The sequence below is a fragment of the Pseudomonas sp. CP-1 genome, assembly GCF_021213715.1.
Classification (GTDB): domain Bacteria; phylum Pseudomonadota; class Gammaproteobacteria; order Pseudomonadales; family Pseudomonadaceae; genus Pseudomonas; species Pseudomonas aeruginosa.
Genome location: NZ_JAJQKY010000001.1, coordinates 224,442 through 280,212 on the forward strand (window position 1 = coordinate 224,442; position 55,771 = coordinate 280,212).

Consider the following 55,771-nt stretch of genomic DNA (forward strand, 5'->3'; position numbering starts at 1 on the left):
GCGCGCGTCGAGACCGGCGACGTTGGCCCGGCCGCTGGAGACCAGGTAAACGGCGTGCTCGTCGCGCAGCCGAGCGACCTGCTGCGGGCTCAGTCCGGTATAGGAAAACATCCCGCGTTGCGCGCCGACATGGGCGAAGCGCTCGGCCAGGCCGTGCGGCGCCAGGGCTTCGACCAGGCCGATGCGCAGGCTGGCGATGCGCGAGCGCATGCCTTCGACCTCTTCCTGCCAGAGTCCCTTCAACTCGCTGTCGCCGAGGATCGCCGCGACCACCTCGGCGCCATGCGCCGGCGGGGTCGACCAGAGGTTGCGGGCGAGGAAGGCCAGTTGGCTACGCACATCGGTGAGCTTCTCGGCGTTCTGCGCGCAGACGATCAGCGCGCCGACGCGGTCGCGGTACAGGCCGAAGTTCTTCGAGCAGGAACTGGTGACCAGCACCTCCGGCAGTTCGCCGGCGAACAGGCGTACCGCCCAGGCGTCTTCCTCGAGACCGTCGCCGAAGCCCTGGTAGGCGAAGTCGATCAGCGGCAGCAGCTCGCGGCGACGTACCACGTCGAGCACCCTGCGCCAGTCGTCGTGGCTCAGGTCGAAACCGGTCGGGTTGTGGCAGCAGGCATGCAACAGCACCACGTCTCCCTGGGGAATGCGCTCCAGGCCAGCAAGCATCGCCTCGACATCCAGGCGGTTGTCGGCGCTGACGTAGGGGTAGTGGGAAACCTTCAGGCCGGCGGCGGCGAACAGCGTCTCGTGGATCGGCCAGGTCGGGTCGCTCAGCCAGATGCCGCGGCCGGGCAGGCAATGGGCGATGAAGTCGCCGGCCAGGCGCAAGGCGCCGGTGCCGCCGGGCGTCTGGGTGGCGTCGGCGCGTTGCTCCAGCAACAGCGGCGAGGCGGCGCCGAGCGCCAGTTCCGCCAGGCGCGCGGCGAACAGCGCATCGCCGTGGCCGCCGACGTAGCTCTTGGTGGTTTCCTGCTCGACCAGGCGCTGCTCGGCGAGTTTCACCGAGCGCAGGATCGGGGTCAGGCCCTGGGCATCCTTGTAGACACCGACGCCGAGGTCCAGCTTGTCCGCGCGCGGATCGTTGCGGTAGGCGTCGAGCAGGCCCAGGATCGGGTCGCCCGGTACGCGGGCGACCTTGGCGAAATGACTCATTTGCGCCCCTCGGCGGTTTTCGCTACCTCGTCGGTGCGCGCCGCCATGATGAAGTCGTTGCGGTGCAGGCCCTTGATCGAGTGGCTCCACCAGGTCACGGTGACTTTGCCCCACTCGGTCAGCAGGCCCGGATGGTGGCCTTCGGCCTCGGATATCTCGCCGACGGCATTGGTAAAGGCCAGGGCGTGCTTGAAGTTCTTGAACAGGTAGACCTTCTCCAGTTGCATGATGCCGTCGCGGACTTCGATGTTCCAATCCGGAATCTGCCGCAGCAGCACGGGCAGTTCTTCGTCGCTGACGTGCGGGGCGTCGGCGCGGCAGGCTTCGCAATGGGCTTGGGTGAGTGCAGTCATGGTGGGAGTCCTTGGTTGTCGCATGTGGGAGCGGCGGACGGGCCGGACCCGTCCACCATAGTACAAGGCCGCCGCGGGGTCAGCCGCGGTGGCGGCGATTCTCGTCAGGCCGCCTGCTTGGGCGGGAACAGCGGCGCGTGCAGGCCCAGGCGCATGGCCTCGTGGACCAGTGCCATGATGTCTTCCTGGGCCAGTTGGAACAGGCGCTTGAGGTCGGGCAGGACGAAATAGAGCGGTTGCAGGATGTCGATGCGGTAGGGCGTGCGCATCGCCTCCAGCGGATTGAAGGCCTGGTGCAGCGGCTCGTCGGAGAGGCAGTAGACGGTCTCCTTCGGCGAGGAGAGGATGCCGCCGCCGTAGATGCGCTTGCCCTGGTCGGTCTCGACCAGGCCGAACTCGATGGTCATCCAGTACAGGCGGGCGAGGAACACGCGTTCCTCCTTGCTCGCCTTGAGGCCGAGCTTGCCGTAGGTATGGGTGAACTCGGCGAACCAGGGGTTGGTCAGCAGTGGGCAGTGGCCGAAGATCTCGTGGAAGATGTCCGGCTCCTGCAGGTAGTCCAGTTCTTCCGGGGTGCGGATAAAGGTGGCGACGGGGAATTGCTGGCTGGCCAGCAGTTCGAAGAAGGTCTGGAACGGAATCAGCGCCGGAACCCGCGCCACGCGCCAGCCGGTGGTGGCCTGGAGAACCCTGTTGATCTCGTCGAGCTGGGGGATCCGGTCGTGGGGCAGGCCGAGCTGTTCGATGCCGTCGAGGTATTCCTGACAGGCGCGGCCTTCGATCACCTTCAGTTGCCGGGTGATCAGGGTATTCCAGACCTGGTGCTCGGTTTCCGGATAGTGGATGAAACCGTTGTCGTCGGGCTGGCGGGCCACGTACTGCGTCGTTTTCATACGGACTCCATGAGCGGCTTGTGGCCGCGGGGTCTTTGTTGTTGTCGTTGCCTTATCGATACCGCGTCGGGACGGTCCGTGCAGCCCCGGATAGGGACCGGGCAACGGGGAGGAATCGGCGTTTTCGTAAAGTTTTCCTTACGAACTGTCCTGGGTCGCCTGTTCATTGGGCCAGGCATTCTTGCTGGTGAGTCTAACTGTCACATATTCTTGACGGAAATTTCCGGCCGGGAGTTAAAAAAACCGGCCGCGAGCCCATCAGAACGACAACACCGGGCCACGCCATGCGTATCAAAGTGCACTGCCAGAACCGGGTAGGCATCCTCCGCGACATCCTCAACCTGCTGGTCGACTACGGCATCAACGTCAATCGCGGCGAAGTCGGCGGCGACCAGGGCAACGCCATCTACCTGCTCTGTCCGAACATGATCAACCTCCAGTTGCAGTCGCTGCGGCCCAAGCTGGAGGCGGTGCCGGGGGTCTTCGGGGTCAAGCGCGTCGGCCTGATGCCCAGCGAGCGCCGGCACCTGGAACTCAACGCGCTGCTCGCCGCCCTGGACTTCCCGGTGCTCTCGGTGGACATGGGCGGGCAGATCGTCGCCGCCAACCGTGCCGCCGCGCAGTTGCTCGGCGTGCGCGTCGACGAGGTGCCGGGGATTCCGCTGTCGCGCTATGTCGAGGACCTCGACCTGCCCGAACTGGTGCGCGCCAACAAGGCGCGGATCAACGGGCTGCGGGTGAAGGTGAAGGGCGACGTGTTCCTCGCCGACATCGCGCCGCTGCAATCCGAGCACGACGAGAGCGAGGCGCTGGCTGGAGCGGTGCTGACCCTGCATCGCGCGGATCGCGTCGGCGAGCGCATCTACCATGTGCGCAAGCAGGAGCTGCGTGGCTTCGACAGTATCTTCCAGAGTTCGCGGGTAATGGCCGCGGTGGTCCGCGAGGCGCGGCGCATGGCGCCGCTGGACGCGCCGCTGCTGATCGAGGGCGAGACCGGCACCGGCAAGGAGCTGCTGGCGCGCGCCTGCCACCTGGCCAGCCCGCGCGGGCAGTCGCCGTTCATGGCGTTGAACTGCGCCGGCCTGCCGGAATCCATGGCCGAGACCGAGCTGTTCGGCTATGGTCCGGGAGCCTTCGAGGGCGCCCGTCCGGAAGGCAAGCTCGGCCTGCTGGAGCTTACCGCCGGCGGTACGCTGTTCCTCGACGGCGTCGGCGAGATGAGCCCGCGCCTGCAGGCCAAGCTGTTGCGCTTCCTGCAGGACGGCTGTTTCCGCCGGGTCGGCAGCGACGAGGAGGTGTACCTGGACGTGCGGGTGATCTGCGCCACCCAGGTAGACCTGTCCGAACTCTGCGCCAAGGGCGAATTCCGCCAGGACCTCTATCACCGTCTCAATGTGCTCTCGCTGCACATCCCGCCGCTGCGCGAGTGCCTGGATGGCCTGGCGCCGCTCGCCGAGCATTTCCTCGACCAGGCCAGCCGGCAGATCGGCTGCGGCCTGCCGAAGCTTTCCGCGCAGGCGCTGGAACGTCTCGAACGCTACCACTGGCCGGGCAACGTGCGGCAATTGGAAAACGTGCTGTTCCAGGCGGTTTCGCTGTGCGAAGGGGGAACGGTCAAGGCCGAGCACATCCGCCTGCCGGACTACGGCGCGCCGCAGCCGCTGGGGGATTTTTCCCTGGAAGGAGACCTCGACGCCATCGTCGGGCGCTTCGAGAAGGCGGTGCTGGAGCGCCTGTTCCGCGAGCATCCGAGCAGCCGCCAGTTGGGCAAGCGCCTCGGCGTTTCGCATACCACGGCGGCGAACAAGCTGCGCCAGCATGGCGTGGGGCAAGGCGAGGGCTGAGCGGCATGCTTGCCGGTTTGTTGCAGGCTGGGAAAGAAACGGCGGAGGCGTCGGCCCCTGTGGAAGGGCGGCAGCGCGGTGAGGCGCGGGGAAGACGGCCAGGATGTTCGCCGAGGGGCGGGATCTTCGCCGCCGAGTACACAATGATCGCGCCGGATGGGCGAGCTGCCCCTCGTGGCGCGATCCTTCGGAGGTCGACCCGGAGGTCGAGGAGAGTTTAGCCGCCAGTGCAGCCGTTGCCCCAGACCTGATATTCGACGGTATGTTTCTGCCCGTTCGAATCTTCGTAGGTCATGCGTGCGGGAACGATGCCGCACGCATTGGAAGTGTCGGTTGAAGATATAACGCGAGCCACATCCAGTTGCATGCCATAGGCATATTCTTCAACAGCGATTTCCTGCTGGCTGGCAGGTTGATCCTGGGCGCCAGCCGCCATCACCAGCGGCGAGCAGGCGAACAGGGCCATCAGGGCGAAAGCCTTCATTACTATTTACCTGAGTAGTTTCTGAGTGGGTACGATCTGCCGTCGGAAGACAGGCGGACAGGTCACCGGTGCAACTCGATAAACAAGGCTGGGTAAGTAAGTCTGCAATCAAGTTGCGGAGTCGAAGTTCAACGGGAGTTAACTTCGGCTGTTGGGTTTATTTTAAGTTGGGATAGGCTGCGACATATAGACTCAGTCAAGACAAGAACCTTGTACGGATCGGTAACAATATCCCTGTGGCCTTCTGCGCCGCGGCTTTTCGACCGGCTCACGGGTTTCTTTCCTGGCCCAGGGGCGATTGCGGGTCGAGCAGGGCGCTGCGAATGAAGTGCAGGTAGCTGAGCACCCGTCGCAGCGGCGAGGTATCGAACTGCGGTGCGCGCGGCTCCGGCGCCGCCCGTACCGCCATGATCGCCTGGTTCACCGCGTGCAGGGCGCGCTGACGGTTGCTCGGCCCGGGTTGCAGGAACAGCCGGATCAGCGCCCGGCCCATCAGGCGGATCGCCCGGCGCCAGGCGGTGCGTTCGGCGTAGCAGGGCTCCTGGGGCAGGCGTTGCTGTTCGAGGCGCAGCTCGATGATCGCCTGGCCGACCTCCAGCACCAGGAACATCCAGCCGAGCAACCGGCGTTGCACGTCCGGGCGGCCGGCGGAGAAGGTGTAGGCCTGGTTCAGCAGGTCGCGGGTGCCGCTTTCGAAACCGGAGACCAGGCCCTTGCTCTTGCCGCTGATGGCGAACACCACCCGCTCGCGCAGGTCGTGCTCCAGGCGCTTCCACATCCACGGCCGGTTCGGCGGCAGGATCACCCTGGCGGCGACCGTGGCGAGGACCATCGACAAGAGTAGTGCCAGGTATTCGTTGAAGAAGGCCAGGGCGTCGTAGCGCGCCATGTTGGCCGGCAGCGAGGCGAAGCAGAACCACACCAGCAGGCCGACGCCGTAGCCGTTCCACTGCGGCCGCCAGAGCAGCAGGGCGCCGACCGCGAAGACCGGCAGCAGGCAGCAGAGCAGCATCGGGAAACCGTCCACGTGGGGTAGCAGGTAGAGCAGCACGAACAGCCCGGTGCAGGCCCCGGCGAGGGTCCCGAGGGTGAGTTGCAGCGACAACCGGCCGGGATTCGGCGAGGTCGAGGAGAGCGCCGAGATCAGTACCGCGGTGAGGGCGAAGGTGCCGCCGTAGGGCCAGGAGGTCTGGATCCAGAACGTGCCGAGCAGGCCGATCATCAGCGCGCTGCGCGCTCCGGCGACCAGCGCAGCGACCGGGTTGGCGCGGGCGACGAAGCTTTCCTTCCATTGCTCGCGGGCATGGTGGTGTTCGGCCAGGGAAGCGTGGGTCAGGGCGTAGTTGTGCAGGTCGTCGGTGAAACGGAAGGCCAGTTCGGCGGCGGTGTTGAAATCCAGCAGGTCGTTCTCGCCGGGGCGCTGCTCCACCAGGCGCTGGCGGGCCTGGCGGATGGTCTGCATCAGTTCCGGCTTGTAGGCCTCGATGCGTTCGGCCAGGCGCGCGGCGTCGGCGTCGGTGGGCGTCCGTTCGCGAATCGGCGCGAGCAGCCCGGCAAGCTCCGCCAGGCAGGGCGCCAGGACCTCCAGGACATTCTGCGCCCCGCGCCCGCGCAGGCGTTCGAGCAGGCGGTGGAGGCCGTGGAAGCGACTGGTCATGACCATGAATTCGTTGTTCAGGCGAGTCAGCCGGCCGCTGCGCAGGCGCATGTGCGGATCTTCGAAAGTAGTGGCGCTGCGCAGGTTTTCCAGGCCCACGGACTGGGCGACGAAGCGCGCGCTGAGCTCGCCGAAGCGCTCGCCGTCGAGGCTGCCCTGCAGGCCTTCGGCGGCGAATCCGGCGAAGTCGCGGAAGCGCCCGTAGAGTGTGTTGCGCAGGGCGGCGCCGCTGGTCTGCGGCAGGAAGATGGCGCTGACGGTACCGGTGCAGAGGATGCCCAGGGATATTTCCAGGACCCGCCACAGCGCCGCCATGAAGGCGCCTTCCGGGTGTGCGGTGGCGGGAATCCCGATCATGGTCGCGGTGTAGCCGGCGAGTACGCAGGCGTAGCCGCGGAAATCGCGGTAGCGCGCGGCGCCGGCGGTGCACAGGCCGACCCAGAGCGCCAGGCAGGCGAGGAACAGCACGCGCTCCTGGGCGAACAGGGCGATCAGGGTGACCATCACGCTGAGGCCGATCAGGGTTCCGACGATGCGGTAGAAGCTCTTGGCCAGGACCTGCCCGCTCTGCGTCTGCATGACGATGAAGACCGTCACCAGCACCGTACTCGGCTGCGGCAGCTCCAGGCGATAGGCCAGCCACAGGGCGAGGCTGGCGGTGAGCAGGGCCTTGAATACGAAGACCCAGGCGACGCCGTCGCTACGCGCCCATTCGAGCAGGGCGCGGCGCAATTCGTCGGAGCTGGGAAAGAACGCGAGGGGAGCCGGTGGAACCAGGGGGAGACCTTTCCGGGTGGCGCGGGGCACTGCTGCGAATCCTGAACGACGGCGAGGGGAGGCCGAAACGGCTGGGAATTCTAGGAGCGCCGGCGCTTGCGGATAAGAGCTCGGATAGGTGAAAAATTTTTGTCACAAAAGGCAATAATAGGTGGGTTGACTCGTGACAGAATCTGCGCCGCCTTGGGGTGTCCTCCGGGTTGCGTGGAAAAGAGACGCGCCATAAGCGTCAGAGCCTAGAGGGCCGTGATGGATATCCTGTTCAATATGCGCGCGTTCGTCAGCGTCGCGGAGACCGGCAGTTTCACTGCCGCCGCCCAGCGCCTGGACCTGACGACCGCCTATGTCTCCCGTGCGGTGGCCAAGCTGGAGGCCCACCTGCAGACCCGCCTGCTGCATCGCACCACCCGGCGCATCGCGCTGACCGAAGCCGGGCAGCGCTACCTGATGCGCGCCCAGCAGATACTCGCCTACATCGAGGAGGCCGAGGCCGAGGCGGGCGACGCCCATGCGCGGCCGTCGGGCACGCTGAAGGTCCACGCGATGACCGGCATCGGCCAGCACTACCTGATCAAGGCCATCTCGCAATACTGCGAGACCTACCCGGAGGTTGGCTTCGACCTGACCCTGGCCAACCGGATCACCGACATTCTCGACGAGGGCTACGACATTTCCGTGGTGATAGCCCCCGAACTGCCGGACTCCGGTTTCGTCTCCAAGTGCATCGGCCAGACCTACAGCATCCTCTGCGCCTCGCCGGGCTACATTGCCGCGCATGGCTTCCCCAAGCTGCCGGCGGAGCTGTCCGCGCACCGTTGCCTGCGCCTGGTGAACTCGGTGATGTCGCTGGACCGCTGGCTGTTCGACGGTCCCGACGGCCAGGAACTGGCCTGCATCAACCAGACGCATTTCCAGGTCAACACCGCCGACGCCATGACCGAGGCGGTGGTCTCCGGCATGGGTATCGGCGCGCTGCCGGTGTACGCGGCGGTCAACGGCCTGAAGGACGGCAGCCTGGTGCGGGTGTTGCCGCGCTATAGCCTGTTCCATCTCAACGTCTACGCCCTCTACCCCTCGCGGCAGTACCTGGATGCAAAGATCCGCACCTGGGTCGAGTTCCTCCGCGAGCACATGCCGGCGATGCTCGCCGCGGACGAGCGCAGCCTGGCGGAGAGCGGTGGGTTGGCGAACTGAGCGGGAGTGGTGGGCGGCCCCCTACAGGCTGTCTCCCACCCTCTGCAACTCCTCGATCAACGCCCGCAGGCAACTCGGCAGTGCTTCCAGGTCGCGTACCAGCAGGCTGCGCTCGCGGATCGCCCAGGGCTCGTCGAGTTCGATGGTCGCCAGTTTCATCGTCCGGCTGTGGCGGCGCGCGGCGGACTGCGGGATCACGCCGATGCCGACGCCGCCCTCGATCATCCGGCAGATCGCCTCGAAGCTGGAGACCTGGATGCGCAGCGATAGCTGCTCGCCCATCTGCTCCACCCGTTCGTACAGGAAGGCGTGCAGGGTGGTGCCCTCGGGCAGGCCGATATGCTGGAACTGCAGGGTGTCGCGCAGGCTTACCCTGGCCTGTCCGGCCAGCGGATGGCCCTGGGGCACCGCCATCACCAGGCGGTCGGTGCTGAAATGCAGGACCTGCAGGCCACTGGCCGCCACCGGCCCGGCGATGATGCCGAGGTCGGTGGAGCCGTCCAGTACGCCGCGGACAATGTCGCGGCTGAGGCGTTCCTGCAGGTCGACGGTGACCCCGGGACGAGCGGCGAGGAAGCCGGCGAGGATTTCCGGGAGGAATTCGGTGACCGCGGTGGTATTGGCGAAGATGCGGATATGCCCGGCGGCGTCGCTGCCGTACTCGGTGAACTCGCTCTTCAGGTATTCCACCTGGCGCATGATCAGCCGCGCGTGCTGTAGCAGGCGCTGGCCCGCCGGGGTCAGTTCGACGCCGCGGCTGTCGCGGTACAGCAGGCGGCTGCCGAGCTGGCCTTCGAGCGCCTTGACCCGTGCGCTGGCGGCGGCCGGGGAAAGGAAGGCGCGGCGCGCGCCCTGGGTCAGGCTGGGCGACTCGGCGATATGGATGAACAGGCGCAGGTCGGCGAGATCGAAATGCATGGGCACTCCATGGCGTTCGGCAAATCCGAACGCGCCATTGCGTAATTGCAAATTCTCAAAACGCTAGCATCCTATCATTCTCCTCCCATCACCCCCTAGGTCATGGGAAGCCACGCATGAGTGAGTCCGCTTTCGCCCCCTGGATCGGTCGCCAGGAAGAAACCCACGATCAATTGAGCCGCAACCTGGTCAAGCGCATCGCCGCCACCTTCGGCGAGCCGACCCCGGCCCACGGCGAAGCGCTGCCGCCGCTCTGGCACTGGGCGTTCTTCCAGGACCCGGTGGAGGCCGCCGGCCTCGGCGTCGACGGCCACCCGGCGCGCGGCGGTTTCCTGCCGCCGGCGGACGATCGCAACCGCATGTGGGCCGGCGGGCGCCTGGAGTTCCACCAGCCGCTGCAGGTCGGCGGCGAGGCCAGCCGCACCTCGACCATCCTCCGGGTCGAGGAGAAGCACGGTCGCAGCGGCGCGCTGCTGTTCGTCACCCTGCGCCACGACTACCGCCAGGACGGCCAGCTGGCGCTGAGCGAAGAGCACGACATCGTCTACCGCGAACCGACCCCGCCCAAGCTCGGCGGTACCGAGGCATTGCCCGAGGGCGACTGGCGCGAGGCGCTGGAGCCCGATCCGGTGTTGCTGTTCCGCTACTCGGCGGTGACTTTCAACGGCCACCGCATTCACTACGACTGGCCCTATGTCACCGACGCCGAAGGCTATCCGGGCCTGGTGGTGCACGGTCCGCTGATCGCCACCCTGGCCCTGCGCGCGTTCTGCCGGGCCAATCCGCAGGCGCGTCTGCGCCGCTTCGCCTATCGCGGCCTGCGCCCGCTGATCTGTCCCGAGCCGTTCGAGGTCGGTGGCCGCCTGCTCGCTGCCGGCAAGGCCGAGGTATGGGTCGGCAATGGCGCCGGCCTGGCCCAGCGCGGCGACGTGGAATTCGACTGAAAGGGCGCCAGCGCCCATCCAACGACAAGAATCGAGGAGTCACCGATGAATCCGAACAGCGAAGAGCTGAACGCGATCCGCGAGGGCGTACGTGCCCTCTGCGCCGAATTCGACGCCGCCTACTGGCGCCGCATCGATGAGCAGCGCGGTTTTCCCGAGGCCTTCGTCAAGGCCCTGACCGACGCCGGCTGGCTCTCGGCAATGATCCCGGAGGAGTACGGCGGTTCCGGCCTGGGCCTGGCCGAGGCCTCGGTGATCCTGGAGGAAGTCAACCGCTGCGGCGGCAACTCCGGCACCGTGCACGGGCAGATGTACAACATGTTCACGCTGCTGCATAACGGCAGCGAGGCGCAGAAGCGCTTCTACCTGCCGAAGCTGGCCAGCGGCGAGCTGCGCCTGCAGTCGATGGGGGTGACCGAGCCGACCACCGGCACCGATACCACCAAGATCAAGACCACCGCCGTGCGCAAGGGCGACCGCTATGTGATCAACGGGCAGAAGGTGTGGATCTCGCGGATCCAGCACTCCGACCTGATGATCCTGCTGGCGCGCACCACGCCGCTGGCCGAGGTGAAGCGCAAGTCCGAAGGCATGTCGATCTTCCTCGTCGACCTGCGCGAGGCCATCGGCAAGGGCCTGACCGTGCAGCCGATCGCCAACATGGTCAACCACGAGACCAACGAGCTGTTCTTCGACAACCTGGAGATCCCCGCCGATAGCCTGATCGGTGAGGAAGGCAAGGGCTTCCGCTACATCCTCGACGGCCTCAATGCCGAGCGCACCCTGATCGCCGCCGAATGCATCGGCGACGGCCGCTGGTTCATCGACAAGGCCAGCCACTATGCCCGCGACCGCGTGGTCTTCGGCCGGCCGATAGGGCAGAACCAGGGCGTGCAGTTCCCCATCGCCGAGGCGCACATCGAAGTGGAGGCCGCCGACCTGATGCGCTGGCGCGCCTGCCAGGAGTACGACGCCGGGCTCAACGCCGGGGCCAGCGCGAACATGGCCAAGTACCTGGCGGCGAAAGCTTCCTGGGAGGCGGCCAACGCCTGCCTGCAGACCCACGGCGGCTTCGGCTTCGCCTGCGAGTACGACGTCGAGCGCAAGTTCCGCGAGACCCGCCTGTACCAGGTGGCGCCGATCTCCACCAACCTGATCCTGTCCTACGTGGCCGAGCACCTGCTCGAACTGCCGCGCTCGTTCTGAAGCGGGAGCCGCCCATGCAGATCGACCGTATCGACCACCTGGTGCTCACCGTCCGCGACATCGACGCCAGCATCGATTTCTACACCCGCGTACTGGGTATGCGCGCCGTTACCTTCGGCGCGGGTCGCAAGGCCCTCGCCTTCGGTGCGCAGAAGATCAACCTGCACCAGGCCGGGGGCGAATTCGAACCCAAGGCCGAGCGACCTACGCCGGGGTCCGCCGACCTCTGTTTCATCGTCGCCACGCCACTCGAGGCGGTGGCCGAGCAACTGCGCCAGCAGGCCGTGGAAATCCTCGAGGGCCCGGTGCAGCGCACCGGCGCCGGCGGGCCGATCCTCTCGCTGTACCTGCGCGACCCCGACCTGAACCTGATCGAACTGAGCAACCCGCTGTAGGCCGCGTGCCTCGGGACAACTACAAGAGAGCGTTGGTCATGACCGACTACACCCAGCAACTCGCCGGCTTTCTCGCCGGCCTGCGCTACCAGGACCTGCCGCCGGCGGTGCTGGCGCGGATGGAAGAATTGTTCCTCGACTGGCTCGGCTCGGCGCTGGCCGGCAAGGGCCAGCATCCGATCCCATTGTTCGAGCGCTACGCCGAACGCATGGGCCCGGCCGACGGTAGCGCGCAGATCCTGCCCAGCCGGCGGCGCAGCTCGCCGTATTTCGCCGCCCTGGTGAACGGCGCGGCTTCCCACGTGGTGGAGCAGGACGACCTGCACAACAGCTCGGTGCTGCACCCCGCGGCAGTGGTCTTCCCTGCCGCCCTGGCCGCGGCCCAGGACCTCGGCCGCAGTGGCGCCGAGCTGATCCTCGCGGCGGTGGCCGGCTACGAGGCCGGCATCCGCATCGGCGAATTCCTCGGTCGTTCCCACTACCGGGTGTTCCATACCACTGCCACGGTCGGCACCCTCGCCGCGGCAGTGGCGGTGGGCAAGCTGATGGACTTCGACCGCGAGCGCTTCGTCGACCTGCTCGGCAGCGCCGGAACCCAGGCCGCCGGGCTCTGGGAGTTCCTCCGCGACGCCGCCGATTCCAAGCAGTTGCATACCGCCAAGGCCGCCGCCGACGGGCTGCTCGCCGCCTATCTCACCGCCGACGGCCTGAGCGGCGCGCGACACATCCTCGAAGGCGAGCAAGGGATGGCCGCCGGGATGTCCAGCGACGCCGACCCCGAGCGCCTGGTGGATCGCCTCGGCAGCCGCTGGGCGTTGCTGGAAACCTCGTTCAAGTTCCACGCCTCGTGCCGCCATACCCATCCCGCGGCCGACGCGCTGCTGGCGCTGATGCTGCGCGAAGGGCTCGATCACTCGCAGATCGCCGCGGTCACTGCGCGGGTCCACCAGGGCGCCATCGACGTGCTCGGCCGGGTGGTCGAGCCGCAGACCGTGCACCAGGCGAAGTTCTCCATGGGCACCGTGCTGGGCCTGATCGCCGTGTACGGCAAGGCCGGCCTCGGCGAGTTCCATCGGCATGCGCTGAGCGACCCACGGGTCGCTGCGTTCCGCGAGCGGGTCGAGATGCGCCTGGACCCGGAGGTCGACGCCGCCTATCCGCAGCGCTGGCTCGGGCGGGTCGAAGTACTGGATGGCGAAGGGCGGCGCCATACCGCCGCCATCGACGAACCCAAGGGCGATCCCGGCAATACCCTCAGCCGCGACGAGCTGGCCGACAAGTTCCGCCGCCTGCTGGCGTTTTCCGGCGCGGCCACCGGCGCCGAGGCGGAGATCCTTATCCAGCGGGCCTGGGGCCTGCGTCAGGCGCCTTCCGTAACGCCCCTGATCTGATCAACCGAACCAGCCGCACCTCGTCTTCGACGGACGAGGGCAGGGAGTCCGACCCATGACGCAATCCCACCAGCCGCGCCCGCTCGACGGCATCACCGTGGTCAGCCTGGAGCACGCCATCGCCGCGCCCTTCTGCACCCGCCAACTGGCCGATCTCGGCGCGCGGGTGATCAAGATCGAACGCCCCGGCGTCGGCGATTTCGCCCGCGGTTACGACGAGCGGGTCAACGGCCTGTCGTCGCACTTCGTCTGGACCAATCGTTCCAAGCAGAGCCTCAGCCTCGATCTCAAGCAGGCCGAGGCGCTGCCGTTGCTGGAGAAGCTGCTGGCCGGCGCCGACGTGCTGGTGCAGAACCTCGCGCCGGGCGCCGCCGCGCGCCTGGGCCTGTCCTACGAGGCGTTGCGCGAGCGCTTCCCGCGACTGATCGTCTGCGATATCTCCGGCTACGGCGAAGGCGGTCCCTACGAGAAGAAGAAGGCCTACGACCTGCTGATCCAGAGCGAGGGCGGCTTCCTTTCGGTGACCGGCGGCGCCGGGCCGAACGAGATGGCCAAGGCCGGCTGTTCGATCGCCGATATCGCCGCCGGCATGTACGCCTACAGCAGCATCCTCTCGGCCCTGCTGCTGCGCGAGCGCACCGGCGAGGGCAGCCGCATCGACGTGTCGATGCTGGAGAGCCTGGTGGAGTGGATGGGCTACCCGATGTACTACGCCTACCAGGACGCGCCGCCGCCGCCGCGCGCCGGCGCTTCGCACTCGACCATCTACCCCTATGGGCCATTCCCCGCCGGCGACGGCGGCACGGTGATGCTCGGCCTGCAGAACGAGCGCGAGTGGCGGGCCTTCTGCGACAAGGTCCTGCGCCGCCCGGAGCTGGCCGACGACGAACGCTTCTCGGCGAACTTCAAGCGCTCGGCCAACCGCGAGGAGCTGCGTGCGCTGATCGTCGAAGCCTTCGCCGCCTTGCCGGCCGCCGAGGTGGTGGCGCGCCTGGAACAGGCGCAGATCGCCAACGCCCACGTCAACGACATGGCCGGGGTCTGGGCGCACCCGCAGTTGCAGGCGCGGCAACGCTGGACCTCCATCGACAGCCCGGCCGGGCGCCTGCCGGCGTTGTTGCCGCCGGCCAGCAGCAGCGCCTTCGTTCCGCGCATGGATGCGGTGCCGGCGCTGGGCGGCGACAGCGACGCGCTGCTTGCCGAACTGGGCTGTACCGCGGCCGATATCCAGCGCCTGCGCGCGACCGGAACGGTATGAGGAGACGGACATGAACCGACAGATCGTGCGCAGCGCGCTGTTCGTCCCGGCGACCCGCCCGGAGCGGATCCCCAAGGCCCTTGCCAGCGGCGCCGACCGGGTCATCGTCGACCTCGAGGATGCGGTGGAGGAGGGGCTGAAGGTCGAGGCGCGGGCCAATCTCCGGCGTTTCCTCGTCGATACGCCGGAAGCCCGGGTGCTGGTGCGGATCAACGCGGCGGAGCATCCCGGACATGCCGACGACCTGGCGCTGTGCCGCGACCACGCCGGAGTGATCGGCCTGCTCCTGCCGAAAGTGGAGAGCGCCGCCCAGGTGCGCCACGCCGCCGTGGCCAGCGGCAAGCCGGTCTGGCCCATCGTCGAGAGTGCCCGCGGCCTTGCCGCGCTGGGCGAGATCGCCGCCGCCGCGGGGGTCGAGCGGCTGTCCTTCGGCAGCCTCGACCTGGCCCTGGATCTCGATCTCAACACCGGCAGCAACGCAGCCGAACAGATTCTCGGTCACGCCCGTTACGCGCTGCTCCTGCAATCGCGCCTGGCAGGCCTGGCGCCGCCGCTGGACGGCGTCTATCCGGCGATCCAGAACCGTGTCGGACTGGTCGAGGCAGTGCGCTTCGCTCGCGACATGGGCTTCGGCGGGTTGCTGTGCATCCATCCGAGCCAGGTCGAGCCGATTCACCAGACATTGATGCCGAGTCTCGCGGAACTGGAGTGGGCGCGTCGGGTGGCAGAGGCCGGCGCCTCCGGTGCCGGCGTCTTCGTGGTCGACGGCGAGATGGTCGACGCGCCGGTGCTGGGACGCGCGCGACGCCTGCTGGAGCGGGCCGGGGAGGGTGGCTGAACGCGTTCGACAGACGCGAACGCGGGCTTGAGCAATGGCGAATTCTCCGAACGCGCCGGCTGCGTCAGGCTCGTCGATACCTCGAAAGCACAACAACAATCTGAGGTCACGAAATGTTCAAGACGATGGTACGGGCGCTGTTGTGCGCCCTGGCGATCGGTGGCTCCTGCCTGGCGAATGCCGCGCAGCCGATCGTCATCAAGTTTTCCCACGTGGTCGCGGAAAACACGCCCAAGGGCCAGGGCGCGCTGCTGTTCAAGAAGCTCGTCGAACAGCGCCTGGGCGGCCGGGTCGAGGTGGACGTCTATCCCAACTCGTCGCTGTTCGGCGATGGCAAGGAAATGGAGGCGCTGCTGCTGGGCGACGTGCAGATGCTAGCGCCGTCCCTGGCCAAGTTCGAGCAGTACACGCGCAAGGTGCAGATCTTCGACCTGCCGTTCCTCTTCGACGACATCCAGGCGGTCGACCGCTTCCAGCGCAGCCCGCAGGGGCGCGCCCTGCTGACCAGCATGCAGGGCAAGGGCATCCTCGGCCTGGCCTACTGGCACAACGGGATGAAGCAGCTCTCCGCCAATCGCCCGTTGCTGGAGCCGGAAGACGCGCGCGGGCTGAAATTCCGCGTGCAGGCGTCCGACGTGCTCAACGAGCAGTTCCGCCAGCTCCGCGCGATCTCCCGGAAGATGTCCTTCGCCGAGGTCTACCAGGGCTTGCAGACCGGCGTGGTGAATGGCACCGAGAACACCTGGTCGAACTACGAGAGCCAGAAGGTCAACGAGGTGCAGAAGTATTTCACCGAGTCCAACCACGGCCTGGTGGACTACATGGTGATCACCAACGCGAAGTTCTGGAACGGCCTCCCGGCGGACATCCGCGAAGCGCTGCAGCGGATCATGGACGAGGTCACCGTGCAGGTGAACCTCGAGGCCGAGCGCCTCAACCGCGACGCCCGCCAGCGCATCCTCGCCAGTGGCGTCAGCGAGATCCATACCCTGACCCCGCAGCAGCGCGCCGACTGGCGCCAGGCGATGCAGCCGGTATGGCAGAAATTCCGCGGCAATGTCGGCGCTGACCTGCTCCAGACCGCCGAAGCCTCCAACCGTCCCGATTGACCCGTCCGGCCCCGCCCGGCCGGGCGGGGCATTGTGGAGAACGCTGCGATGAATCGACTCGTGCGCGTCTGGAACCGCTTCGAGGAGGGCGCTATCGCCTTCCTGCTGGCGGCGATGACGCTGGTGACCTTCCTCTATGTGGTGATGACCAACGTCTTCACCCTGTTCTACGACCTCGGCGACCGCCTGCCGACACTGCGGGCTCCGCTGTACTCGGTGGGCGACGCGATCCTCGGGGTAGCCCAGGACATGTCCTGGAGCAACGCGCTGACCAAGGCGCTGTTCGGCTGGCTGATCTTCCTCGGCATCGCCTACGGCGTACGCACCGCCGGCCACCTCGGGGTGGATGCCCTGGTGCGCCTGGCGCCGCGTCCCTTGCAGCGCCTGATTGGGATACTCGCCTGCCTCTGCTGCCTGGGCTACGCCGGGCTGTTCATGGTCGCCAGCTACGACTGGGTGAAGACCCTGTTGGTCGCCGGCATCGGCGCCGAGGACCTCGACCACTTCGGCATCCTCCAGGCCTACATCGCGGTGGTGGTGCCGGTCGGCTTCGGCCTGGTGCTGCTGCGCTACCTGGAAATCCTCGTCAACCTGTTGCGCGGTCGCCAGCTCGGGCTGGGCCTCGCCGACGAGGCCGCCGAGGCCTCCAAACTGGCCGGCGAAGAGGCCGGGGAGAACCGTCCATGACCGTGCTGATCCTGTTCCTGCTGCTGTTCCTGTTCATGTTCATCGGCGTGCCCATCGCCATCTCCCTGGGGCTGTCCGGCGCCCTGACGATCCTGCTGTTCAGCCCGGATTCGGTGCGCTCGCTGGCGATCAAGCTGTTCGAGACCTCCGAGGCCTACACCCTGCTGGCGATCCCGTTCTTCCTGCTCTCCGGCGCGTTCATGACCACCGGTGGCGTGGCGCGGCGCCTGATCGACTTCGCCAATGCCTGCGTCGGGCATATCCGCGGCGGCCTGGCGATCGCTGCGGTGCTCGCCTGCATGCTGTTCGCCGCGCTGTCCGGTTCGTCGCCGGCGACAGTGGCGGCGGTCGGCTCGATCGCCGTGGCCGGCATGGTCCGCTCCGGCTATCCGCGCGCCTTCGGCGCGGGGATCATCTGCAATGCCGGGACCCTGGGCATCCTCATCCCGCCATCGATCGTGATGGTGGTCTACGCCGCCGCCACCGAGACCTCGGTGGGCAAGCTGTTCGTCGCCGGGGTGGTTCCGGGGTTGTTGCTCGGGGTGATCCTGATGGTGGTGATCTACATCGTCGCACGGGTCAAGAAGCTGCCGGCGCAGCCGCGCGCCAGCTTCCGCGAGTGGCTGGCCGCCGCACGCCGTGCAGGCTGGGGCCTGTTGCTGCTGGTGATCATCCTCGGCGGCATCTATTCCGGGCTGTTCACCCCCACCGAGGCGGCGGCGGTGGCGGCGGTGTACTCGGCCTTCGTCGCGCTGTTCGTGTACAAGGACATGCGTCTGCGCGACTGTCCCAAGGTGCTGCTGGAGTCGGGGCGGCTGAGCATCATGCTGATGTTCATCATCGCCAACGCCATGCTCTTCGCCCATGTGTTGACCACCGAGCAGATCCCCCAGCAGATCACCGAATGGGTGGTGCAGGAAGGCCTGACCCCGATCGGCTTCCTGCTGATGGTCAACGTGGTGCTGCTGGTCGCCGGCAGCTTCATGGAGCCCTCGGCGATCGTGCTGATCCTGGCGCCGATCTTCTTCCCCATCGCCATGAAGCTGGGCATCGATCCGATCCACCTGGGTATCGTCATGGTGGTGAACATGGAGATCGGCCTGGTACACCCGCCAGTGGGCCTCAACCTGTTCGTCACCTCGGCGGTCACTGGCATGCCGCTGGGGGCGACCATCCGCGCGGCGCTGCCGTGGCTGATGATCCTGCTGCTGTTCCTGATCCTGGTGACCTACGTGCCGTTGATCTCGCTGTGGCTGCCGGGCCTGCTGGGCATGAGTTGAGGTCGCGGCGGCGGGGCGCGAGACGCGCTCCGCCGCCCGGCGCAAGGCTACGATCGGCGCGGCTTATAGCTACGATCGGCGCTGTCGCGCAGTGGTAAGACCATGGTCGTATGGTTCGTGGGGTGTGCGCTCGCTACAACTGGGCACAACAAAAACAACACTCACGTACCGAGGTTAAAGCCATGTCTGCGGCATCCCTGTACCCCGTGCACCCGGAAGCGGTGGCACGGACCTTCACCGACGAAGCCACCTACAAGACGATGTACCAGCAGTCCGTCGTCAACCCCGACGGCTTCTGGCGCGAGCAGGCCCAGCGGATCGACTGGATCAAGCCGTTCGAGAAGGTCAAGCAGACCTCCTTCGACGACCATCACGTGGACATCAAGTGGTTCGCCGACGGCACCCTCAACGTGTCGCACAACTGCCTCGACCGTCACCTCGCCGAACGCGGCGACCAGGTGGCGATCATCTGGGAAGGCGACGATCCCGCCGACCACCAGGAAATCACCTACCGCCAGCTCCACGAGCAGGTCTGCAAGTTCGCCAACGCCCTGCGCGGGCAGGACGTGCACCGCGGCGACGTAGTGACCATCTACATGCCGATGATCCCCGAGGCCGTGGTCGCCATGCTCGCCTGCACCCGCATCGGCGCGATCCACTCGGTGGTCTTCGGCGGCTTCTCCCCCGAGGCCCTGGCCGGGCGCATCATCGATTGCAAGTCGAAGGTGGTGATCACCGCCGACGAAGGCGTGCGCGGCGGCAAGCGCACTCCGCTGAAGGCCAATGTCGACGACGCCCTGACCAACCCGGAAACCTCCAGCGTGCAGAAGATCATCGTCTGCAAGCGTACCGGTGCGGAGATCAAGTGGAACCAGCACCGCGACGTCTGGTACGACGACCTGATGAAGGTTGCCGGCAGCACTTGCGCACCCAAGGAAATGGGCGCCGAGGACCCGCTGTTCATCCTCTACACCTCCGGCTCCACCGGCAAGCCGAAGGGCGTGCTGCATACCACCGGCGGCTACCTGGTGTACGCCTCGCTGACCCACGAGCGGGTCTTCGACTACCGTCCGGGCGAAGTCTACTGGTGCACCGCCGACATCGGCTGGGTCACCGGCCACACCTACATCGTCTATGGCCCGTTGGCCAACGGCGCCACCACCATTCTGTTCGAGGGCGTGCCGAACTACCCCGACGTGACCCGCGTGGCGAAAATCATCGACAAGCACAAGGTCAACATCCTCTACACCGCGCCGACCGCGATCCGCGCGATGATGGCCGAAGGCAAGGCGGCGGTGGCCGGTGCCGACGGTTCCAGCCTGCGTCTGCTCGGTTCGGTGGGCGAGCCGATCAACCCGGAAGCCTGGCAGTGGTACTACGAGACCGTCGGCCAGTCGCGCTGCCCGATCGTCGACACCTGGTGGCAGACCGAGACCGGCGCCTGCCTGATGACCCCGCTGCCGGGCGCCCACGCGATGAAGCCGGGCTCCGCGGCCAAGCCGTTCTTCGGCGTGGTCCCGGCACTGGTGGACAACCTCGGCAACCTGATCGAGGGCGCCGCCGAGGGCAACCTGGTGATCCTCGACTCCTGGCCGGGCCAGGCGCGGACCCTGTTCGGCGACCATGACCGCTTCGTCGACACCTACTTCAAGACCTTCAAGGGCATGTACTTCACCGGCGACGGCGCGCGCCGCGACGAGGACGGCTACTACTGGATCACCGGGCGGGTCGACGACGTGCTCAACGTCTCCGGCCACCGCATGGGCACCGCCGAGGTGGAAAGCGCGATGGTCGCCCACCCGAAGGTCGCCGAGGCGGCGGTGGTCGGCATGCAGCACGACATCAAGGGGCAGGGCATCTATGTCTACGTCACCCTCAACTCCGGGGTCGAGCCGAGCGAGGCGCTGCGCCAGGAGCTGAAGCAATGGGTTCGCCGCGAGATCGGTCCGATCGCCACGCCGGATGTGATCCAGTGGGCGCCGGGACTGCCGAAGACCCGTTCGGGCAAGATCATGCGGCGCATCCTGCGCAAGATCGCCGCGGCCGAGTACGACACCCTCGGCGACATCTCCACCCTTGCCGACCCGGGCGTGGTTCAGCACCTGATCGAGACCCATCGCTCGATGCAGGCCGCCTGACTTCCGCCTGATCCGAAACGACCCCGCGCGGTGCGAGCCGCGCGGGGTCTTTCATTTGGCGCGGGCCGAGGAGGAGGGCGTTTCGAATGGGCTCGAGCCGGGAATGGGGCGGCGGTAACACTTCGGTGATGCGCGCCTGCGCATAATTGGGGCGAGAGGAAACGCCACGCACAGCCAAGGTGCGACACGGGGTAGCAGTCGAGGCGAGTCGTAGCGGCCAAGCCATTGAAGGAGAAGGAATTGGCAATTTATGGCTTGAGATTTGCTTTACTCATTGATTACACTTCGCGCTTTCCGGGCACAAATGTCGCTGCCTGTCAATATCGCCGAATGCCCTCTTCGGTGCTTTTATAATTAGTTGTCGCATTGAAGAAATAACCACTTTCGGCCTGTCGCTAGAATGCCGCTCACCCCAGCTGGCGCCCTGTCCACGAGAAGGCGCCATGCGCAAGAGCCGGTGATCACGCATATCCGTCGGCAGCCTGGGCAAGGTTCTATTTCTCCTGCCAATCGATGCCATCCCCTTCGAAGGAGTTCCAGATGAAGAAGCTCGCACTTCTCGGCGCCCTGGCGCTGTCCGTGCTCTCCCTGCCCACTTTCGCCGCCGACAAGCCGGTGCGCATCGGCATCGAGGCGGCCTATCCGCCGTTCTCGCTGAAGACCCCGGACGGCCAGCTGGCAGGCTTCGACGTGGATATCGGCAATGCCCTCTGCGAAGAGATGAAGGTGCAGTGCAAGTGGGTCGAGCAGGAGTTCGACGGCCTGATCCCGGCACTCAAGGTGCGCAAGATCGATGCGATCCTCTCGTCGATGACCATCACCGACGAGCGCAAGCGTTCGGTCGACTTCACCAACAAGTACTACAACACCCCGGCGCGCTTCGTGATGAAGGAAGGCGCCAGCCTCAACGATCCCAAGGCCGACCTGAAGGGCAAGAAGGCCGGCGTGCTGCGTGGCAGTACCGCCGACCGCTACGCCTCCGCCGAACTGACCCCGGCCGGCGTCGAAGTGGTGCGCTACAACTCCCAGCAGGAAGCCAACATGGACCTGGTGGCCGGTCGCCTCGACGCGGTGGTCGCCGATTCGGTGAACCTCGAAGATGGCTTCCTCAAGACCGATGCCGGCAAGGGCTACGCCTTCGTCGGTCCGCAACTGACCGATGCCAAGTACTTCGGCGAAGGCGTCGGCATCGCCGTGCGCAAGGGCGATAGCGAGCTGGCCGGCAAGTTCAACGCGGCCATCGACGCGCTGCGCGCCAACGGCAAGTACAAGCAGATCCAGGACAAGTACTTCAGCTTCGACGTCTACGGTTCGAACTGACACTATCCGTCAGAGGTGGCACAAACGTCCGCGACGCCTCGCGCTGTTTGTGCCACTTTTTTATTGACTGGACGCCACTGCTTTAGCGCTGCATTAGCTGCATAGAGGTACCGTTTTGATGATCACTGGCTACGGTGCGACCATCGTCGATGGCGCCTGGCTGACTCTCCAGCTGGCCCTGCTTTCCATGCTCCTGGCCATCGTCCTCGGCCTGCTGGGCGCGGCCTTCCGCCTGTCACCGGTGCGCTGGCTGGCCTGGTGCGGCGACCTGTACGCCACGGTAGTGCGCGGCATCCCCGACCTGGTGCTGATCCTGCTGATCTTCTACGGCGGCCAGGGCCTGCTGAACTGGGTCGCCCCGCAACTCGGCTACGACGACTACATCGACCTGAATCCCTTCGTGTCCGGCGTCGGCACCCTCGGCTTCATCTTCGGCGCCTATCTCTCGGAGACCTTCCGCGGCGCCTTCATGGCGATTCCCAAGGGCCAGGGCGAGGCCGGCTACGCCTACGGCATGAGCCACCGCCAGGTGTTCTTCCGCATCCAGGTGCCGCAGATGATCCGCCTGGCGATCCCCGGCTTCACCAACAACTGGCTGGTGCTGGTCAAGGCCACCGCGCTGATTTCCGTGGTCGGCCTGCAGGACATGATGTTCAAGGCCAAGCAGGCCTCCGATGCGACCCGCGAGCCGTTCACCTACTACCTCGCCGTGGCTGGCCTGTACCTGCTGGTGACCAGCGTGTCGCTGCTGTTGCTGCGCCTGCTCGAACGCCGCTATTCGGTCGGCGTGAAAACCGCGGAACTGTGAGTCAAGGGGCCCTATCGTGATCTTCGATTTCTCCGTCATCTGGGACAGCCTTCCGCTCTATTTCGACGGCCTGCTGGTCACCCTCAAGCTGCTCTCGATCTCCCTGCTGATCGGCCTGCTGCTGGCGGTGCCGCTGGCGCTGATGCGGGTCTCCAAGCAGCCGCTGGTGAACTTCCCGGCCTGGCTCTACACCTACGTGATCCGCGGCACGCCGATGCTGGTCCAGCTGTTCCTGATCTACTACGGCCTGGCGCAGTTCGACGCGGTGCGCGAGAGCGCGCTGTGGCCCTGGCTGTCGAACGCGTCCTTCTGCGCCTGCCTGGCGTTCGCCATCAACACCAGCGCCTACACCGCCGAGATCCTCGCCGGCAGCCTGAAGGCCACGCCCCATGGCGAGATCGAGGCGGCCAAGGCGATGGGCATGTCGCGCCTGAAGATGTACCGCCGCATCCTCCTGCCATCGGCACTGCGGCGTGCGCTGCCGCAGTACAGCAACGAAGTGATCATGATGCTGCAGACCACCAGCCTGGCGTCCATCGTCACCCTGGTGGACATCACCGGCGCCGCGCGAACCGTCTATTCGCAGTACTACCTGCCGTTCGAAGCGTTCATCACCGCCGGTCTGTTCTACCTGTGCCTGACCTTCATCCTGGTGCGCCTGTTCAAGCTTGCCGAGCGCCGCTGGCTGGCTTACCTGGCGCCGCGCAAATCCTGATCCGGAGGACCGCATGGAGCGTATCGACCACCTGCTGCCGTGGAGCACCCTGGGAAGCGAGAAGCGCCTGAGCGTGTTCCGCTTCGGCTGCGGCGCGCGCAAGGTCTACATCCAGTCCAGCCTGCACGCCGACGAGCTGCCGGGCATGCGCACCGCCTGGGAGCTGAAGCAGCGGTTGCGCCTGCTGGAGGCGGAAGGCCGCCTGCGCGGTACCGTCGAGCTGGTGCCGGTGGCCAATCCGGTCGGTCTCGGGCAGATGATCCAGGCGCTGCACCAGGGGCGCTTCGAAATGAGCAGCGGGCGCAACTTCAACCGCGATTTCCCCGACCTGCTGGACGCGGTGATCGACAGTGTCGGCGAGCGTCTCGGCAGCGATCCGGCGGCCAATGTCGCGCTGGTCCGCCAGGGCCTGCGCGCGGCGCTGGACGCCCTGCCGCCGGCGACCTCGGAACTGGAGGGCATGCAGCGCCTGCTCTATCGCCACGCCTGCGACGCCGACCTGGTGCTCGACCTGCATTGCGACTTCGAGGCCGCCATCCATCTCTATACCCTGCCGCAGCAATGGCCCGCCTTCGCCTCCCTGGCCGCACGCCTGGGCGCCGCTGTCGGGCTGCTCGCCGAGGAGTCCGGCGGCGGTTCCTTCGACGAGGCCTGCTCGGTGCCGTGGCTGCGCCTGTCGCGCCTGTATCCGCGCGCCGAGCTGCCGCTGGCCTGCCTGGCGACCACCGTCGAACTCGGCGGCCAGGCCGATACCACGGCGCAGCAGGCCGAGGCCAACGCCGCGGCGATCCTGGCCTTCCTCGCCGAGCAGGGCTTCGTCGAGGGCGAATGGCCGGCGGCGCCCGAAGCCTACTGCGAAGGCTTGCCCTTCGAAGGCACCGAATACGTCCACGCGCCGCATACCGGCGTGGTGAGTTTCCTGCGCCGGCCGGGCGAATGGGTGGAGGCGGGCGAACCGCTGTTCCAGGTCATCGATCCCCTGGCCGACCGTGCCAGCACCGTGTGCGCCGGGGTCTCCGGCGTGCTTTTCGCCATCGAACGGATGCGCTACGCGCAGCCGGGACTCTGGCTGGCCAAGGTGGCCGGTCGTCAACCGATCCGTCAGGGACGCTTGCTCAGCGACTGATTAGCCGAGAACACACACATGTACAAACTGGAAGTCCAAGACCTGCACAAGCGCTACGGTAGCCACGAGGTGCTCAAGGGCGTCTCGCTGGCGGCGAAAGCGGGCGACGTGATCAGCATCATCGGCTCGAGCGGTTCCGGCAAGAGCACCTTCCTGCGCTGCATCAACCTGCTGGAACAGCCGCACGCCGGCAAGATCCTGCTCAACGGCGAGGAGCTGAAGCTGGTGCCCGGCCGCGACGGCGCGCTGAAGGCCGCCGACTCTCGCCAGTTGCAGCGTATGCGCTCGCGCCTGTCGATGGTGTTCCAGCATTTCAACCTGTGGTCGCACATGAGCGCCCTGGAGAACGTCATCGAGGCGCCCGTGCATGTGCTCGGCGTGTCGAAGAAGGAAGCCATCGAGAAGGCCGAGCACTACCTGGCCAAGGTCGGCGTGGCGCACCGCAAGGACGCCTACCCGGCGCACATGAGCGGCGGCGAGCAGCAGCGCGTGGCGATCGCCCGGGCGCTGGCGGTGGAGCCGGAAGTGATGCTGTTCGATGAGCCGACCTCGGCGCTCGACCCCGAACTGGTGGGCGAAGTGCTGAAGGTCATGCAGGACCTGGCCCAGGAAGGTCGCACCATGGTGGTGGTGACCCACGAGATGGGTTTCGCCCGCGAGGTGTCGAACCAGTTGGTGTTCCTGCACAAGGGCCTGGTCGAGGAACACGGCTGCCCGAAGGAAGTCCTCGCCAACCCGCAGTCGGACCGCCTCAAGCAGTTCCTCTCCGGCAGCCTCAAGTAACATTCATCGCAGAGGCCGGCTAAGCTGCTCCCATGACTGCCCAACCCCAACGCATCGGTTTCCTCCTCTGGCCCGCCACCCGCGCGCTGACGCTATCGCTTGCCGAGGAAGCCCTGCGGGCGGCCCGGCGGTTGCACCCCGAGGCGCTCTACGAGCCGCTGTTCCTGCTCGCCGAAGCGCCGGCCGAAGAGGAGGGCTGGCGCCTGCCGGGAACGGCCTGGAACGGCAGGCTGGAGCAATGCTCGCGGCTGTTCCTGGTCGCCGACGAGGCGCCGGCGGCGGTGTCGCCAGCGCTGGGCCTGGCGCTCAAGCAACTGGCGCGTTCGGGAGCGGCGATCGGCGCGCTGTCCGCCGGCATCTACCCGCTGGCCCAGCTCGGCCTGCTCGACGGTTATCGCGCCGCGGTGCACTGGCGTTGGCACGATGACTTCACCGAGCGCTTCCCCAAGGTCATCGCCACCAACCACCTGTTCGAGTGGGATCGCGACCGCATGACCGCCTGCGGCGGCATGGCGGTACTCGACCTGCTGCTGGCGCTGCTGTCCCGCGACCATGGCGCTGAACTGGCCGGCGCGGTCTCGGAAGAGCTGGTGGTGGAGCGCATCCGCGAAGGCAACGAGCGCCAGCGCATCCCGCTGAAGAATCGCCTCGGCTCCAGCCATCCGAAGCTGACCCAGGCGGTACTGCTGATGGAAGCCAATATCGAGGAGCCACTGACCACCGACGAGATCGCCCAGCATGTGTGCGTTTCGCGGCGCCAGTTGGAACGGATCTTCAAGCAATACCTGAACCGCGTACCCAGCCAGTACTACCTGGAGCTGCGCCTGAACCGCGCGCGGCAGATGCTGATGCAGACCAGCAAGTCGATCATCCAGATCGGCCTGTCCTGCGGTTTCTCTTCCGGGCCGCATTTCTCCAGCGCCTACCGCAACTTCTTCGGCGTCACTCCGCGCGAGGACCGCAACCAGCGGCGCGGCGGCAGCGCCTTCGAGACGACCTTCACTCCCGTCGAACGCGGCTGATCGCCAACGGCGCGGCGGTTTCAGCCGGGCTTTGCGACGCCCCGGGAGGCGGATCGCCTCGGGAAGTCGCCGAGTTCGCGACGGGCCGTCGGAATGATCGCCTCCAGCAGTTCCAGCGGAACGTCGCTGGCGAACAGGTTGACCACGAAACGCCGGCCGGCGTCGTCGCGAAATACCTCGAACAGCGGCTGTTCGCCGCGCCAGCACTCCAGGCCGAGGCCGTCGCGCGGATTGACGTCGGAGGCGAAGACGAGACGGTAGTCGATTCCCTCGATGGGCATGGCTTGTTTCCCTGCTGTTCCCGCCCGTGGGGCGGCGTAGAAGAAGTATGCACCCGAGTGCATCGCGCGTTTACACTGCGCCTTCCCGATGCTTTCTGTCGCATTTCCGAAAGCCGCGGAAATTCCCGGGTTGGCGCTATAACAAGTTGTCGCATGGCGGCAATGCCGGCCCGGTCCCAATCCCTACAATCCTTTCATCGATAGCCGCCTTCAGGCAGGAGAAACACCGATGTCCGCTCCCCATGCGCAGGTAGAACGTGCCGATTTCGACCGGTATATGGTCCCCAACTACGCCCCCGCCGCCTTCATCCCGGTGCGAGGCGAGGGATCGCGCGTCTGGGACCAGAGCGGCCGCGAACTGATCGATTTCGCCGGCGGCATCGCCGTGACCTCCCTGGGCCACGCGCATCCGGCGCTGGTCAAGGCGCTCACCGAGCAGGCCCAGCGCATCTGGCACGTTTCCAACGTCTTCACCAACGAGCCGGCCCTGCGCCTGGCGCGCAAGCTGGTGGACGCCACCTTCGCCGAGCGGGTGTTCCTCGCCAACTCCGGCGCCGAGGCCAACGAGGCGGCCTTCAAGCTGGCTCGCCGCTACGCCAACGATGTCTACGGCCCGCAGAAGTACGAGATCATCGCCGCCAGCAACAGCTTCCACGGGCGCACCCTGTTCACCGTCAACGTCGGCGGCCAGCCGAAGTATTCCGATGGCTTCGGGCCCAAGTTCGAGGGTATCACCCACGTTCCCTACAACGACCTGGAAGCGCTGAAGGCGGCGATCTCCGACAAGACCTGCGCCGTGGTGCTGGAACCGATCCAGGGCGAGGGCGGCGTGCTGCCGGCGCAGCAGGCCTACCTGGAAGGGGCGCGCAAGCTGTGCGACGAGCACAACGCGCTGCTGGTCTTCGACGAGGTCCAGAGCGGCATGGGCCGGGTCGGCGAGCTGTTCGCCTACATGCACTACGGCGTGGTCCCGGACATCCTCTCCAGTGCCAAGAGCCTGGGCGGCGGCTTCCCTATCGGTGCGATGCTGACCACCGGCGAGATCGCCAAGCACCTGTCGGTCGGCACCCACGGCACCACCTACGGCGGCAACCCGCTGGCCTCGGCGGTGGCCGAGGCGGCGCTGGACGTGATCAATACCCCGGAAGTGCTGGATGGCGTGAAGGCCAAGCATGAGCGCTTCAAGTCCCGCCTGCAGAAGATCGGCCAGGAGTACGGCATCTTCGGCGAGATTCGCGGCATGGGCCTGCTGATCGGCGCGGCGCTGACCGACGAGTGGAAGGGCAAGGCCAGGGATGTGCTCAACGCCGCCGAGAAAGAGGCGGTCATGGTGCTCCAGGCCAGCCCGGACGTGGTGCGCTTCGCGCCGAGCCTGGTGATCGACGACGCCGAGATCGACGAAGGCCTGGAGCGCTTCGAGCGCGCCGTGGCCAAGCTGGTCCGCGGCTGAGCGAACCCACGGAGCCCCGGCGCAGGCCGGGGTACCCGATGCGACATCCCGGAGCGGCCCGCGCCGGAGCCGGGAACCGTGCCGCCGTGCGTGGCGCGGGATCTTCCCTGCTGGACGTTCGAAACCGTGGCACAGGAAGGTGCCGCGGTCCCGCGCATGGATGCGGCAATCATCGTTGTCTGAGAAAGGAGTGACGCCATGTTGGTGATGCGCCCCGCCCAAGCGGCCGACCTGCCACAGGTGCAGCGTCTGGCGGCGGACAGCCCGGTAGGCGTCACGTCCTTGCCGGATGACGCCGAACGCCTGCGCGACAAGATCCTCGCTTCCGAGGCCTCGTTCGCCGCGGAGGTAAGCTACAACGGCGAGGAAAGCTATTTCTTCGTCCTCGAGGACAGCGCCAGCGGCGAGCTGGTCGGCTGCTCGGCGATCGTCGCCTCGGCCGGGTTCTCGGAACCGTTCTACAGCTTCCGCAACGAAACCTTCGTGCACGCCTCGCGCTCGCTGTCGATCCACAACAAGATCCATGTCCTCTCGCTGTGCCACGACCTTACCGGCAACAGCCTGCTGACCAGTTTCTACGTACAGCGCGACCTGGTGCAGAGCGTCTATGCCGAACTCAACTCGCGCGGTCGCCTGCTGTTCATGGCCAGCCATCCGGAGCGCTTCGCCGACGCGGTGGTGGTGGAGATCGTCGGCTACAGCGACGAGCAGGGCGAATCGCCGTTCTGGAACGCGGTCGGGCGCAACTTCTTCGACCTGAACTACATCGAGGCGGAAAAGCTCTCCGGGCTGAAGAGCCGCACCTTCCTCGCCGAACTGATGCCGCACTATCCGATCTACGTGCCGCTGTTGCCGGATGCCGCCCAGGAATCCATGGGCCAGGTTCACCCGCGAGCGCAGATCACCTTCGACATCCTGATGCGCGAAGGCTTCGAGACCGACAACTACATCGACATCTTCGATGGCGGCCCGACCCTGCACGCGCGCACCTCGGGGATTCGCTCGATCGCCCAGAGCCGGGTGGTTCCGGTGAAGATCGGCGAGGCGCCGAAGAGCGGGCGTCCATACCTGGTCACCAACGGCCAGTTGCAGGACTTCCGCGCGGTTGTGCTGGACCTGGACTGGGCGCCCGGCAAGCCGGTGGCCCTGAGTGTTGAAGCCGCCGAGGCCCTGGGCGTCGGCGAAGGCGCCAGCGTGCGCCTGGTAGCGGTCTGAAGGAGCCAGTCATGATCGTACGTCCTGTTACCAGCGCCGACCTGCCGGCCCTGATCGAGCTGGCGCGCAGCACCGGCACCGGCCTGACCACCCTGCCGGCCAACGAGCAGCGCCTGCAGCATCGCGTCAGTTGGGCCGAGAAGGCCTTCCGTGGCGAGGCCGAACGCGGCGACGCCGACTACCTGTTCGTCCTCGAGGACGACGCCGGCAAGGTCGTCGGCATCTCCGCCATCGCCGGAGCGGTAGGGCTTCGCGAACCCTGGTACAACTACCGGGTCGGCCTCACCGTGAGCGCCTCGCAGGAACTCAACATCCATCGCGAGATCCCCACGCTGTTCCTGGCCAACGACCTGACCGGCAATTCCGAGCTGTGCTCGCTGTTCCTCCACGCCGACCACCGCAGCGGCCTCAACGGCAAGCTGCTGTCGCGCGCGCGCTTCCTGTTCATCGCCGAATTCCGCCACCTGTTCGGCGACAAGCTGATCGCCGAGATGCGCGGCATGTCCGACGAGGAGGGGCGTTCGCCATTCTGGGAAAGCCTCGGCCGGCACTTCTTCAAGATGGAATTCTCCCAGGCCGACTACCTCACCGGGGTCGGCAACAAGGCCTTCATCGCCGAGCTGATGCCGAAGTTCCCGCTCTACACCTGCTTCCTCTCCGAGGAGGCGCGCGGGGTGATTGGCCGCGTCCATCCGAACACCGAGCCGGCGTTGGCCATGCTCAAGGCCGAGGGCTTCAGCTACCAGGGCTACGTCGACATCTTCGACGCCGGCCCGGCGATCGAGGCCGAGACCGACAAGATCCGCGCCATCGCCGAGAGCCAGAACCTGGTGCTGGCGGTGGGCACTCCCGGCGACGACGCCGAGCCCTACCTGATCCACAACCGCAAGCGCGAAGACTGTCGCATCACCGCCGCGCCGGCGCGGGCCGCCGCCGGCACCCTGGTGGTCGATCCGCTGACCGCCAAGCGCCTGCGCCTGTCGGCCGGCGCCTCGGTACGCGCGGTGCCGCTGTCGGCGCAGAAGCGCGCTTGAAAGCCTGATGGAGGCGTCCCGGCGAGGGCGCCCGAGGAGTCGATGATGAGTACCCATTACATTGCCGGCCAGTGGCTGGCGGGCCAGGGCGAGACCCTGGAGTCCCTCGACCCGGTTGGCCAGGGCGTGGTCTGGTCCGGGCGCGGCGCTGACGCCGCCCAGGTCGATGCCGCCGTGCGTGCCGCCCGCGAGGCCTTCCCGGCCTGGGCGCGGCGCCCGCTGGAGCAGCGCATCGAGTTGCTCGAGCGCTTCGCTGCGACCCTCAAGTCCCGCGCCGACGAGCTGGCCCGGGCGATCGGCGAGGAAACCGGCAAGCCGCTGTGGGAGTCGGCCACCGAAGTGACCAGCATGGTCAACAAGGTGGCGATCTCGGTGCAGGCGTTCCGCGAGCGCACCGGCGAGAAGTCCGGTCCGCTGGCCGACGCCACCGCCGTGCTGCGGCACAAGCCGCATGGCGTGGTGGCGGTATTCGGTCCCTACAATTTCCCCGGCCACCTGCCCAACGGGCATATCGTCCCGGCGCTGCTGGCCGGTAACTGCGTGGTGTTCAAGCCCAGCGAGCTGACCCCGAAGGTCGCCGAGCTGACGCTCAAGGCCTGGATCGAGGCCGGCCTGCCGGCCGGCGTGCTCAACCTGGTCCAGGGCGGTCGCGAAACCGGCGTCGCGCTGGCCGCCCACCGTGGGCTCGACGGTCTGTTCTTCACCGGTTCCAGTCGCACCGGCAACCTGCTGCACAGCCAATTCGGTGGCCAGCCGCAGAAAATCCTGGCGCTGGAGATGGGCGGCAACAACCCGCTGGTGGTGGAGGAGGTCGCCGACCTCGACGCCGCCGTCTACACCATCATCCAGTCCGCCTTCATCTCCGCCGGCCAGCGCTGCACCTGCGCCCGCCGCCTGCTGGTGCCGCAGGGCGCCTGGGGCGACGCACTGCTGGCGCGCCTGGTGGCGGTCAGCGCTACCCTGCGGGTCGGCCGCTTCGACGAACAGCCGGCGCCGTTCATGGGCGCGGTGATTTCGCTGAGCGCCGCCGAGCACCTGCTCAAGGCCCAGGAGCATTTGATCGGCAAGGGCGCACAGCCGCTGCTGGCGATGACCCAGCCGATCGACGGCGCCGCCCTGCTGACCCCGGGCATCCTCGACGTCAGCGCGGTGGCCGAGCGACCGGACGAAGAGTTCTTCGGGCCGTTGTTGCAAGTGATCCGCTACTCCGATTTCGCTGCGGCGATCCGTGAAGCCAACGCCACCCAGTACGGCCTGGCCGCCGGGCTGCTGTCGGATTCCCGCGAGCGTTTCGAGCAGTTCCTCGTGGAAAGCCGCGCCGGCATCGTCAACTGGAACAAGCAGCTCACCGGCGCCGCCAGCAGCGCGCCGTTCGGCGGTATCGGCGCGTCCGGCAACCACCGGCCGAGCGCCTACTACGCCGCCGATTACTGCGCCTATCCGGTCGCCTCGCTGGAAAGCCCCAGCGTGTCCCTTCCTGCCACCCTGACTCCCGGGATCAGCCTATGAATGCCCATGAAGTGAATTTCGACGGCCTGGTCGGCCCGACCCACAACTACGGCGGCCTGTCCTACGGCAATGTCGCTTCGCAAAGCAACAGCCAGGCGGTGTCCAACCCGAAGGAAGCGGCGAAGCAGGGCCTGGCGAAGATGAAGGCGCTGATGGAGATGGGTTTCAAGCAGGGGGTGCTCGCCCCGCAAGCCCGCCCGGATACCGCTGCGCTACGTAGCCTGGGCTTCTCCGGCAGCGACGAGGAGGTGATCCGCCGCGCGGCGAAGGAAGCGATGCCTCTCCTCGCCGCCTGCAGTTCGGCGTCGAGCATGTGGACCGCCAATGCCGCCACGGTCAGCCCGAGCGCCGACACCGCCGACGGCCGCGTGCATTTCACCGCGGCCAACCTGAACTGCAAGTTCCACCGATCCATCGAGCATCCCACCACCAGCCGCGTGCTGGCGGCGATGTTCAACGACGAGCGGCATTTCGCCCATCACGCGGCGCTGCCGGCGGTGAGCCAGTTCGGCGACGAAGGCGCGGCCAACCACACGCGCTTCTGCAAGGACTATGGCGATGCCGGCGTGGAGTTCTTCGTTTTCGGCCGCAGCGCCTTCGACAGTCGCTTCCCGGCGCCGCAACGCTATCCGGCGCGCCAGACCCTGGAAGCCTGCCAGGCCGTCGCGCGCCTGCACGGGCTGAGCGAGGCCGGAGTGGTCTACGCTCAACAGAACCCGGCGGTGATCGACCAGGGCGTGTTCCACAACGATGTGATCTCGGTGGGCAATGGCGAGGTGCTGTTCCATCACGAGGACGCCTTCCTCGATACCGAGAAGGTCCTTGCCGAACTGCACGACAAGCTTGGCCGCCGCGGCGGCCGCTTCCGCGCCATCTGCGTGCCGCGCGACCAGGTCGCGGTGGAGGACGCGGTGAAGTCCTATCTGTTCAACAGCCAACTGCTGTCGAAGGCCGACGGTTCGATGCTGCTGGTGGTACCGGAGGAGTGCCGGAACAACCCGCGGGTCTGGAACTACCTGGACCAGCTCACCGGTGACGACGGCCCGATCCGCGAAGTGAAGGTCTTCGACCTCAAGCAGAGCATGCAGAACGGCGGCGGCCCGGCCTGCCTGCGCTTGCGCGTGGCGCTGCAGGAGCGGGAGCTGGCGGCGGTGAATCCGGGGGTGATCATGAGCGCCGGCCTGTACGACACGCTGGTAGCCTGGGTCGACCGGCACTACCGCGACCGCCTGAGCGAAACCGACCTGGCCGACCCGCAACTGCTGCTGGAGTGCCGGACGGCATTGGATGAACTGACGCAGATCCTTAAACTGGGTTCGGTTTATTCCTTCCAACTCGATTGAGAGCCTCGCCACCATGTCCGATAGCCTGCAACTGATCCTCGAAGATACCGACGGCACCCAGCTGGAAACTTCCTGCACCCGTTTCGCCGTGGTCTGGCAGGGCAAGGAAGTGTGGGTCCAGCAAGCCGGCAACGGCCAGTTGCTGATCGGCGTCGACGTCGAAGACGGCGATACCGAATACACCAACCTGCTGCTGCGGCCGATGGCGACCAACCTGGTCAGCCTGCAACTGGAGATGGAGCCGATCGAAGAGGGCGACGACCACGAGCACGGCCCCGACTGCGGCTGCGACCACACCCACTGACTGAGGACATCCCATGCTCGCCCTCGGCAAACTGCTCGACTTGACCCTGGCCGGCCGCGAGCCGACCGAGAAGATCCAGCTCACCGCCGACGGCACCCGCCTGCACTGGCTGGCCGAGGGCGCGCTGGAAGTCACGCCGATCGGCGCCCGCGACAACGGCGTCGACCTGTTGCTCTCGGCCGGTATCCACGGCAACGAGACCGCGCCCATCGAACTGCTCGAACGGCTGATCCGCAAGGTCGCTGCGGGCACCCTCAAGCCTGCCGCCAGGGTCCTCTTCCTGTTCGGCAACCCAGAAGCCATCCGCCGCGGCGAGCGCTACGTCGAACAGGACATGAACCGCCTGTTCAACGGTCGCCACGAGGAGGGCAGCGGCAACGAGGCCTTCCGTGCCGCCGAGCTGGAGCGCCTGGCCCAGGTGTTCTTCAGCAAGACCGAGCGAGTCCACCTGCACTACGACCTGCATACCGCGATCCGCGGCTCGAAGATCGAGCAGTTCGCCCTCTACCCCTGGGCCGAGGGCCGCGAGCATTCCCGCAGCGAACTGGCCCGCCTGCGCGACGCCGGCATCGAGGCGGTGCTGTTGCAGAACAAGCCGGGCATCACCTTCAGCGCCTACACTTACGGCCAGCTCGGCGCCGAGGCCTTTACCCTGGAACTGGGCAAGGCACGTCCGTTCGGAGAGAACCAGGAGGTCAACCTGGAGCGCCTGGAGCGGAGCCTGGAGCTGCTGATCGACGGCAGCGAGGAACAGCCGGACGGCTCCCGACTCGATGGCCTCAAGCTGTTCAGCGTGTCGCGCGAGGTGATCAAGCACAGCGACCACTTCCGCCTGCACCTCGACGACGACGTGGCCAACTTCACCGAACTCTCGCCGGGCTACCTGCTGGCCGAGGATATCGGCGGCACGCGCTGGGTGGTGGACGAGGTCGGCGCGCGCATCATCTTCCCCAATCCACGGGTGAAGAACGGCCTGCGTGCCGGAATCCTGGTGGTGCCGGCCAAGCTCTGAGGCGTATCGGCCTTCCCTCTCGATCATGACGGAGCGCTTCGGCGCTCCGTTTCCGTTGCGGCCGGGAAGATTTCCCGACTTCCCTTGTGGCTGTCGGTAGAGCGCCGTAGGATCGGGCTTTTCCGCCGAACCGAGGAGCCCTCCGTGCCTGTCATCGACCTGCGCAGCGACACCGTCACCCAGCCCACCGCCGGCATGCGCGAAGCCATGGCCGCGGCCGAACTGGGCGACGACGTCTATGGCGAGGACCCTACGGTCAACCGCCTGGAGGCCGAACTGGCGGCGCGCCTGGGCTTCGCCGCGGCGCTCTTCGTACCGACCGGGACCATGAGCAACCTGCTCGGATTGATGGCCCACTGCGAGCGCGGCGACGAATACATCGTCGGCCAGCAGGCGCATACCTACAAATACGAGGGCGGCGGTGCCGCGGTGCTGGGCTCGATCCAGCCGCAGCCGATCGACGGCGAGGCCGACGGATCGCTCGACCTGGACAAGGTCGCGGCGGCGATCAAGGCCGACGACTTCCATTTTGCCAAGACCCGCCTGCTGGCCCTGGAAAACACCATGCAGGGCAAGGTGCTGCCGCTCGACTACCTGGCCGCGGCGCGCGCTTTCACTCGCGCGCGTGGCCTGGCCCTGCACCTGGATGGCGCGCGCCTGTACAACGCGGCGGTGAAGCTGGGCGTAGACGCCAGCGAAATCACCCGGCACTTCGACTCGGTGTCGGTGTGCCTGTCCAAGGGCCTCGGTGCGCCGGTGGGCTCGGTGCTTTGCGGCAGCGTCGAACTGATCGGCAAGGCCCGTCGCTGGCGCAAGATGGTCGGCGGCGGGATGCGCCAGGCCGGTCTGCTGGCGGCTGCCGGCCTGTACGCCCTCGATCACCAGGTGGCACGCCTGGCCGACGACCACGCCAACGCCGCGCGCCTGGGCGACGGGCTGCGCGAACTGGGCTATGCGGTGGAGCCGGTGCAGACCAACATGGTCTACGTCGATGTCGGCGAGCGGGCGGTCGCGCTGCGCGACTTCCTCGCCGAGCGCGAGGTGCGGATCAGCGCGGCGGCGCGTTTGCGCCTGGTCACCCACCTGGACGTTTCCGCCGAGTCCATAGGACAAGTACTGGATGCCTTCGCGGCCTTTCGTCGCTCATAAGCGAAAAGGTCGGCAATAGGCAATAACTATCGCGCAAATACACTACAACCTTGCCCAAGGGCCGATATAATGCGGCCCTTTGCCGGCGATTCGTGGCCGCCAATTTTCCGTGGAAGAACCTATGAAAAGCGCTGAAATCCGTGAAGCCTTCCTCCGCTTCTTCGAAGAGAAGGGACACACCCGTGTCGCTTCCAGTTCGCTGATCCCGGCGAACGATCCGACCCTGCTGTTCACCAACGCGGGCATGAACCAGTTCAAGGACTGCTTCCTCGGCCTGGAAAAGCGCGCCTACACCCGTGCGACCACCAGCCAGAAATGCGTGCGCGCCGGCGGCAAGCACAACGACCTGGAAAACGTCGGCTACACCGCGCGGCACCACACCTTCTTCGAAATGCTGGGCAACTTCAGCTTCGGCGACTATTTCAAGCGCGACGCCATTCATTACGCCTGGGAGTTCCTCACCGGCGAGAAATGGCTGAACCTGCCCAAGGAAAAGCTCTGGGTCACCGTCTACGCCACCGACGACGAGGCCTACGACATCTGGACCAAGGAAGTCGGCGTGCCCGCCGAGCGTATGGTGCGGATCGGCGACAACAAGGGCGCGCCCTATGCGTCCGACAACTTCTGGGCGATGGGCGATACCGGACCCTGCGGTCCCTGCACCGAGATCTTCTTCGACCATGGGCCGGAGATCTGGGGCGGCCCGCCCGGTTCGCCGGAAGAGGACGGCGACCGCTACATCGAGATCTGGAACAACGTGTTCATGCAGTTCAACCGCACCGCGGACGGCGTCATGCACCCGCTGCCGGCGCCGAGCGTGGACACCGGCATGGGCCTGGAGCGCGTCAGCGCGGTACTCCAGCACGTGCACTCGAACTATGAGATCGACCTGTTCCAGAACCTGCTGAAAGCCTCCGCCGAGGCCATCGGCTGCGCCAACGACGACGCGCCGTCGCTGAAGGTGGTAGCCGACCACATCCGTTCCTGCAGCTTCCTGATCGCCGACGGCGTGCTGCCGTCCAACGAAGGTCGCGGCTACGTCTTGCGGCGGATCATCCGCCGCGCCTGCCGCCACGGCAACAAGCTGGGCGCCAGGGGCACCTTCTTCCACAAGATCGTCGCAGCGCTGGTCGCCGAGATGGGCGATGCCTTCCCCGAGCTGAAGCAACAGCAGGCACACATCGAGCGCGTGCTGAAGACCGAGGAAGAGCAGTTCGCCAAGACCCTGGAGCAAGGCCTGAAGATCCTCGAACAGGACCTTGCCGAACTGCAGGGCAGCGTGATTCCCGGCAACGTGGTGTTCAAGCTGTACGACACCTATGGCTTCCCGGTCGACCTGACCAATGACATCGCCCGCGAGCGCGAGCTGACCATCGACGAGGACGGCTTCGAGCGCGAGATGGAGGCCCAGCGCGAGCGCGCCCGCGCTTCCAGCGCCTTTGGCATGGACTACAACAGCCTGGTCAAGGTCGACGGCGAGACCCGCTTCCTCGGCTACCAGGGTGTCTCCGGCGCTGGACAGATCGTCGCGCTGTTCAGGGACGGCCAGGCCGTCGAGCGCCTGGAGGAGGGCGAGGAGGGCGTCGTGGTCCTCGACCAGACGCCGTTCTACGCCGAGTCCGGCGGCCAGGTCGGCGACAGTGGCTACCTCGAGGCGGCTGGCGTGCGCTTCGACGTGCGCGATACCACCAAGGCCGGCGGCGCGCACCTGCACCACGGCGTGGTCGCCCGGGGCAACCTGAGCGTTGGCGGCGCGGTCAAGGCCGAGGTCGACGCTTCGGTACGCCAGGCCACCGCGCTCAACCACTCCGCGACCCACCTGCTGCATGCCGCGCTGCGCCAGGTACTGGGCGACCACGTACAACAGAAGGGCTCGCTGGTGGACAGCCAGCGCCTGCGTTTCGACTTTAGCCACTTCGAGGCGATCAAGGCGGAACAACTGAAGGCCCTGGAGGATATCGTCAACGCCGAAATCCGTCGCAACACCGAGGTCGAGACCGAGGAAACCGATATCGACACCGCCAAGGCCAAGGGCGCCATGGCGCTGTTCGGCGAGAAGTACGGCGACCAGGTGCGCGTACTGAGCATGGGCGGCGATTTCTCCGTCGAGCTGTGCGGTGGCACCCACGTATCCCGCACCGGCGACATCGGCCTGTTCAAGATCACCAGCGAGGGTGGCGTGGCTGCCGGCGTACGCCGTATCGAGGCGGTCACCGGCGCGGCGGCGCTGGCCTACCTGAACGGTGCCGAGGAGCAGCTCAAGGAAGCCGCCAGCCTGGTCAAGGGCAGCCGCGATAACCTGCTGGACAAGCTCGGCGCACTGCTGGAGCGCAACCGCTCGCTGGAGAAGGAGCTGGAACAGCTCAAGGCCAAGGCTGCCAGCGCGGCCGGCGACGACCTTTCGGCGGCTGCGGTGGAAATCAAGGGCGCGAAGGTACTCGCCGCGCGCCTCGATGGTCTGGACGGCAAGGCGCTGCTGGCGCTGGTCGACCAGTTGAAGAACAAGCTCGGTCGCGCAGTGATCCTGCTCGGCGGCGAGCTGGACGGGAAGGTTGTACTGGTCGCAGGCGTGACCCAGGACCTGACCGGCCAACTGAAGGCCGGCGAGCTTATGAAGCAAGCCGCGGCGGCAGTTGGTGGCAAAGGTGGCGGACGCCCGGATATGGCCCAGGGCGGCGGCACCGATGCAGCGAAATTGGACGAGGCCCTGGCCCTGGCCCAGCGCTTCGTCGAGCAAGGGCTCTGATGCCATGCCGGCCCCGCGCCAGAGCGACGCGGAGCCGGGCGGCCAGCGCCCCTTGATGCCCGGCCGGCGGTGCGCCCCGCCAGTCCGGGTAGCGAAAGAATGTGGCAGGTTCAAAAGGGCGCCCTTCACGGAATCAGGCGGTTTGAAATGGCTTTGATCGTACAGAAGTTTGGAGGGACCTCCGTCGGCACCGTCGAGCGTATCGAGCAGGTGGCCGAGAAGGTGAAGAAATTCCGCGAAGCGGGCGATGACGTCGTCGTGGTGGTATCCGCCATGAGCGGCGAGACCAACCGTCTGATCGGCCTGGCCAACCAGATCATGGAGCAGCCGGTTCCGCGCGAACTGGACGTCATGGTCTCGACCGGAGAGCAGGTGACCATCGCCCTGCTCAGCATGGCCCTGATCAAGCGCGGCGTGCCGGCGGTCTCCTATACCGGCAACCAGGTGCGTATCCTCACCGACAGCGCGCACACCAAGGCGCGCATCCTGCACATCGACGACACCCATATCCGCGCCGACCTCAAGGCCGGCAGGGTCGTGGTGGTCGCCGGTTTCCAGGGCGTCGACGGCAACGGCAACATCACCACGCTGGGCCGCGGCGGTTCCGATACCACCGGGGTGGCCCTGGCGGCGGCGTTGAAGGCCGACGAATGCCAGATCTACACCGACGTCGACGGCGTCTACACCACCGATCCGCGCGTAGTGCCGCAGGCCCGCCGGCTGGACAAGATCACCTTCGAGGAAATGCTGGAAATGGCCAGCCTCGGTTCCAAGGTGCTGCAGATCCGGGCGGTCGAGTTCGCCGGCAAGTACAACGTTCCGCTGCGCGTGCTGCACAGCTTCCAGGAGGGTCCGGGCACCCTCATTACTATCGATGATGAAGAGGAATCCATGGAACAGCCGATCATCTCCGGCATCGCCTTCAACCGCGACGAAGCCAAGCTGACCATCCGTGGCGTACCCGATACCCCCGGCGTGGCCTTCAAGATCCTCGGGCCGATCAGTGCCGCCAATGTGGAAGTCGACATGATCGTGCAGAACGTGGCGCACGATAACACCACCGACTTCACCTTCACGGTGCATCGCAACGATTACCTGAATGCCCTGGAAATTCTCAAGCAGACCGCCGCCAACATCGGCGCGCGCGAAGCCATCGGTGACACCAACATCGCCAAGGTTTCCATCGTCGGCGTCGGCATGCGTTCGCACGCCGGCGTGGCCAGCCGCATGTTCGAGGCGCTGGCCAAGGAAAGCATCAACATCCAGATGATCTCCACCTCGGAAATCAAGGTTTCCGTGGTGATCGAAGAGAAGTACCTGGAACTGGCGGTACGTGCCCTGCACACGGCGTTCGAGCTCGACGCGCCGGCGCGACAGGGTGAGTGACGCTGGCAGGCGAAAGGCGCGGCAACCCCGCGCCTTTTGTCGTTTTTGACCGTTCGGCAGGAACTTTCATTCCGGCGGGACTGGTCAATACTGGGTGAAGGATCGCGCTCTTGATTTCTGCGGATCCGCCGCCATTTCTTTTTTGCAGACTGTTGTCCTGAAATATTCGCGTGAGGAGAAAGGAATGCTGATTCTGACTCGTCGGGTCGGAGAGACCCTGATGGTAGGTGACGACGTCACCGTGACGGTACTGGGTGTCAAAGGGAACCAGGTGCGCATCGGCGTCAACGCGCCGAAGGAAGTCGCCGTGCACCGGGAGGAAATTTACCAGCGCATCCAGAAAGAGAAAGATCAAGAGCCAAACCATTAATTTTTATCTAATTTTCCCTTTGCAAACGGGGTAAAGATGGGTATCATGCGCCCCGTGTTGCGGAGAGGTGGCCGAGTGGCCGAAGGCGCTCCCCTGCTAAGGGAGTACACCTCAAAAGGGTGTCGGGGGTTCGAATCCCCCCCTCTCCGCCATTCAAGTGTTAGAGGTTGATTCAGGCGGCGAAAGCCATCTTGGTAACTAAGTTACTGATTTGATTGAAAAAATCGCTTGACGGATAAAATCCACAATCTATAATGCGCCCCCACGACGCACTCATAGCTCAGCTGGATAGAGTACTCGGCTACGAACCGAGCGGTCGGAGGTTCGAATCCTCCTGAGTGCGCCATATTTCGAAGGGTTCCTCTCGTCAGGGGCTCGACGGACGAAGGATCGACAGTTGCGGTCTTTCACGGTAAAACAAGCGTTACCGGCAGGTGGCCGGAAAAAGCACCGACACGCACTCATAGCTCAGCTGGATAGAGTACTCGGCTACGAACCGAGCGGTCGGAGGTTCGAATCCTCCTGAGTGCGCCATACCGAAAGGGCCTGCAGCAATGCAGGCCCTTTTTCTTTGCCCGGGATTTTTCTTCCGCCGGAATGCGGCCCCGTCGTCAGGCGGGGCGGGAAGGGGTCAGACCAGCACCGAGTACCAGAACACCCGGCCGATCACGTTGATGTGCTCGGCGGCTTCCTGGGGCTCGTAGCGCTCGTCCGGGTGCTCGTCGCTGTTGAAGCTGCGAATGCGCAGGCCGCCGCCCGGAAGGCGGTAGAGCAGTTTCACGCGCAGTTGGCCGTCGTGGTCGAAGGCGTACATGTCGCCGTCCTTGATCGTCCGCGCGCTAGTGTCCACGCCTACCGTGCTGCCGTCCGGCAGCACCGGCTCCATGCTGTTGCCGCTGACCGTGACGCAGGCGGCGCTGGCCGGATCGATGTTCTTCTTGCGCAGGGTGTACTTGCCGAAGCGCAGCTTGCGCCCGCCGGTCTGCAGGATCACCGTGCTGCCCTTGCCGCCGGACAGCTCGATCTCCTTGTAGAAGGGCAGTTCGATCTCGTCGGCATCCAGGGGCGTTTCGTCGTCCCATGACTCTACTGCGCCAAGCCAGCTGGCATTGGGTCCTGCGTTCGCCTGGCCGCGCTCGGCGAGCATCTCGCCGCGACCTTCCGCCAGCCACAGGGGGTTGACGCCGCAGGCGCCGGCGATCTGCGCGACGAAGCTGGTGGCGCGGGACTTGCCGCGCTCTAGATCGGAAATGGAGGTCTGGGTCATGCCTACCGCCTGGGCAAGCTGGACCTGGCTGAGATGGGCGTGCTTGCGCGCCGCCTTGATGCGATCTTTGAGTTCCATAGGTGGCAAGACTAAGGGTGTGCCTGTGGCATTGCAAGCGTCCGTATATGGGTATTACCATAATTTCAGCGCTTTCCTACTCGCCTCGGGTAGGACGGCGGCCCAACACAGCCACTGCGGGTGGCTAATGCGAGCGGCCAGCCAGGTGGGCCGGCCAAGGAGGGAATACCATGTTTCAAAGTACCGAGCAGGCGCTGGCCGTGGCCTACTGGATGTTCGAGCACCAGCCGGGACCGAAGTCGTCGACGGCGATGGTGATCGATGGTCTGCGCGAGCGCTTCGATCGCAGCTTCATCGAACACCTGCCCAGCGGTTTGAGTCCGCACGAATGGCAGGCCCAGGCGGTGATGACCGTGCGTTTCGCCCAGCGCCAGCTGGCTGCGCACCCACTGGAGCTGGCGGTGGTGCGGGCCGAGTTCGCCCGCGGGCGGGATTTCGTCCTTGGCCTGGCGGCTTTGCGCGACTGGCTGAAGCCCGGGGCCGACCCGATCGAGCAGCGGGCAACCCTGGCCTTGCTGATGCGCATGTTCCGTCGTCCGCCGTCGAGCATCCGCGAGATCGAGCGACTCAGCGGCCTGTCGAAGAGCACCCTGCATCGCTGGGACAAGGAATGGCGCGAGCGGGTCGTCGCTTTGCTGCGCCAGGCCTTGCAGCGACTGGAGGAGCCGATGGCGGAGGTGGGGATCGTGGGCGAGCGCTAAAAAAATTTCTGTATAAAAACGGGTTTTCCCATATTGACGCTATGGGACGATAAAGGTATAAATTCTCCACGATTGAAATTCCTCTGGCCGAAGCCCGCCGATGCGGGCTTCGGCCGTTCCGGGCCCGCCTTTTCGGCGGGCCTTTGCATTTTCGGGAGTCATCCATGTCCGAGCCAAGCTCTGCGGCCTCCGCCGCCAGCGCAATGGCTGGCGTCGGCCTGGCCATGTACCTGCCGGGTATCGATGGCAACGCCTTGCTGGGAGGCTTCGGCGGCGCCATCTTCTTTGTCGTGTTCGCCCGTGACTACAACGCCCTGACCCGCCTCGGCTATCTGCTGGTGTCCTGGGTCGGCGGCTATTACGCCGGAATCGAGGCGCTCGGCCGCGGGTTGACCCAGACCAGCGGCATGGCCGCCTTCGTCGCCGCGACCCTGTGCGTGACCGGCGGCATCGGCATGCTCGAGTGGATGCGTGGCGGTGAACTGCCCAACTGGATGCGCGGGCTGTTGCGCCGCCGGGGAGGCAAGTCCGATGGTTGATCCGCTGTCCACCCTGACCGTGCTGGTCTGCTCGGCGATCTGCATGCGCCTGATCACCTATCGCCGCGCCGGCGCGCGTTTCCGCCCCGGCGTTTCCCTGTGCGCCTACCTGCTGGCGTTGTGCACCGGCTGCCAGGCGCTGGGAATAGTGGCCGGGCTGTATCGCGCCGAGCACCTCTCGCCGTGGATGCTCGGGGTACTGCTGGTGCTGCTGGTCCTGCTGTTGCAGGCGCGCGGCAACCTGGCGCGGGTCCTGCGCCTGCATTGAACGAACGTACTTCGCTCCGGCCTGGCCGGCGGTTGTATCCGCCGCGTCGGTGCCTGTCCGTCATCCATCCATCCTGAAAAAGGAGTTCGCCATGTCCAGTGCAACCGTGCGCCTGGATCACGTCGCCCTGCGCGAAACGTTGCGGCAGTTGTTCGGCCTGCCCGCCGGCAGCGTCATCGATGCCGATCAACTGCTGGCCCCGCCGGCCATCCCCTTCATGACCTTGCGCCTGGAGTCCTCGAGCCTGCTTGGCAAGGTGCGGCGGGAGTTTTCCGCCAGTGGCGAGCAGGAGTCCCTGCTGGCCAGTTGCGAGAGCATCTTTCGCCTGACCTGGCATGGTCCCGAGGCGCACCAGTACCTGCAGGATGCCCGCTGCCTGCTGCAGTCAGGCAATGCCGGCGAGCGCCTGCGCGTGCTGAAGGCCAGCCTGCTGCGCCTGACGCCCATCGAAAACCTGTCCGTCGTGCAGGATGGCCAGGCGCTGGGACAGGCTCGTTTCGACCTTGTTCTCGCTCACGAACACGTGCTGCTCGTCGACCTCGAGCGCACCGCTTCCGGGCAGGCCTCCGGGGGGACGGGTGGAACGGCTTACTAGAGGTCGTTGCGATGCATCGTAGCGATGCCATCCATACATAGAGAAGAGATCCATGGTCATGTTGATCAGTCGTCGCGTCGGCATCGTTCGCCTGGATGCGGTGATTTCCGAAAACCTCGCGCAGGCTGCCGGGAGTGTCGTCGAGACGGGGCAAGAGGCTGCCGTCAGCGCGCGCGGCGACCAGCTCATCACCATCGTCGGCAGCATTGTCGACCATGCGCCCGCTGACGAGCCGTTGCCCTCCTTGCTGCCGATGGAGGGAGGCAGCCGCGCGTTGAACGAGTACCGTGTGCGCAAGGGCATCGCTGCCTTGACTTCACTGCAAGGCGCTTCCGAAACGGTGGACGTGCAAACGGGATTCCACCTGTATCGCGGTCTGTTCATCACGCGCGTTGTTGCCCGGCGAACCGCAGAAAGAGGATTGAGCCTGACCATAACCGCCAGCCAGAGGCGTGCGCGGCGGGTAGGCGGTAGGCTGCTGAAGACTGTCGTCCGTCTTTTCCATGCGGGCAGGGCGACACCCTGCCCGGCACGCTAAAGGCGATGCCGGTCCTGCTTTCATCGGTATGAGGTCGGCCCGGCCTTAGCTCCCGGGATCGACTCGCTCCACCCGGTACCTTCCCTTTCCCTTCACGCATCCCTCCTGATCGAAGCTCACGCTTCTCGCTCCCCGTCGCTTGTCGGCCTTGTACTGATAACGCACCTCCGCATTGTTCCCGCTGACCCGGTCCGGCTTGCCCAGCGCCCGCTCCACATCGGAGCGGGTCATTCCCGCCATGATCCGCTGCTCCACGATCGCCTTGCGGCGTTCCTTCTCGTCCAGGCGTCTTCCGCAGCGATCTTCTCTTTCTCCGATCACCGCGAGCGGCACGTTTTTCCGGCCGATGGACGCCTTTTTCGTCTTCGTCTCGGCCATCGGCGTGACGCTCCTGCCTCCCGGCGGCGGGTTGTCCGCCACGACGGTCTCGCCGGCCTGCCCGGCGGGGCAACCGAGTTGGGTGAAGCTGACATGGCCGCTGGCGTCTTCGCAGCGGAATACCGCAGCGGCCTCGCAGGTGGACGCCAGCGAGAGGAGGAGAAGGAGGGACAGGGAACGCATGGCCGGCACTCCGGGTCGGATAAGGGTGAGTGCAGGCTAACGCGTTGCCTTTTTCCGCGGGGCCGAGTGTCCTGAGTGAAATTTCCGGCGTCGCAGTCAGGCGTCGAGTGACGATGAACTTTGTGCCGCAAGCGCTTGTTCTTGCCGCCATTTTGTAACGCGCAAAACGCAAGCGGAGTGTTATCATTATCCGTATCTGCCCCGAGAGGGCCCTTGGAACACCCCCATGGACTTACCCAGTAGAAACTCGAACAGTTTCCCGTTTGACCAATCACGTTTCTGATTGACCCCTTTGGCGTGCTCCGCTACTGGGGGTGGAGCGCGCTATGACCGAAGTAGAAGCCAAGAAGCCGCAGGAAAGCCTGCAGGACCGCCTAGCGCAGGTGGTCGAGCTGCTGCATCGCCACAAGGTGGTGGAGGACCTGACCCATCGTCAGGAAGGCCAGCACCATGACCGGGTGGAAAACCTCGTCCACCGCCAGAATCTCGTAGAACTCCAGCGCAAGCTGGAGGAACTGCACCCCGCCGACATCGCCCACATCCTCGAATCGCTGCCGCTGGACGACCGCCTTACGGTCTGGCAGCTGGTCAAGTCCGAGGACGACGGCGACATCCTCCTCGAAGTCTCCGACGCGGTCCGGGAAACCCTGATCGCGGACATGGACGACCACGAGATCATCGCCGCGACCAAGGACCTGGACGCCGACGAACTCGCCGACCTGGCGCCGGAACTGCCGCGCGACGTGGTCCATGAACTGATGGAAAGCCTCGACGCGCAGCAGCGCGAGCGAGTGCGTTCGGCGCTGTCCTACGAGGAGGACCAGGTCGGCGCGCTGATGGACTTCGAGATGGTCACCATCCGCGAGGACGTCAGCCTGGAAGTGGTGCTGCGCTACCTGCGCCGCCTGAAGGAACTGCCCGGGCATACCGACAAACTGTTCGTGGTCGACTACGACGGCGTGCTCAAGGGCGTGCTGCCGATCAAGCGCCTGCTGGTCAACGATCCGGACAAGCAAGTGCTGGAAGTCATGGCCACCGACCCGGTGACCTTCCACCCGGACGAGGACGGCTACGACGCCGCCCAGGCATTCGAGCGTTACGACCTGATTTCCGCGCCGGTGGTGGACAAGGGCGGCAAGCTGATCGGTCGTCTGACCATCGACGAGATGGTCGACCTGATCCGTGAGGAGAGCGAAAGCGAAGTCCTCAACATGGCCGGTCTGCGTGAAGAAGAAGACATCTTCGCCTCGGTCTGGAAGTCGGTGCGTAACCGCTGGGCCTGGCTGGCCACCAACCTGATCACCGCCTTCGTCGCCTCGCGGGTGATCGGCCTGTTCGAAGGCTCCATCGAGAAACTGGTGGCGCTGGCCGCGCTGATGCCGATCGTTGCCGGCATCGGTGGCAATTCCGGCAACCAGACCATCACCATGATCGTCCGCGCCATCGCGCTCGACCAGGTACAGCCGACCAGCAACAGTCGCAACCGCCTGCTGCGCAAAGAGCTTGGCGTCGCGCTGGTCAACGGCCTGGCGTGGGGCGGAGTGATCGGCGTGGTGGCCTTCTATCTTTACGGCAACTGGGAACTGGGCGTGGTGATGACCGCCGCGATGACCCTGAACCTGCTGCTGGCGGCGATGATGGGAGTGCTGATCCCGATGACCCTGCATCGTTTCGGACGCGATCCGGCGATGGGCTCCAGCGTGATGATCACTGCGATGACCGACAGCGGCGGTTTCTTCATCTTCCTCGGCCTGGCGACGATCTTCCTGATGTAGCCGGAGCGCCATGCAAGAAGCCGCCCACGGGCGGCTTTTTTCATGGCGGTCAGATCAGCGGGGAAACCTTCGGTGGCGACCAGGACAGCACGCTCAGGCAGCGATCGCCGCCATTGACGAAATACTCGTCGACGGCCTTGGTCTCGCGGGCGACGAAGCCCTCGCGACGGCATTCCTGGTCCAGCCAGCCGCCTTGCTCGACCCGGTACAGCCAACCCTCGGATGCCGCACAGGCTGGCCAGAATTCCAGCAGGTCGGCAGCGTCGAGCTGGCGCAGGCCTTCGACTTCGACGAACTCGACGCGCCAGGTGCGCTGGTTGGCGAGGTCGCGGACGAGGATGGTGAGGCCGGCGCGATCCTGGCGGCACTCCAGGAACCAGGGGTCGACGCAGGGCGGCGCCTGGAGCAGAACCGCCAGCAGCGGCTCCGCGCGTTCAGCCACGGACGCGCAGGGTCAGGCCCTTGAGGAAGTTGCGCAGCAACTGGTCGCCGCAGGTCCGGTAGTTGCTATGGCCGGGCTTGCGAAACAGGGCGCTCAGCTCGGGTTTGGAGACCGGGAAGTCGACGCTGTCGAGGATGGCATGGAGGTCTTCCTCCTTGAGTTCGAAGGCGACCCGCAGCTTCTTCAGGATCATGTTGTTGCTCAACGGCAGCTCCAGCGGTGGTAGCGGACGCGACTCGTCGCGTCCGCGGCGCTGGATGATCAGTCCGTCCAGGCAGCGCGCCAGGTAGCGGTCGGGGCAGGCCTGGAAGCCGTCTTCGTCTTCCTTCTTCAGGTAAGCCTCGAGCAGGTCCGCTTCGACTTGCTCACCGAACGGGGCGGCCAGTTCGGCCAGATGTGCATCGGGAAGATCCAGCAGGTAGCGCAGGCTGCGTAGTACGTCGTTGTTGAGCATCGTGCTCTCCGGAACGGTTGGCGATGAAAAAGCCCCGCGGGGCGGGGCTCTTCAGGGAGGGCTCAGACCAGCTCGGCCCAGAGGTCGTATTCGTCGGCATCGGTGATGCGCACGCGGACCTTGTCGCCCGGCTTCAGCTCGTCGCTGTCGACGAACACGTTGCCGTCGATTTCCGGAGCGTCGGCCCAGGAGCGGCCGACCGCGCCCTGTTCGTCGACTTCGTCGATCAGCACTTCGATTTCCTTGCCCACCTTGAGCTGCAGGCGAGCGGCGGAAATCGCCTGCTGGTGGGCCATGAAGCGTTCCCAGCGGTCCTGCTTGACCTCGTCCGGCACCGGCTCCAGGCCCAGCTCGTTGGCCGGAGCGCCTTCGACGGGGGAGTACTGGAAGCAGCCGACGCGGTCGAGCTGGGCTTCCGTCAGCCAGTCGAGCAGGTACTGGAAGTCTTCTTCGGTTTCGCCCGGGAAGCCGACGATGAAGGTCGAGCGGATGGTCAGTTCCGGGCAGATCTCGCGCCACTGCTTGATCCGGGCCAGGGTCTTGTCCTCGAAGGCCGGGCGCTTCATGGCCTTGAGCACCTTCGGGCTGGCGTGCTGGAAGGGGATGTCGAGGTACGGCAGGAGCTTGCCGGCGGCCATCAGCGGGATCACGTCGTCGACGTTGGGGTACGGGTAGACGTAGTGCAGGCGAACCCACACGCCCATGCTGCTCAGCGCCTCGCAGAGTTCCTTCATGCGGGTCTTGACCGGCTGGCCGTTCCAGAAGTCGGTCTTGTACTTCAGGTCCACGCCGTAGGCGCTGGTGTCCTGGGAAATCACCAGGAGTTCCTTGACCCCGGCCTTGACCAGGCGCTCGGCCTCGCTCAGCACGTCGCCGACCGGCCGGCTGACCAGCTTGCCGCGCATGGACGGGATGATGCAGAAGCTGCAGCTGTGGTTGCAGCCTTCGGAAATCTTCAGGTAGGCGTAGTGGCGCGGGGTCAGCTTGACGCCTTGCGGCGGGACCAGGTCGACCAGCGGGTTGTGTTCGGTCTTCGGCGGCACCACTTCGTGCACCGCGGTAACCACCTGCTCGTACTGTTGCGGGCCGGTGACCGCCAGCACGCTGGGATGCACGTCGCGGATCGCGTGCTCTTCCACGCCCATGCAGCCGGTGACGATGACCTTGCCGTTCTCGGCGATGGCTTCGCCGATCACTTCCAGGGACTCGGCCTTGGCGCTGTCGATGAAACCGCAGGTGTTGACCACCACGACGTCGGCGTCTTCGTAGGTCGGGACGACCTCATAGCCTTCCATGCGCAGCTGGGTGAGGATGCGCTCGGAGTCGACCAGCGCCTTGGGGCATCCAAGACTGACGAAGCCGACTTTGGGAGTGGGGGTGGACATGGCTAACCTCGGTAGGCGGGCGCGCTTGCTGGCGCCTCTGATCAAAAAGTGCGCAATTCTAGCGGCAGCGCCGCGGCTTTTCCAGTCTCCCGTGCAGCTCTTTTCCGGCCCTGGAAAAACTCTCCGCGGGCGCTCGGCAATCGGCTCCCCGGCCTTCTATAGTCATAGCAGTCCGGGGCCTCGGCGCTTGCATCGCGGACGGCATGGGCGCAGCATTTGCCGAATTTTTCCGGGGGAAAGCGTTTCATGAGTGATGCAGCGACGCGTGCCGAGGAGACGTCGGAGGGGCATTCCAGCTCTGCCATCGGCCTGATGGTCGGGGCGGTTGGAGTCTGCTATGGGGATATCGGCACCAGTCCCTTGTATACCCTGAAAGAGGTCTTCATCGGCGGCTACGGGGTGCAGGCCAACCACGATGGCGTCCTTGGCGTGCTGTCGCTGATCTTCTGGTCGCTGGTCTGGGTCGTTTCCATCAAGTACGTGATCTTCGTCCTGCGTGCCGACAACCAGGGCGAGGGCGGGGTGATGGCGCTGTCGGCCCTGGCGCGCCGGGCGGCGGCGCCGTTCGGCAGGCTGCAGACCTTCGTGGTGGTTGCCGGCCTGATCGGCGCGGCGCTGTTCTACGGCGACAGCATGATCACCCCGGCGATCTCGGTACTGTCGGCGGTAGAAGGGCTGGAGATCGCCTTCGACGGCCTGGAGCACTGGACGGTACCGCTGGCGCTTATCGTGCTGATCGGCCTGTTCCTGATCCAGAAGCACGGCACCGCGCGGATCGGCATCCTGTTCGGCCCGGTCATGGTGCTCTGGTTCGGCGCCCTGGCGGCGCTGGGTGTCTACGGGGTGATCCAGCAGCCGGAAGTGCTGCAGGCGATGAACCCTGTATGGGCCGTGCGTTTCTTCGGCTCGCATCCCGGCATCGGTGTCGCCATCCTCGGCGCCACCGTACTGGCGCTGACCGGCGCCGAGGCGCTGTACGCCGACATGGGCCACTTCGGTCGCAAGCCGATCGCCCGTGCCTGGTTCCTGCTGGTGCTGCCGGCGCTGGTGCTGAACTACTTCGGCCAGGGCGCGACCATCCTTTCCAACGCCGAGGCGGCGCGCAACCCCTTCTACCTGCTGGCGCCCGGCTGGGCGCTGCTGCCGATGGTGGCGCTGTCCACCCTGGCCACGGTGATCGCCTCCCAAGCGGTGATCTCCGGCGCCTTCTCCCTGACCCGTCAGGCGATCCAGCTCGGCTACGTGCCGCGGATGACCATCCAGCACACTTCCAGCCACGAGCAGGGGCAGATCTACATCGGCGGGGTGAATTGGGCGCTGATGGTCGGCGTGGTCCTGCTGGTGCTCGGCTTCGAGTCCTCGGCGTCGCTGGCGGCGGCCTACGGCGTGGCGGTGACCGGAACCATGCTGATCACCACCCTGCTGATGGGCGTGGTGATCTGGCGCCTGTGGAAATGGCCGCTGTGGCTGGGCGTCCCGTTCTTCTGCGTGATGCTCGCGGTGGACAGCCTGTTCTTCGCCGCCAACCTGCCCAAGGTGATCCAGGGCGGCGCCTTCCCGGTCATCGCGGGTATCGTCATCTTCATCCTGATGTCCACCTGGAAGCGTGGCCGCCAACTGCTGGTGGAGCGTCTCGACGAGGGCTCTCTGCCGCTCTCGGTGTTCATTTCCAGCATGCGCGTGCAGCCGCCGCACCGGGTCCAGGGGACCGCGGTGTTCCTTACCGCGCGTACCGACGCGGTGCCTCACGCGCTGCTGCACAACCTGTTGCACAACCAGGTGCTGCACGAGCAGGTGGTGCTGCTCACCGTGGTCAACGAAGACAGCCCACGGGTTTCGCCGGATCGCCGTTTCGAGGTCGAGGCCTATGGCGACGGATTCTTCCGGGTGATCCTGCACTTCGGCTTCATGGAAGAGCCGGACATCCCGGCGGCCTTGCGCCTGTGCCATCTCAACGAACTGGACTTCAGCCCGATGCGCACCACCTACTTCCTCAGCCGGGAGACGGTGATTCCATCCAAGCGCATCGGCATGGCGCGCTGGCGCGAGGGGCTGTTCGCCTTCCTGCTGAAGAACGCCAACGGCAACCTGCGCTATTTCAACCTGCCGCTCAACCGGGTGATCGAGTTGGGAACCCAGGTCGAGATCTGATCCGTTCCGCTGCAAAAAAAGCGCCCGACTGGGCGCGTTTTTTTGCACGTTTCTCAGCGCCGTTGCGGCAGCATCCGTACCAGGGTGTTGTCGCGGCTGACGAAGTGATGGAAGAGCGCCGCGGCGGCGTGCAGGCCGATCAGGAAATAACCGGCGTTGCCGATGGTTTCGTGCCATTCCTTGATTTGCCCAGCGAGGTCGGGGTTCTTGTCGATCAGCGGCGGTAGCTCCAGGCCGAAGAACGGTATCGGCTTGCCGGCGGCGCTGAGGATCAGCCAGCCGGCGAAGGGCAGGCCGATCATCATCAGGTAGAGGGCGTAGTGCATCAGCCTGGCCAGCGTCGCCTGCCAGGCGGGGATGGCGGGCTCTATGCGCGGGGTAGGGGTGGCCAGGCGCACCAGCAGGCGCAACCAGACCAGCAGGAAAACGCTCAGGCCAAGCATGAAGTGCCATTGCTTGAGCAGTTCGCGGGTTTCGCTGCCCTTGGGGAAATTGCCCTTCAGTTCGATACAGGCGTAGACCCCGGCGATCAGCAGCAGGGTCAGCCAGTGCAGGGCAATGGTCAGGCTCCCATAACGGGATTCGGTGTTTTTCCAGCTCATCACGGTTCCTTCTCTTCGGCTCTCGGGAGCCCGCTCTGCGGCGGGTCGGCCGGTATTCTCGGCGGCTCCGCTGAAGCCAGCCTGAATGCCCCCGGCAGGCTCAGTCTAGCTGGCGCCGGCCGGGGACAAGAAGGGCGGAGCGGGGAGAGCTTGATCGCGATCAGGCGTCGGGAGCGTTCTCGCGGTCGCGGATGGCCTGGAGCATCTTCTTCGCCAGGGACAGGTAGTCCTCGTCGAAGTGGTGGCCGCCCGGCAGTTCGAGCTTCTCGCCGACGGCCTGGGATTGGGTACAGCCGCTTTCGTCCTTTTCTTCGGCGCCATAGATGCAGAACACCTTGGCCGCCGGCAACCTGGCCATTTCCGGGCCGGTGGCGGCTTCCTCGCCGGCCTTGCCCAGCCAGCCTTCCACTTCGATCTCGAAGCTGCCGGTCCGCGCCAGCGCCAGCAGCAGCATGGCTTTCACTTGTTGCTGGTCCTTTCCGGGCAGGCGGTTGTAGATCGCCGGCAGGATGTCGGCGCCGAACGAGTAGCCGGCCAGGACGAAACGTTTCGCGCCCCACTTCTCGCGGTAGTGTTGCATCAGCTTGGAGAGGTCGGCGGCGCTCTGTTCCGGGCTTTTGTGTTGCCAGTAGTAGCGCAGGGTGTCGATGCCGACCACCGGGTAGCCCATGCTCGCCATATGCTCGGCAGAGTCCTTGTCCAGGTCGCGCCAGCCGCCGTCGCCGGAATAGAACAGGGTGACGATGTCCGAGGGTTGCGCCGCGGGGACCTCGAGTACCGGCAGGGCCTCGGCGTTGCCTTGCAGTTGCAGGCGCAACTGATGGGCGAGCACGTCGGACAACGGGGTGTCGTAGTCGCTGATGCTGGTTTCCGCGCTCGACTGCTTGCGGACGAAGACCGCGGTGTCGTCGTCCGGGTTGTCGTTCCAGGCCAGCAGCCACTGGCCGTGCGCCGCCTGATGCGGCAGCGGGGCGTCGCAGTCGCGCTCGGCCAGGGCAATGTCGAAGCCGACCGAGAGCGCCTTGGCCTTGTCGTCGTCCTGGCTGGCGAGCCAGCGCCAGGCGGTGGTCGAGCCCGGGCCGATGCCGGCGACCAGGTTCGGCTTGCCGCCGAGGCGGGCAATGACCGCTTCGAGCCGGGACTGCTGCGCCCTGCAATCGCTGTTTTCCGGGGGGAAGTACTGGATCACCCGGGCGGCGCTGTCGTGAGCCAGGTTCAGCATCTGGGCGTCGTTCAGTTGCTGTTCGGGGGCGGCGATCACCACCACCCGCGAGCGCGGCTTCTCGCCGGGTTCGGCAAGGGTGGCGTGGCCGCCGTCGTCGAGGTCCAGGGCTTCCAGTTTCGCCTGGGCCGCCGGTCGGCTCCAGAGCAGCAGGGCGGCACCGACGATCAGCACCAGGGCGGCGACCAGAAAACGGCGCCAGTGACGTTTCACGACAGACATATCAGCGTTTCACCAATCCAGTCAGGCCGCCGGCGATCAGCGCGGCGGTATCGGCCAGGGCCACCAGCGGGTCGAGCCCGGCTGGCACGGCCAGGTAGCGGGGTTCCCAGTCGGGCTGGAACTTGTCCTTGAAGCGTCGCAGCCCCTGGAAATTGTAGAACTGTTCGCCCCGCCGGAAGACCAGCGCGCCCAGGCGCTGGGTCAACGGCGCGCCGCGCCTTGGCTGGAGCCCGGCCAGCGGCACCATGCCGAGGCTGAAGCGCGCGTGGCCCTGGGCCTTGTAGTGGAGGATGAGGCCGAGCATGAGGAACTCCATGGTCAGCTTCGGCGCGTCCGGGTGCACGCGCATCAGGTCGAGGCTCGCCAGTTCGCGGCTGTCGGTTTCCAGCAGGTTGGCGAAGGCCACCGGCTTGCCCTGGTGGCGGACGATGGCGATGCGGAAGAAGTTCAGGTACGCCGGGGTGAAGCGGCCCAGGGAGAAGCCTTTCTCGCGCACCTGCTTGCCGCCCAGCCAGGCGTCCGATATCGCCTTCAGCTCGTCCAGCGGAGCCTGGCCCGGTTCATGGAACTCCAGGGCCAGGCCGTCGCGCTGGCCGCGGTTCCAGGTGTAGCGCAGGTCTTTCATTTCCTTGCCCTTGTTCTCCAGGTCAAAGCGCAGCAGGTCGACTCGCGCTTCTTCGCCGAGCTTGAGGGCGGTCAGGCCGATGTCCATGTAGAACGGCAGGTTCTCGGCACGCACCTGGTAGAACACCGGGCGGGCATGGTGCAGGTCGCAGAGGTCGCGGAACTGCCAGATCAGTTCGGCGCGCTGCATGGCCGGGCCGATCGGGTCGTACAGGGCGATCATGCTGCGACCGCGGCGGGCGTACATGAGGAAAGCGTCGTCGCCCTCATGGAAGAGCAGGGCCTTGTCGCCGGTCAGGGCCAGGCCGCCATCCGGCTGGTCCGAGTGGCGGATGATCCGCGCCGCGCGCTGCAGCTCTTCCGCGTTCGGCTCGCGGATCGCCGGCGGTGCCGCGCGCAGCAGCCAGCCAAGGGCCAGGGCCAGGAGCAGCAGGCAACTGCCGAGGGCGGCGCGCAGGGCGCGCGGGGCGTCGGCGTCCAGGGCGAACTGCCACCAGAGCTGGTTGCTGTAATGCACGTCCTGGTTGGCGAACAGCAGCAGCCAGACCGAGGCGCCGACCACGCAGATGCTGGCGCCTACATAGAGCGGCGAGAAGGGTACTTCCATCAGCCGGCTGGGACGGTAGAAGGAGCGGCGGAACATGGCGAGCAGCGCGGCGGTCAGGCTCAGCAGGCTGGCTTCTTCCCAGTCGAAGCCTTTCAGCAGCGAAAGCAGGGCGCCCACCAGCAACAGCACCAGGGTCAGGGCCCAGGCGGCCGACAGCCGTCGGCGCAAACCCTGCGCGAGCAGGAGGCAGAGCACGCCGATCAGGCTGGCGACCAGGTGCGAGGCATCGATCAGGCGATGTGGAATGAGGAAGCCGAGGTGCTCCAGGCGGGTGTCGATCGCCGGCGTGGCGCCGGAAAACAGCAGCACGACACCGGAGAGGAAGACCAGGATCGCCAGGATCGGTGCGGCGAAACCCGAGGCGACGCGGATCGCCTGGCGCGTCACCCACAACCGGCGCGCTTCGAGGAACAGCAACAACAGGCAGGCCAACAGCAGCGGCAGCACCACGTAGATCAAGCGGTACAAGAGCAGGGCCGCGGCCAGCGGCGCGGCGCCCAGTTGGCCGGCGAACGCGGCCAGCAGCACCGCCTCGAACACCCCGACTCCGCCCGGTACGTGGCTGAGTACGCCGGCGGCCAGGGCGAGCAGGTAGACCAGCAGGAACGCCGCGAAGGGTGGGGTTTCCGGCAGCAACAGATAAAGGACGGTAGCGGCGGCGGCGACGTCGAGGGCGGTGATCAGCAGTTGCAGCAGCGACAGGCGCAGGCCTGGCAGGCGCAGGCTGCGGCGGCCGAGGCGGACCAGCAGGCTGTCGGGGGACGGCCGTTCTCCCGGCAGACGGTGCCGGGCCAGGAACGCCACCAGGCCGACAGCCAGCAACAGGACGGCGATCGCGATGACGGCGACCAGGGCGTGGGGCAGGTGCAGCGCCGACGCCGCATCGTCGAGATTGCAGAGTGCGGCGAGTGCCGCCAGCACCGGCAGTGCGCAGCCCAGGGAAAGGCTGGCAAATAGCGTCATCCGGGCAATTTCGGCAGCGCCGATGCCATGCCGGGAATACAGTCGGTAGCGTACGGAGCCGCCGGAAAGCAGCGACAGGCCTACCGCATTGCCGATGGCGAAGGCGCTGAAACCGCCGGTGGCCAGGCTGCGCATGGGCAGCGTGACGCCAGCGAAGCGGCTGGCCGACCACTCGTAGCCGAGCAGGATGACGAAGCCGAGGGCGGTCGCGCTCAGGGCGCCGAGCAGCGCCGGCCTGGGCACGTCGGCGATGGCATCGTGGAGGGCGCCGGGATCGATCTCCCGTAGCAGGTGGTAGCAGGCCACCAGCGCCAGGCCGAACAGCAGCAAGGTGAAGACCAGGCCGATGGGCTGGCGGTAGGCGGTAATCCGATCGATCAGCCGGATGCGTTGTGGGGACGCGGGAGAGCTGGGTGGAGCGGGATGTTCTGGAACGGGAGCGTCGGTGCGCATCAGCCACCTCATGGGAATTTGCGCGACAGAGTATGGCCTCTCGGGCGAGTTCCCAAGTGGTCGCAGCAGATTTTTTCTGTGCGGGGCGGCGTCCTGTCACAGGGAGAAGACCGCCGGGTTTTGCAGGAGTTGCGTCGGCGAAGTGGCCGAAGGCCATTTGCTGGTATTCGTTCAGCGATGGTTCAGCTTGCCGTGGGCATAGTGGCGGCTTGCACTGTCCGACCATTTCCGAG

Annotated in this window: 51 protein-coding genes and 3 tRNA genes (1 of these 54 running past the window's edge); 39 read left to right on the top strand and 15 right to left on the bottom strand. The window is 66.2% G+C overall.

Features of this window, described 5'->3' with window-relative positions; translation table 11 throughout:
* From LT948_RS01045 to phhA, 3 genes are all read right to left on the bottom strand, one after another.
* Positions 1 to 1,152 carry the 5' portion of an amino acid aminotransferase gene (locus tag LT948_RS01045; protein WP_003117127.1) on the bottom strand. It extends 48 nt beyond the left edge of the window, so only the first 1,152 of its 1,200 coding nucleotides appear in the window; the start codon lies at positions 1,150 to 1,152; its stop codon lies off the left edge, out of view.
* Positions 1,149 to 1,505 carry a 4a-hydroxytetrahydrobiopterin dehydratase gene (locus LT948_RS01050; RefSeq protein ID WP_003085898.1) on the bottom strand — a complete coding sequence of 119 codons (357 nt, stop codon included), beginning with the start codon at positions 1,503 to 1,505 and terminating at the stop codon, positions 1,149 to 1,151. Before LT948_RS01050 ends, LT948_RS01045 begins: the two co-directional genes overlap by 4 nt.
* A gap of 104 nt (positions 1,506 to 1,609) precedes the next feature.
* The gene (gene phhA / locus LT948_RS01055) at positions 1,610 to 2,398 is read right to left on the bottom strand and encodes a phenylalanine 4-monooxygenase (RefSeq protein WP_003085900.1); all 789 of its coding nucleotides are present in this window, start codon (positions 2,396 to 2,398) and stop codon (positions 1,610 to 1,612) included.
* Between the two features lie 284 nt (positions 2,399 to 2,682).
* On the opposite strand from phhA, the gene LT948_RS01060 reads away from it, so the two are divergent.
* Positions 2,683 to 4,242, top strand: a complete 1,560-nt coding sequence (locus LT948_RS01060; RefSeq protein WP_003105980.1) for a sigma-54-dependent phenylalanine hydroxylase transcriptional regulator PhhR — start codon at positions 2,683 to 2,685, stop codon at positions 4,240 to 4,242.
* Positions 4,243 to 4,459: 217 nt separating this feature from the next.
* Here LT948_RS01060 and LT948_RS01065 read toward each other — a convergent pair whose 3' ends face one another.
* Both LT948_RS01065 and LT948_RS01070 read right to left on the bottom strand, forming a co-directional pair.
* Complete coding sequence (locus LT948_RS01065; protein ID WP_073657347.1) at positions 4,460 to 4,726, bottom strand: DUF2790 domain-containing protein; 267 nt, start codon at positions 4,724 to 4,726, stop codon at positions 4,460 to 4,462.
* Positions 4,727 to 4,994: 268 nt separating this feature from the next.
* Positions 4,995 to 7,190, bottom strand: a complete 2,196-nt coding sequence (locus LT948_RS01070) for an FUSC family protein (protein WP_024947369.1) — start codon at positions 7,188 to 7,190, stop codon at positions 4,995 to 4,997.
* A gap of 219 nt (positions 7,191 to 7,409) precedes the next feature.
* Here LT948_RS01070 and LT948_RS01075 point away from each other — a divergent pair, with 219 nt between their 5' ends.
* Positions 7,410 to 8,354, top strand: a complete 945-nt coding sequence (locus tag LT948_RS01075) for a LysR family transcriptional regulator (protein ID WP_003085907.1) — start codon at positions 7,410 to 7,412, stop codon at positions 8,352 to 8,354.
* A gap of 21 nt (positions 8,355 to 8,375) precedes the next feature.
* Here LT948_RS01075 and LT948_RS01080 read toward each other — a convergent pair whose 3' ends face one another.
* On the bottom strand, positions 8,376 to 9,272 hold the full coding sequence (locus LT948_RS01080) for a LysR family transcriptional regulator (RefSeq protein ID WP_003110267.1): 897 nt from the start codon (positions 9,270 to 9,272) through the stop codon (positions 8,376 to 8,378).
* A gap of 116 nt (positions 9,273 to 9,388) precedes the next feature.
* Between LT948_RS01080 and LT948_RS01085 the strand changes: the two genes are divergently transcribed.
* The 16 genes from LT948_RS01085 (at position 9,389) to argR (ending at position 26,292) form a co-directional block, all read left to right on the top strand.
* Positions 9,389 to 10,216 (top strand): FAS1-like dehydratase domain-containing protein, encoded by an 828-nt coding sequence (locus LT948_RS01085; RefSeq protein WP_023092160.1) that lies wholly within the window; start codon positions 9,389 to 9,391, stop codon positions 10,214 to 10,216.
* A 45-nt stretch (positions 10,217 to 10,261) separates the two neighbouring features.
* Positions 10,262 to 11,422: an acyl-CoA dehydrogenase family protein gene (locus tag LT948_RS01090; protein ID WP_218816319.1), complete on the top strand. Its 1,161-nt coding sequence runs from the start codon at positions 10,262 to 10,264 to the stop codon at positions 11,420 to 11,422.
* Positions 11,423 to 11,436: 14 nt separating this feature from the next.
* Positions 11,437 to 11,817 carry a VOC family protein gene (locus LT948_RS01095; RefSeq protein ID WP_023092159.1) on the top strand — a complete coding sequence of 127 codons (381 nt, stop codon included), beginning with the start codon at positions 11,437 to 11,439 and terminating at the stop codon, positions 11,815 to 11,817.
* A 38-nt stretch (positions 11,818 to 11,855) separates the two neighbouring features.
* Positions 11,856 to 13,208: an MmgE/PrpD family protein gene (locus LT948_RS01100; protein ID WP_023092158.1), complete on the top strand. Its 1,353-nt coding sequence runs from the start codon at positions 11,856 to 11,858 to the stop codon at positions 13,206 to 13,208.
* A gap of 55 nt (positions 13,209 to 13,263) precedes the next feature.
* The gene (locus LT948_RS01105) at positions 13,264 to 14,466 is read left to right on the top strand and encodes a CaiB/BaiF CoA transferase family protein (protein ID WP_003110264.1); all 1,203 of its coding nucleotides are present in this window, start codon (positions 13,264 to 13,266) and stop codon (positions 14,464 to 14,466) included.
* Between the two features lie 10 nt (positions 14,467 to 14,476).
* On the top strand, positions 14,477 to 15,304 hold the full coding sequence (locus LT948_RS01110; RefSeq protein WP_003134274.1) for an HpcH/HpaI aldolase/citrate lyase family protein: 828 nt from the start codon (positions 14,477 to 14,479) through the stop codon (positions 15,302 to 15,304).
* A gap of 113 nt (positions 15,305 to 15,417) precedes the next feature.
* Positions 15,418 to 16,413: a TRAP transporter substrate-binding protein gene (locus LT948_RS01115; protein WP_023092157.1), complete on the top strand. Its 996-nt coding sequence runs from the start codon at positions 15,418 to 15,420 to the stop codon at positions 16,411 to 16,413.
* Positions 16,414 to 16,461: 48 nt separating this feature from the next.
* Positions 16,462 to 17,100, top strand: coding sequence for a TRAP transporter small permease (locus tag LT948_RS01120; RefSeq protein WP_003134273.1), 639 nt, complete (start codon positions 16,462 to 16,464; stop codon positions 17,098 to 17,100).
* Positions 17,097 to 18,380: a C4-dicarboxylate TRAP transporter large permease protein DctM gene (gene dctM, locus LT948_RS01125; RefSeq protein ID WP_003085927.1), complete on the top strand. Its 1,284-nt coding sequence runs from the start codon at positions 17,097 to 17,099 to the stop codon at positions 18,378 to 18,380. The genes LT948_RS01120 and dctM overlap by 4 nt, the downstream gene beginning before the upstream one ends.
* A gap of 182 nt (positions 18,381 to 18,562) precedes the next feature.
* The gene (acs, locus tag LT948_RS01130; RefSeq protein ID WP_003110260.1) at positions 18,563 to 20,518 is read left to right on the top strand and encodes an acetate--CoA ligase; all 1,956 of its coding nucleotides are present in this window, start codon (positions 18,563 to 18,565) and stop codon (positions 20,516 to 20,518) included.
* A 540-nt stretch (positions 20,519 to 21,058) separates the two neighbouring features.
* Complete coding sequence (locus tag LT948_RS01135) at positions 21,059 to 21,838, top strand: ABC transporter substrate-binding protein (RefSeq protein ID WP_003085932.1); 780 nt, start codon at positions 21,059 to 21,061, stop codon at positions 21,836 to 21,838.
* 118 nt (positions 21,839 to 21,956) lie between these two features.
* Complete coding sequence (locus tag LT948_RS01140; protein ID WP_003085934.1) at positions 21,957 to 22,646, top strand: ABC transporter permease; 690 nt, start codon at positions 21,957 to 21,959, stop codon at positions 22,644 to 22,646.
* 16 nt (positions 22,647 to 22,662) lie between these two features.
* Complete coding sequence (locus LT948_RS01145) at positions 22,663 to 23,361, top strand: ABC transporter permease (RefSeq protein ID WP_003085936.1); 699 nt, start codon at positions 22,663 to 22,665, stop codon at positions 23,359 to 23,361.
* A 13-nt stretch (positions 23,362 to 23,374) separates the two neighbouring features.
* Positions 23,375 to 24,487 (top strand): M14 family metallopeptidase, encoded by a 1,113-nt coding sequence (locus tag LT948_RS01150; protein WP_023092155.1) that lies wholly within the window; start codon positions 23,375 to 23,377, stop codon positions 24,485 to 24,487.
* Positions 24,488 to 24,505: 18 nt separating this feature from the next.
* Positions 24,506 to 25,270, top strand: a complete 765-nt coding sequence (gene aotP, locus LT948_RS01155; RefSeq protein WP_003085940.1) for an arginine/ornithine transport ATP-binding protein AotP — start codon at positions 24,506 to 24,508, stop codon at positions 25,268 to 25,270.
* 32 nt (positions 25,271 to 25,302) lie between these two features.
* Entirely contained in the window at positions 25,303 to 26,292 is a 990-nt protein-coding gene (gene argR, locus LT948_RS01160; RefSeq protein WP_003085944.1) for a transcriptional regulator ArgR, read from the top strand.
* A 20-nt stretch (positions 26,293 to 26,312) separates the two neighbouring features.
* Here argR and LT948_RS01165 read toward each other — a convergent pair whose 3' ends face one another.
* Positions 26,313 to 26,636, bottom strand: a complete 324-nt coding sequence (locus LT948_RS01165) for a hypothetical protein (RefSeq protein WP_003134266.1) — start codon at positions 26,634 to 26,636, stop codon at positions 26,313 to 26,315.
* 166 nt (positions 26,637 to 26,802) lie between these two features.
* Between LT948_RS01165 and aruC the strand changes: the two genes are divergently transcribed.
* From aruC to LT948_RS01235, 14 genes are all read left to right on the top strand, one after another.
* Complete coding sequence (gene aruC / locus LT948_RS01170; protein WP_003085948.1) at positions 26,803 to 28,023, top strand: bifunctional succinylornithine transaminase/acetylornithine aminotransferase; 1,221 nt, start codon at positions 26,803 to 26,805, stop codon at positions 28,021 to 28,023.
* A 198-nt stretch (positions 28,024 to 28,221) separates the two neighbouring features.
* Positions 28,222 to 29,238 (top strand): arginine/ornithine succinyltransferase subunit alpha, encoded by a 1,017-nt coding sequence (gene aruF, locus LT948_RS01175; protein ID WP_003085950.1) that lies wholly within the window; start codon positions 28,222 to 28,224, stop codon positions 29,236 to 29,238.
* Between the two features lie 11 nt (positions 29,239 to 29,249).
* Positions 29,250 to 30,272 carry an arginine N-succinyltransferase gene (gene astA / locus LT948_RS01180; protein ID WP_003110258.1) on the top strand — a complete coding sequence of 341 codons (1,023 nt, stop codon included), beginning with the start codon at positions 29,250 to 29,252 and terminating at the stop codon, positions 30,270 to 30,272.
* Positions 30,273 to 30,314: 42 nt separating this feature from the next.
* On the top strand, positions 30,315 to 31,781 hold the full coding sequence (gene astD / locus LT948_RS01185; RefSeq protein WP_023435825.1) for a succinylglutamate-semialdehyde dehydrogenase: 1,467 nt from the start codon (positions 30,315 to 30,317) through the stop codon (positions 31,779 to 31,781).
* Entirely contained in the window at positions 31,778 to 33,124 is a 1,347-nt protein-coding gene (gene astB, locus LT948_RS01190) for an N-succinylarginine dihydrolase (RefSeq protein ID WP_003085956.1), read from the top strand. The genes astD and astB overlap by 4 nt, the downstream gene beginning before the upstream one ends.
* 13 nt (positions 33,125 to 33,137) lie before the next feature.
* Complete coding sequence (locus LT948_RS01195) at positions 33,138 to 33,428, top strand: hypothetical protein (protein ID WP_003085959.1); 291 nt, start codon at positions 33,138 to 33,140, stop codon at positions 33,426 to 33,428.
* 13 nt (positions 33,429 to 33,441) lie between these two features.
* Entirely contained in the window at positions 33,442 to 34,440 is a 999-nt protein-coding gene (astE, locus tag LT948_RS01200; RefSeq protein WP_003134260.1) for a succinylglutamate desuccinylase, read from the top strand.
* 144 nt (positions 34,441 to 34,584) lie between these two features.
* Entirely contained in the window at positions 34,585 to 35,589 is a 1,005-nt protein-coding gene (gene ltaE / locus LT948_RS01205) for a low-specificity L-threonine aldolase (RefSeq protein ID WP_016263814.1), read from the top strand.
* Positions 35,590 to 35,710: 121 nt separating this feature from the next.
* Positions 35,711 to 38,335 carry an alanine--tRNA ligase gene (alaS, locus tag LT948_RS01210; RefSeq protein WP_003112602.1) on the top strand — a complete coding sequence of 875 codons (2,625 nt, stop codon included), beginning with the start codon at positions 35,711 to 35,713 and terminating at the stop codon, positions 38,333 to 38,335.
* 147 nt (positions 38,336 to 38,482) lie between these two features.
* A complete protein-coding gene (locus LT948_RS01215; protein ID WP_003085971.1) occupies positions 38,483 to 39,721 on the top strand; it encodes an aspartate kinase in 1,239 nt (412 codons plus the stop codon).
* Positions 39,722 to 39,905: 184 nt separating this feature from the next.
* Entirely contained in the window at positions 39,906 to 40,091 is a 186-nt protein-coding gene (gene csrA, locus LT948_RS01220) for a carbon storage regulator CsrA (protein WP_003085981.1), read from the top strand.
* A gap of 61 nt (positions 40,092 to 40,152) precedes the next feature.
* Positions 40,153 to 40,243: transfer RNA gene (locus LT948_RS01225), tRNA-Ser, on the top strand.
* Between the two features lie 117 nt (positions 40,244 to 40,360).
* Positions 40,361 to 40,437: transfer RNA gene (locus tag LT948_RS01230), tRNA-Arg, on the top strand.
* 111 nt (positions 40,438 to 40,548) lie between these two features.
* Positions 40,549 to 40,625 (top strand) — tRNA-Arg (locus LT948_RS01235).
* Between the two features lie 97 nt (positions 40,626 to 40,722).
* On the opposite strand, the gene alpR is transcribed toward LT948_RS01235, so the two are convergent.
* Positions 40,723 to 41,436 (bottom strand): transcriptional regulator AlpR, encoded by a 714-nt coding sequence (gene alpR / locus LT948_RS01240; protein ID WP_003085982.1) that lies wholly within the window; start codon positions 41,434 to 41,436, stop codon positions 40,723 to 40,725.
* Between the two features lie 170 nt (positions 41,437 to 41,606).
* On the opposite strand from alpR, the gene LT948_RS01245 reads away from it, so the two are divergent.
* The 5 genes from LT948_RS01245 to LT948_RS01265 all read left to right on the top strand — a co-directional run bounded on the left by LT948_RS01245 (position 41,607) and on the right by LT948_RS01265 (position 44,077).
* Positions 41,607 to 42,137: a hypothetical protein gene (locus LT948_RS01245; RefSeq protein WP_003085984.1), complete on the top strand. Its 531-nt coding sequence runs from the start codon at positions 41,607 to 41,609 to the stop codon at positions 42,135 to 42,137.
* A 164-nt stretch (positions 42,138 to 42,301) separates the two neighbouring features.
* Complete coding sequence (locus LT948_RS01250) at positions 42,302 to 42,676, top strand: phage holin family protein (protein WP_003085986.1); 375 nt, start codon at positions 42,302 to 42,304, stop codon at positions 42,674 to 42,676.
* Complete coding sequence (locus tag LT948_RS01255; RefSeq protein WP_003085989.1) at positions 42,669 to 42,944, top strand: phage holin family protein; 276 nt, start codon at positions 42,669 to 42,671, stop codon at positions 42,942 to 42,944. The genes LT948_RS01250 and LT948_RS01255 overlap by 8 nt, the downstream gene beginning before the upstream one ends.
* 91 nt (positions 42,945 to 43,035) lie before the next feature.
* On the top strand, positions 43,036 to 43,539 hold the full coding sequence (locus LT948_RS01260; RefSeq protein ID WP_003111746.1) for a phage neck terminator protein: 504 nt from the start codon (positions 43,036 to 43,038) through the stop codon (positions 43,537 to 43,539).
* A 52-nt stretch (positions 43,540 to 43,591) separates the two neighbouring features.
* Complete coding sequence (locus tag LT948_RS01265) at positions 43,592 to 44,077, top strand: hypothetical protein (protein WP_020751013.1); 486 nt, start codon at positions 43,592 to 43,594, stop codon at positions 44,075 to 44,077.
* A gap of 45 nt (positions 44,078 to 44,122) precedes the next feature.
* Here the strand turns inward: LT948_RS01265 and LT948_RS01270 are convergent, their stop codons facing one another.
* Positions 44,123 to 44,638, bottom strand: coding sequence for a DUF4124 domain-containing protein (locus LT948_RS01270; protein ID WP_003111747.1), 516 nt, complete (start codon positions 44,636 to 44,638; stop codon positions 44,123 to 44,125).
* Positions 44,639 to 44,964: 326 nt separating this feature from the next.
* Between LT948_RS01270 and mgtE the strand changes: the two genes are divergently transcribed.
* Positions 44,965 to 46,413: a magnesium transporter gene (gene mgtE, locus LT948_RS01275; protein WP_003085996.1), complete on the top strand. Its 1,449-nt coding sequence runs from the start codon at positions 44,965 to 44,967 to the stop codon at positions 46,411 to 46,413.
* Positions 46,414 to 46,462: 49 nt separating this feature from the next.
* On the opposite strand, the gene LT948_RS01280 is transcribed toward mgtE, so the two are convergent.
* The 3 genes from LT948_RS01280 to rimO form a co-directional block, all read right to left on the bottom strand.
* Positions 46,463 to 46,855 carry a hypothetical protein gene (locus LT948_RS01280; protein WP_003085997.1) on the bottom strand — a complete coding sequence of 131 codons (393 nt, stop codon included), beginning with the start codon at positions 46,853 to 46,855 and terminating at the stop codon, positions 46,463 to 46,465.
* The gene (locus LT948_RS01285; protein WP_003104756.1) at positions 46,848 to 47,309 is read right to left on the bottom strand and encodes a DUF1456 family protein; all 462 of its coding nucleotides are present in this window, start codon (positions 47,307 to 47,309) and stop codon (positions 46,848 to 46,850) included. Before LT948_RS01285 ends, LT948_RS01280 begins: the two co-directional genes overlap by 8 nt.
* Positions 47,310 to 47,371: 62 nt before the next feature.
* A complete protein-coding gene (gene rimO, locus LT948_RS01290; RefSeq protein ID WP_003086001.1) occupies positions 47,372 to 48,694 on the bottom strand; it encodes a 30S ribosomal protein S12 methylthiotransferase RimO in 1,323 nt (440 codons plus the stop codon).
* A gap of 246 nt (positions 48,695 to 48,940) precedes the next feature.
* Between rimO and LT948_RS01295 the strand changes: the two genes are divergently transcribed.
* A complete protein-coding gene (locus LT948_RS01295) occupies positions 48,941 to 50,845 on the top strand; it encodes a potassium transporter Kup (RefSeq protein WP_003086004.1) in 1,905 nt (634 codons plus the stop codon).
* Positions 50,846 to 50,898: 53 nt separating this feature from the next.
* Here LT948_RS01295 and LT948_RS01300 read toward each other — a convergent pair whose 3' ends face one another.
* The 3 genes from LT948_RS01300 to mprF all read right to left on the bottom strand — a co-directional run bounded on the left by LT948_RS01300 (position 50,899) and on the right by mprF (position 55,538).
* Complete coding sequence (locus tag LT948_RS01300; protein ID WP_009315320.1) at positions 50,899 to 51,447, bottom strand: cytochrome b; 549 nt, start codon at positions 51,445 to 51,447, stop codon at positions 50,899 to 50,901.
* A gap of 160 nt (positions 51,448 to 51,607) precedes the next feature.
* A complete protein-coding gene (locus LT948_RS01305) occupies positions 51,608 to 52,891 on the bottom strand; it encodes a virulence factor family protein (RefSeq protein WP_023092150.1) in 1,284 nt (427 codons plus the stop codon).
* A 1-nt stretch (position 52,892) separates the two neighbouring features.
* A complete protein-coding gene (gene mprF, locus LT948_RS01310) occupies positions 52,893 to 55,538 on the bottom strand; it encodes a bifunctional lysylphosphatidylglycerol flippase/synthetase MprF (RefSeq protein WP_023097930.1) in 2,646 nt (881 codons plus the stop codon).
* Positions 55,539 to 55,771 lie beyond the last annotated feature (233 nt).

Excerpts from the sequence above, each read along its gene's own strand:
- LT948_RS01195 (WP_003085959.1), top strand. The coding sequence starts at position 33,138 with ATGTCCGATAGCCTGCAACTGATCCTCGAAGATACCGACGGCACCCAG.
- LT948_RS01260 (WP_003111746.1), top strand. The coding sequence starts at position 43,036 with ATGTCCAGTGCAACCGTGCGCCTGGATCACGTCGCCCTGCGCGAAACG.
- LT948_RS01050 (WP_003085898.1), bottom strand. The coding sequence starts at position 1,505 with ATGACTGCACTCACCCAAGCCCATTGCGAAGCCTGCCGCGCCGACGCC.
- rimO (WP_003086001.1), bottom strand. The coding sequence starts at position 48,694 with ATGTCCACCCCCACTCCCAAAGTCGGCTTCGTCAGTCTTGGATGCCCC.
- csrA (WP_003085981.1), top strand. The coding sequence starts at position 39,906 with ATGCTGATTCTGACTCGTCGGGTCGGAGAGACCCTGATGGTAGGTGAC.
- LT948_RS01265 (WP_020751013.1), top strand. The coding sequence starts at position 43,592 with ATGGTCATGTTGATCAGTCGTCGCGTCGGCATCGTTCGCCTGGATGCG.
- acs (WP_003110260.1), top strand. The coding sequence starts at position 18,563 with ATGTCTGCGGCATCCCTGTACCCCGTGCACCCGGAAGCGGTGGCACGG.
- alaS (WP_003112602.1), top strand. The coding sequence starts at position 35,711 with ATGAAAAGCGCTGAAATCCGTGAAGCCTTCCTCCGCTTCTTCGAAGAG.
- LT948_RS01075 (WP_003085907.1), top strand. The coding sequence starts at position 7,410 with ATGGATATCCTGTTCAATATGCGCGCGTTCGTCAGCGTCGCGGAGACC.
- aotP (WP_003085940.1), top strand. The coding sequence starts at position 24,506 with ATGTACAAACTGGAAGTCCAAGACCTGCACAAGCGCTACGGTAGCCAC.
- LT948_RS01250 (WP_003085986.1), top strand. The coding sequence starts at position 42,302 with ATGTCCGAGCCAAGCTCTGCGGCCTCCGCCGCCAGCGCAATGGCTGGC.
- LT948_RS01270 (WP_003111747.1), bottom strand. The coding sequence starts at position 44,638 with ATGCGTTCCCTGTCCCTCCTTCTCCTCCTCTCGCTGGCGTCCACCTGC.
- LT948_RS01255 (WP_003085989.1), top strand. The coding sequence starts at position 42,669 with ATGGTTGATCCGCTGTCCACCCTGACCGTGCTGGTCTGCTCGGCGATC.
- LT948_RS01115 (WP_023092157.1), top strand. The coding sequence starts at position 15,418 with ATGTTCAAGACGATGGTACGGGCGCTGTTGTGCGCCCTGGCGATCGGT.
- LT948_RS01105 (WP_003110264.1), top strand. The coding sequence starts at position 13,264 with ATGACGCAATCCCACCAGCCGCGCCCGCTCGACGGCATCACCGTGGTC.
- LT948_RS01245 (WP_003085984.1), top strand. The coding sequence starts at position 41,607 with ATGTTTCAAAGTACCGAGCAGGCGCTGGCCGTGGCCTACTGGATGTTC.
- aruF (WP_003085950.1), top strand. The coding sequence starts at position 28,222 with ATGTTGGTGATGCGCCCCGCCCAAGCGGCCGACCTGCCACAGGTGCAG.
- LT948_RS01090 (WP_218816319.1), top strand. The coding sequence starts at position 10,262 with ATGAATCCGAACAGCGAAGAGCTGAACGCGATCCGCGAGGGCGTACGT.
- LT948_RS01080 (WP_003110267.1), bottom strand. The coding sequence starts at position 9,272 with ATGCATTTCGATCTCGCCGACCTGCGCCTGTTCATCCATATCGCCGAG.
- mgtE (WP_003085996.1), top strand. The coding sequence starts at position 44,965 with ATGACCGAAGTAGAAGCCAAGAAGCCGCAGGAAAGCCTGCAGGACCGC.
- argR (WP_003085944.1), top strand. The coding sequence starts at position 25,303 with ATGACTGCCCAACCCCAACGCATCGGTTTCCTCCTCTGGCCCGCCACC.
- astB (WP_003085956.1), top strand. The coding sequence starts at position 31,778 with ATGAATGCCCATGAAGTGAATTTCGACGGCCTGGTCGGCCCGACCCAC.
- LT948_RS01165 (WP_003134266.1), bottom strand. The coding sequence starts at position 26,636 with ATGCACTCGGGTGCATACTTCTTCTACGCCGCCCCACGGGCGGGAACA.
- LT948_RS01295 (WP_003086004.1), top strand. The coding sequence starts at position 48,941 with ATGAGTGATGCAGCGACGCGTGCCGAGGAGACGTCGGAGGGGCATTCC.
- LT948_RS01120 (WP_003134273.1), top strand. The coding sequence starts at position 16,462 with ATGAATCGACTCGTGCGCGTCTGGAACCGCTTCGAGGAGGGCGCTATC.
- LT948_RS01085 (WP_023092160.1), top strand. The coding sequence starts at position 9,389 with ATGAGTGAGTCCGCTTTCGCCCCCTGGATCGGTCGCCAGGAAGAAACC.
- LT948_RS01305 (WP_023092150.1), bottom strand. The coding sequence starts at position 52,891 with ATGTCTGTCGTGAAACGTCACTGGCGCCGTTTTCTGGTCGCCGCCCTG.
- LT948_RS01100 (WP_023092158.1), top strand. The coding sequence starts at position 11,856 with ATGACCGACTACACCCAGCAACTCGCCGGCTTTCTCGCCGGCCTGCGC.
- alpR (WP_003085982.1), bottom strand. The coding sequence starts at position 41,436 with ATGGAACTCAAAGATCGCATCAAGGCGGCGCGCAAGCACGCCCATCTC.
- astA (WP_003110258.1), top strand. The coding sequence starts at position 29,250 with ATGATCGTACGTCCTGTTACCAGCGCCGACCTGCCGGCCCTGATCGAG.
- LT948_RS01140 (WP_003085934.1), top strand. The coding sequence starts at position 21,957 with ATGATCACTGGCTACGGTGCGACCATCGTCGATGGCGCCTGGCTGACT.
- LT948_RS01285 (WP_003104756.1), bottom strand. The coding sequence starts at position 47,309 with ATGCTCAACAACGACGTACTACGCAGCCTGCGCTACCTGCTGGATCTT.
- astE (WP_003134260.1), top strand. The coding sequence starts at position 33,442 with ATGCTCGCCCTCGGCAAACTGCTCGACTTGACCCTGGCCGGCCGCGAG.
- LT948_RS01300 (WP_009315320.1), bottom strand. The coding sequence starts at position 51,447 with ATGAGCTGGAAAAACACCGAATCCCGTTATGGGAGCCTGACCATTGCC.
- LT948_RS01150 (WP_023092155.1), top strand. The coding sequence starts at position 23,375 with ATGGAGCGTATCGACCACCTGCTGCCGTGGAGCACCCTGGGAAGCGAG.
- LT948_RS01060 (WP_003105980.1), top strand. The coding sequence starts at position 2,683 with ATGCGTATCAAAGTGCACTGCCAGAACCGGGTAGGCATCCTCCGCGAC.
- LT948_RS01110 (WP_003134274.1), top strand. The coding sequence starts at position 14,477 with ATGAACCGACAGATCGTGCGCAGCGCGCTGTTCGTCCCGGCGACCCGC.
- dctM (WP_003085927.1), top strand. The coding sequence starts at position 17,097 with ATGACCGTGCTGATCCTGTTCCTGCTGCTGTTCCTGTTCATGTTCATC.
- aruC (WP_003085948.1), top strand. The coding sequence starts at position 26,803 with ATGTCCGCTCCCCATGCGCAGGTAGAACGTGCCGATTTCGACCGGTAT.
- astD (WP_023435825.1), top strand. The coding sequence starts at position 30,315 with ATGATGAGTACCCATTACATTGCCGGCCAGTGGCTGGCGGGCCAGGGC.
- phhA (WP_003085900.1), bottom strand. The coding sequence starts at position 2,398 with ATGAAAACGACGCAGTACGTGGCCCGCCAGCCCGACGACAACGGTTTC.
- LT948_RS01215 (WP_003085971.1), top strand. The coding sequence starts at position 38,483 with ATGGCTTTGATCGTACAGAAGTTTGGAGGGACCTCCGTCGGCACCGTC.
- LT948_RS01135 (WP_003085932.1), top strand. The coding sequence starts at position 21,059 with ATGAAGAAGCTCGCACTTCTCGGCGCCCTGGCGCTGTCCGTGCTCTCC.
- LT948_RS01095 (WP_023092159.1), top strand. The coding sequence starts at position 11,437 with ATGCAGATCGACCGTATCGACCACCTGGTGCTCACCGTCCGCGACATC.
- LT948_RS01065 (WP_073657347.1), bottom strand. The coding sequence starts at position 4,726 with ATGAAGGCTTTCGCCCTGATGGCCCTGTTCGCCTGCTCGCCGCTGGTG.
- mprF (WP_023097930.1), bottom strand. The coding sequence starts at position 55,538 with ATGCGCACCGACGCTCCCGTTCCAGAACATCCCGCTCCACCCAGCTCT.